General features: G+C 69.0%; 42 protein-coding genes and 13 pseudogenes (2 of these 55 only partly in view). 19 read left to right on the top strand and 36 right to left on the bottom strand.

What is annotated here, in order from left to right; translation table 11 throughout:
- The 6 genes from KIV56_RS17580 to KIV56_RS17555 all read right to left on the bottom strand — a co-directional run.
- Nucleotides 1-19: the start of an SseB family protein gene (locus tag KIV56_RS17580; protein WP_281534423.1), read on the bottom strand. 803 nt of this gene lie to the left of the window's left edge; the window shows 19 of its 822 coding nt (coding positions 1-19); it begins with the start codon at nt 17-19; the stop codon falls past the left edge of the window.
- Entirely contained in the window at nt 3-743 is a 741-nt protein-coding gene (gene priA, locus KIV56_RS17575; RefSeq protein WP_281534422.1) for a bifunctional 1-(5-phosphoribosyl)-5-((5-phosphoribosylamino)methylideneamino)imidazole-4-carboxamide isomerase/phosphoribosylanthranilate isomerase PriA, read from the bottom strand. The genes KIV56_RS17580 and priA overlap by 17 nt, the downstream gene beginning before the upstream one ends.
- Nucleotides 744-804: 61 nt before the next feature.
- A complete protein-coding gene (hisH, locus tag KIV56_RS17570; protein ID WP_281534421.1) occupies nt 805-1,437 on the bottom strand; it encodes an imidazole glycerol phosphate synthase subunit HisH in 633 nt (210 codons plus the stop codon).
- A complete protein-coding gene (gene hisB / locus KIV56_RS17565) occupies nt 1,434-2,072 on the bottom strand; it encodes an imidazoleglycerol-phosphate dehydratase HisB (protein WP_281534420.1) in 639 nt (212 codons plus the stop codon). The genes hisH and hisB overlap by 4 nt, the downstream gene beginning before the upstream one ends.
- Nucleotides 2,073-2,097: 25 nt before the next feature.
- Nucleotides 2,098-3,186 carry a histidinol-phosphate transaminase gene (locus KIV56_RS17560; RefSeq protein WP_432432573.1) on the bottom strand — a complete coding sequence of 363 codons (1,089 nt, stop codon included), beginning with the start codon at nt 3,184-3,186 and terminating at the stop codon, nt 2,098-2,100.
- Nucleotides 3,187-3,278: 92 nt separating this feature from the next.
- Nucleotides 3,279-3,635 carry a LysM peptidoglycan-binding domain-containing protein gene (locus tag KIV56_RS17555; RefSeq protein WP_281534418.1) on the bottom strand — a complete coding sequence of 119 codons (357 nt, stop codon included), beginning with the start codon at nt 3,633-3,635 and terminating at the stop codon, nt 3,279-3,281.
- Nucleotides 3,636-3,951: 316 nt separating this feature from the next.
- Here KIV56_RS17555 and lexA point away from each other — a divergent pair, with 316 nt between their 5' ends.
- Nucleotides 3,952-4,647 (top strand): transcriptional repressor LexA, encoded by a 696-nt coding sequence (gene lexA / locus KIV56_RS17550; protein WP_281536210.1) that lies wholly within the window; start codon nt 3,952-3,954, stop codon nt 4,645-4,647.
- A gap of 302 nt (nt 4,648-4,949) precedes the next feature.
- Here the strand turns inward: lexA and metE are convergent.
- The 4 genes and pseudogenes from metE to hflX form a co-directional block, all read right to left on the bottom strand.
- Nucleotides 4,950-7,291 (bottom strand): annotated as a pseudogene (metE, locus tag KIV56_RS17545) (5-methyltetrahydropteroyltriglutamate--homocysteine S-methyltransferase).
- Nucleotides 7,292-7,458: 167 nt separating this feature from the next.
- Nucleotides 7,459-8,055 (bottom strand): methylenetetrahydrofolate reductase, encoded by a 597-nt coding sequence (locus KIV56_RS17540; RefSeq protein WP_281534417.1) that lies wholly within the window; start codon nt 8,053-8,055, stop codon nt 7,459-7,461.
- Nucleotides 7,971-8,447, bottom strand: coding sequence for a methylenetetrahydrofolate reductase (locus KIV56_RS17535; RefSeq protein WP_281534416.1), 477 nt, complete (start codon nt 8,445-8,447; stop codon nt 7,971-7,973). Before KIV56_RS17535 ends, KIV56_RS17540 begins: the two co-directional genes overlap by 85 nt.
- Nucleotides 8,448-8,654: 207 nt before the next feature.
- Nucleotides 8,655-10,205: a GTPase HflX gene (hflX, locus tag KIV56_RS17530; protein WP_134534926.1), complete on the bottom strand. Its 1,551-nt coding sequence runs from the start codon at nt 10,203-10,205 to the stop codon at nt 8,655-8,657.
- A 41-nt stretch (nt 10,206-10,246) separates the two neighbouring features.
- On the opposite strand from hflX, the pseudogene KIV56_RS17525 reads away from it, so the two are divergent.
- Nucleotides 10,247-10,869 (top strand): annotated as a pseudogene (locus KIV56_RS17525) (class I SAM-dependent methyltransferase).
- A 162-nt stretch (nt 10,870-11,031) separates the two neighbouring features.
- On the opposite strand, the gene dapF reads toward KIV56_RS17525, so the two are convergent.
- The 14 genes and pseudogenes from dapF to KIV56_RS20010 all read right to left on the bottom strand — a co-directional run.
- Entirely contained in the window at nt 11,032-11,913 is an 882-nt protein-coding gene (dapF, locus tag KIV56_RS17520) for a diaminopimelate epimerase (protein ID WP_281534415.1), read from the bottom strand.
- 191 nt (nt 11,914-12,104) lie between these two features.
- A complete protein-coding gene (gene miaA, locus KIV56_RS17515; RefSeq protein WP_432432572.1) occupies nt 12,105-13,064 on the bottom strand; it encodes a tRNA (adenosine(37)-N6)-dimethylallyltransferase MiaA in 960 nt (319 codons plus the stop codon).
- Nucleotides 13,065-13,276: 212 nt separating this feature from the next.
- Nucleotides 13,277-14,810, bottom strand: a pseudogene (gene miaB / locus KIV56_RS17510) (tRNA (N6-isopentenyl adenosine(37)-C2)-methylthiotransferase MiaB); the annotation flags it as partial.
- A gap of 46 nt (nt 14,811-14,856) precedes the next feature.
- A complete protein-coding gene (locus KIV56_RS17505; RefSeq protein ID WP_281534413.1) occupies nt 14,857-15,540 on the bottom strand; it encodes a regulatory protein RecX in 684 nt (227 codons plus the stop codon).
- A gap of 2 nt (nt 15,541-15,542) precedes the next feature.
- A pseudogene (gene recA / locus KIV56_RS17500) lies at nt 15,543-16,695 on the bottom strand (recombinase RecA).
- A gap of 274 nt (nt 16,696-16,969) precedes the next feature.
- Complete coding sequence (locus tag KIV56_RS17495) at nt 16,970-17,191, bottom strand: DUF3046 domain-containing protein (protein ID WP_134446951.1); 222 nt, start codon at nt 17,189-17,191, stop codon at nt 16,970-16,972.
- A 46-nt stretch (nt 17,192-17,237) separates the two neighbouring features.
- Complete coding sequence (locus tag KIV56_RS17490; RefSeq protein ID WP_134446949.1) at nt 17,238-17,546, bottom strand: helix-turn-helix domain-containing protein; 309 nt, start codon at nt 17,544-17,546, stop codon at nt 17,238-17,240.
- A 155-nt stretch (nt 17,547-17,701) separates the two neighbouring features.
- Nucleotides 17,702-18,208: a CinA family protein gene (locus KIV56_RS17485; protein WP_281536209.1), complete on the bottom strand. Its 507-nt coding sequence runs from the start codon at nt 18,206-18,208 to the stop codon at nt 17,702-17,704.
- 68 nt (nt 18,209-18,276) lie between these two features.
- On the bottom strand, nt 18,277-18,876 hold the full coding sequence (gene pgsA, locus KIV56_RS17480; RefSeq protein WP_281534412.1) for a CDP-diacylglycerol--glycerol-3-phosphate 3-phosphatidyltransferase: 600 nt from the start codon (nt 18,874-18,876) through the stop codon (nt 18,277-18,279).
- 2 nt (nt 18,877-18,878) lie between these two features.
- Nucleotides 18,879-21,878, bottom strand: a pseudogene (locus KIV56_RS17475) (DNA translocase FtsK 4TM domain-containing protein).
- Between the two features lie 227 nt (nt 21,879-22,105).
- A pseudogene (locus tag KIV56_RS17470) lies at nt 22,106-23,783 on the bottom strand (ribonuclease J).
- Between the two features lie 28 nt (nt 23,784-23,811).
- Nucleotides 23,812-24,789 carry a 4-hydroxy-tetrahydrodipicolinate synthase gene (gene dapA, locus KIV56_RS17465; RefSeq protein WP_281534411.1) on the bottom strand — a complete coding sequence of 326 codons (978 nt, stop codon included), beginning with the start codon at nt 24,787-24,789 and terminating at the stop codon, nt 23,812-23,814.
- 48 nt (nt 24,790-24,837) lie between these two features.
- Nucleotides 24,838-25,467, bottom strand: coding sequence for a hypothetical protein (locus tag KIV56_RS17460; protein ID WP_281536265.1), 630 nt, complete (start codon nt 25,465-25,467; stop codon nt 24,838-24,840).
- A gap of 101 nt (nt 25,468-25,568) precedes the next feature.
- Nucleotides 25,569-25,769, bottom strand: a pseudogene (locus KIV56_RS20010) (hypothetical protein); the annotation flags it as partial.
- 360 nt (nt 25,770-26,129) lie between these two features.
- Between KIV56_RS20010 and KIV56_RS17455 the strand changes: the two are divergent.
- From KIV56_RS17455 to KIV56_RS17420, 8 genes and pseudogenes are all read left to right on the top strand, one after another.
- On the top strand, nt 26,130-26,618 hold the full coding sequence (locus tag KIV56_RS17455; protein WP_281534410.1) for a TlpA family protein disulfide reductase: 489 nt from the start codon (nt 26,130-26,132) through the stop codon (nt 26,616-26,618).
- Nucleotides 26,608-27,123: a DUF4395 domain-containing protein gene (locus tag KIV56_RS17450; RefSeq protein ID WP_281534409.1), complete on the top strand. Its 516-nt coding sequence runs from the start codon at nt 26,608-26,610 to the stop codon at nt 27,121-27,123. Before KIV56_RS17455 ends, KIV56_RS17450 begins: the two co-directional genes overlap by 11 nt.
- Before the next feature lie 99 nt (nt 27,124-27,222).
- Complete coding sequence (locus KIV56_RS17445; RefSeq protein ID WP_281534408.1) at nt 27,223-27,648, top strand: OsmC family peroxiredoxin; 426 nt, start codon at nt 27,223-27,225, stop codon at nt 27,646-27,648.
- A 16-nt stretch (nt 27,649-27,664) separates the two neighbouring features.
- A complete protein-coding gene (locus tag KIV56_RS17440) occupies nt 27,665-28,579 on the top strand; it encodes a TIGR01777 family oxidoreductase (protein ID WP_281534407.1) in 915 nt (304 codons plus the stop codon).
- A gap of 352 nt (nt 28,580-28,931) precedes the next feature.
- On the top strand, nt 28,932-31,319 hold the full coding sequence (locus KIV56_RS17435) for an OpgC family protein (protein WP_281534406.1): 2,388 nt from the start codon (nt 28,932-28,934) through the stop codon (nt 31,317-31,319).
- 13 nt (nt 31,320-31,332) lie between these two features.
- Nucleotides 31,333-33,290: pseudogene (locus KIV56_RS17430) on the top strand (glycosyltransferase).
- Complete coding sequence (locus KIV56_RS17425) at nt 33,287-33,619, top strand: STAS domain-containing protein (RefSeq protein ID WP_281534405.1); 333 nt, start codon at nt 33,287-33,289, stop codon at nt 33,617-33,619. Before KIV56_RS17430 ends, KIV56_RS17425 begins: the two are co-directional and overlap by 4 nt.
- Nucleotides 33,612-34,028, top strand: a complete 417-nt coding sequence (locus tag KIV56_RS17420) for an ATP-binding protein (protein ID WP_281534404.1) — start codon at nt 33,612-33,614, stop codon at nt 34,026-34,028. Before KIV56_RS17425 ends, KIV56_RS17420 begins: the two co-directional genes overlap by 8 nt.
- A 28-nt stretch (nt 34,029-34,056) precedes the next feature.
- Here the strand turns inward: KIV56_RS17420 and KIV56_RS17415 are convergent, their stop codons facing one another.
- Nucleotides 34,057-34,500: a tetratricopeptide repeat protein gene (locus KIV56_RS17415; protein WP_281534403.1), complete on the bottom strand. Its 444-nt coding sequence runs from the start codon at nt 34,498-34,500 to the stop codon at nt 34,057-34,059.
- Nucleotides 34,497-35,330 carry a 4-hydroxy-tetrahydrodipicolinate reductase gene (dapB, locus tag KIV56_RS17410; protein WP_281534402.1) on the bottom strand — a complete coding sequence of 278 codons (834 nt, stop codon included), beginning with the start codon at nt 35,328-35,330 and terminating at the stop codon, nt 34,497-34,499. The genes KIV56_RS17415 and dapB overlap by 4 nt, the downstream gene beginning before the upstream one ends.
- Before the next feature lie 101 nt (nt 35,331-35,431).
- On the opposite strand from dapB, the gene KIV56_RS17405 reads away from it, so the two are divergent.
- A complete protein-coding gene (locus KIV56_RS17405; protein ID WP_281534401.1) occupies nt 35,432-35,953 on the top strand; it encodes a GNAT family N-acetyltransferase in 522 nt (173 codons plus the stop codon).
- Between the two features lie 16 nt (nt 35,954-35,969).
- Here the strand turns inward: KIV56_RS17405 and KIV56_RS17400 are convergent, their stop codons facing one another.
- The 3 genes from KIV56_RS17400 to KIV56_RS17390 all read right to left on the bottom strand — a co-directional run bounded on the left by KIV56_RS17400 (nt 35,970) and on the right by KIV56_RS17390 (nt 39,147).
- Nucleotides 35,970-36,572: a histidine phosphatase family protein gene (locus KIV56_RS17400; protein ID WP_134446926.1), complete on the bottom strand. Its 603-nt coding sequence runs from the start codon at nt 36,570-36,572 to the stop codon at nt 35,970-35,972.
- Nucleotides 36,573-36,639: 67 nt separating this feature from the next.
- Nucleotides 36,640-37,995 (bottom strand): M16 family metallopeptidase, encoded by a 1,356-nt coding sequence (locus KIV56_RS17395; RefSeq protein ID WP_281534400.1) that lies wholly within the window; start codon nt 37,993-37,995, stop codon nt 36,640-36,642.
- Nucleotides 37,996-38,076: 81 nt separating this feature from the next.
- Nucleotides 38,077-39,147: an aldo/keto reductase gene (locus KIV56_RS17390; protein ID WP_281534399.1), complete on the bottom strand. Its 1,071-nt coding sequence runs from the start codon at nt 39,145-39,147 to the stop codon at nt 38,077-38,079.
- 234 nt (nt 39,148-39,381) lie between these two features.
- Between KIV56_RS17390 and KIV56_RS17385 the strand changes: the two are divergent.
- A pseudogene (locus KIV56_RS17385) lies at nt 39,382-40,964 on the top strand (peptide chain release factor 3); the annotation flags it as partial.
- 162 nt (nt 40,965-41,126) lie between these two features.
- Here KIV56_RS17385 and KIV56_RS17380 read toward each other — a convergent pair.
- Nucleotides 41,127-43,229 carry a transglycosylase domain-containing protein gene (locus KIV56_RS17380; RefSeq protein ID WP_281534398.1) on the bottom strand — a complete coding sequence of 701 codons (2,103 nt, stop codon included), beginning with the start codon at nt 43,227-43,229 and terminating at the stop codon, nt 41,127-41,129.
- Between the two features lie 96 nt (nt 43,230-43,325).
- Entirely contained in the window at nt 43,326-45,014 is a 1,689-nt protein-coding gene (locus KIV56_RS17375; protein WP_281534397.1) for a ribonuclease J, read from the bottom strand.
- Between the two features lie 320 nt (nt 45,015-45,334).
- On the opposite strand from KIV56_RS17375, the gene KIV56_RS17370 reads away from it, so the two are divergent.
- Complete coding sequence (locus KIV56_RS17370) at nt 45,335-45,868, top strand: glutathione peroxidase (protein WP_281534396.1); 534 nt, start codon at nt 45,335-45,337, stop codon at nt 45,866-45,868.
- 7 nt (nt 45,869-45,875) lie between these two features.
- Here KIV56_RS17370 and KIV56_RS17365 read toward each other — a convergent pair whose 3' ends face one another.
- The 3 genes and pseudogenes from KIV56_RS17365 to KIV56_RS17360 form a co-directional block, all read right to left on the bottom strand.
- Nucleotides 45,876-47,273, bottom strand: coding sequence for an ABC transporter permease (locus KIV56_RS17365; protein ID WP_281534395.1), 1,398 nt, complete (start codon nt 47,271-47,273; stop codon nt 45,876-45,878).
- A 94-nt stretch (nt 47,274-47,367) separates the two neighbouring features.
- A pseudogene (locus KIV56_RS20685) lies at nt 47,368-47,439 on the bottom strand (ATP-binding cassette domain-containing protein); the annotation flags it as partial.
- A gap of 123 nt (nt 47,440-47,562) precedes the next feature.
- Entirely contained in the window at nt 47,563-48,231 is a 669-nt protein-coding gene (locus tag KIV56_RS17360; RefSeq protein ID WP_281534394.1) for a VOC family protein, read from the bottom strand.
- A 185-nt stretch (nt 48,232-48,416) separates the two neighbouring features.
- Between KIV56_RS17360 and KIV56_RS17355 the strand changes: the two genes are divergently transcribed.
- The 6 genes and pseudogenes from KIV56_RS17355 to KIV56_RS17325 all read left to right on the top strand — a co-directional run bounded on the left by KIV56_RS17355 (nt 48,417) and on the right by KIV56_RS17325 (nt 56,484).
- Nucleotides 48,417-48,932: an Lrp/AsnC family transcriptional regulator gene (locus tag KIV56_RS17355; protein WP_281534393.1), complete on the top strand. Its 516-nt coding sequence runs from the start codon at nt 48,417-48,419 to the stop codon at nt 48,930-48,932.
- A gap of 123 nt (nt 48,933-49,055) precedes the next feature.
- Nucleotides 49,056-49,540 (top strand): annotated as a pseudogene (locus tag KIV56_RS17350) (NADH-quinone oxidoreductase subunit B family protein).
- Nucleotides 49,537-51,554, top strand: a pseudogene (locus tag KIV56_RS20680) (proton-conducting transporter membrane subunit). Before KIV56_RS17350 ends, KIV56_RS20680 begins: the two co-directional pseudogenes overlap by 4 nt.
- Nucleotides 51,554-53,266, top strand: a complete 1,713-nt coding sequence (locus tag KIV56_RS17335) for an NADH-quinone oxidoreductase subunit H (protein ID WP_281536208.1) — start codon at nt 51,554-51,556, stop codon at nt 53,264-53,266. The pseudogene KIV56_RS20680 and the gene KIV56_RS17335 overlap by 1 nt, the downstream one beginning before the upstream one ends.
- Before the next feature lie 492 nt (nt 53,267-53,758).
- Nucleotides 53,759-54,979 (top strand): proton-conducting transporter membrane subunit, encoded by a 1,221-nt coding sequence (locus KIV56_RS17330; protein ID WP_281534389.1) that lies wholly within the window; start codon nt 53,759-53,761, stop codon nt 54,977-54,979.
- On the top strand, nt 54,979-56,484 hold the full coding sequence (locus KIV56_RS17325; RefSeq protein ID WP_281534388.1) for an NADH-quinone oxidoreductase subunit C: 1,506 nt from the start codon (nt 54,979-54,981) through the stop codon (nt 56,482-56,484). Before KIV56_RS17330 ends, KIV56_RS17325 begins: the two co-directional genes overlap by 1 nt.
- Nucleotides 56,485-56,627: 143 nt before the next feature.
- On the opposite strand, the gene KIV56_RS17320 is transcribed toward KIV56_RS17325, so the two are convergent.
- Both KIV56_RS17320 and KIV56_RS17315 read right to left on the bottom strand, forming a co-directional pair.
- Complete coding sequence (locus tag KIV56_RS17320) at nt 56,628-56,948, bottom strand: ArsR/SmtB family transcription factor (RefSeq protein ID WP_281534387.1); 321 nt, start codon at nt 56,946-56,948, stop codon at nt 56,628-56,630.
- A 158-nt stretch (nt 56,949-57,106) separates the two neighbouring features.
- Nucleotides 57,107-57,671, bottom strand: a pseudogene (locus KIV56_RS17315) (polyribonucleotide nucleotidyltransferase); it runs 1,719 nt beyond the window's last position.

The raw sequence follows: 57,671 nt of genomic DNA, 5'->3' as shown, positions 1-57,671 counted from the left end.
GGTTAACGGCCGGCGACATCCAGTGCCTCACCGAGGGTGAAGGCGCCGGCGTAGAGCGCCTTGCCCACGATCGCACCCTCGAGCCCGAGCGGGACCAGTTCGCGCAGGGCGACCAGGTCGGCCAGGCTCGAGATGCCGCCGGAGGCGACCACGGGACGATCGGTGTGCTCGAGCACCTGCCGGAGCAGGTCGAGGTTCGGACCCTGGAGGGTACCGTCCTTGGTGACGTCGGTCACGACATAGCGGGAGCAGCCGGCCTCCTCGAGGCGGGCGAGCACCTCCCAGAGGTCGCCGCCCTCCTTCGTCCAGCCGCGGGCGGCGAGGGTCGTGCCGCGCACGTCCAGGCCGACGGCGACGGCGTCACCGTGTTCTGCGATCACGCGGGCGGCCCAGTCCGGGTTCTCCAGGGCTGCCGTTCCGAGGTTGATCCGGCTGACGCCCGCGCCGAGCGCCGCCTGCAGTGAGGCGTCGTCGCGGATACCTCCGGACAGTTCGATCCTGACTCCGACGACCTCGCGGATGACCCGGCTGATCACCTCGGTGTTGGTGCCGCGCCCGAAGGCCGCGTCGAGGTCGACGAGGTGGATCCACTCGGCGCCCTGCCTCGCCCAGTCGAGGGCGGCGTCGACGGGGTCACCGTAGTTGGTCTCGGTGCCTGCCTCACCCTGGGTGAGGCGCACGGCCTTGCCGTCTGCGACGTCGACGGCCGGGAGCAGGACGAGGCGGGGGGTGGTTTCAGTCACGGTAGTCCTCAGATCAGGGATGGGTGCGGCAAGGCCGCCGAACAGAATGCGCGAGGGATGGTCAATCCCGCAGGGTGCCGATCCAGTTCTTCAGCAGGCGGATGCCGGCCTCACCCGACTTCTCCGGGTGGAACTGGGTCGCGGAGAGCGGTCCGTTCTCGACGGCGGCGAGGAACGGTCCACCGTGTTCCGCCCAGGTGAGCCGGGGCCGGGGGAACGGCGGCGTGACCTCGAGCGTCCATTCCTGGGCTGCGAAGGAGTGCACGAAGTAGAACCGCTCGTCCTCGATGCCGGCGAAGAGGCGCGAGTCCGGGTCGGGGGTGACGGTGTTCCAGCCCATGTGCGGGAGGATCTTCGCGGGCAGCTGGGCGACGGTGCCGGGCCATTCGCCGAGTCCCTCGGTCTCCGAGCCGCGTTCGACGCCGTGTTCGAAGAGCACCTGCATGCCGACGCAGATGCCGAGCACCGGTCGTTCCCCGGCGATGCGGCGGTCGATGATCTCGTCGCCGCGCACGGCGGTGAGGGCGCTCATCACGGCGCTGAACGCTCCGACGCCGGGCACGACGAGTCCGGAAGCCTCGAGGGCGGTGCGGCGGTCGCTGGTCAGGGTCACGTCGGCTCCGGCGAGCTCGAGCGCCTTCACGGCCGAGTGCACGTTGCCCGTGCCGTAGTCGAAGACGACGACGCTCGTCACAGCGCGCCCTTGGTCGAGGGGATGCCGGAGACGAGCGGGTCGTAGGCCTTGGCCTGGCGGAATGCCCGGGCGAAGGCCTTGAATTCGGCCTCGGCGATGTGGTGCGGGTCTCGGCCGCCGAGCACGGTGATGTGCACGGTGAGCGCGGAATTGAAGGCGATCGCCTCGAAGACGTGGCGTACCATCGAGCCGGTGAAGTGCCCGCCGATGAGGTGGAACTCGAAGCCGGCCGGCTCCCCGGTGTGTACGAGGTACGGTCGTCCGGAGATGTCGACGACGGCCTGGGCCAGGGCGTCGTCCAGCGGCACGAGCGCGTCGCCGTAGCGGGAGATGCCGGACTTGTCGCCGAGCGCCTGCCGGATGGCGAGTCCGAGCACGATGCCGATGTCTTCGACGGTGTGGTGCACGTCGATCTCGATGTCTCCGGTCGCCCGCACCGTGAGGTCGGTCAGGGAGTGCTTGGCGAACGCGGTGAGCAAGTGGTCGTAGAACGGCACCGAGGTGTGGATGTCGGAGACGCCGGTGCCGTCGAGGTTGATCGTCAGGTCGATGCTCGACTCGCTCGTCTCCCGCTGCAGGTGTGCGGTGCGCGCCTGTGCGGTCGTTGACGGTGCGGCCGGTGACTGTGAGCTCATGCCGCTAGTTTATTGGCCCCGGCGGTTACGCGTGGCCCAGCGCTTCGAGGGCGTCGAGGAAAGCGCTCGTCTCGCTCTCGGTGCCTGCCGTCACCCGCAGGTGGCCGGGGATCCCGACGTCGCGCACGAGGATGCCCTCGGCGAGCAGCGCCTCGAAGGTGCCGCGCGGGTCGGCGACGCCGCCGAAGAGCACGAAATTGCTCCAGCTGCGCAAGGGCCGGTAGCCCAACCGGCCCAGCTCGGTGACGAGGCGGTCACGCTGGCCGCGGATGTCGTCGACCATGCGCAGCATCTCCGGAGTGTGCGCGAACGCGGCGACGGCCGCGGCCTGGGTGAGCGCCGAGAGATGGTACGGCAGGCGAACGAGGCGCAGAGCATCCGTCACGGCCGGGTCGGCCGCGAGGTAGCCCACCCGGGCGCCGGCGAACGCGAAGGCCTTGCTCATCGTGCGGGAGACGAGCAGGCGTTCACGCCCGGGCAGCAGGGTGAGGGCGGATGCCGTCCCCACCGGGGCGAATTCGGCGTAGGCCTCGTCGACGACCACGATGCCGTCGCAGGCGTCGTAGACGGCCGCGATCACGTCGAGCGAGAGCGGGGTCCCGGTCGGGTTGTTCGGGGAGCACAGGAAGACGAGGTCGGGGCTGACCCGGTTGACCCAGTCGACGGCGCGTTCCGGGGTGAGTTCGAAGTCGGCGTCGCGGTCACCGGCGACCCAGCGCGTTCCGGTGCCCGAGGCGAGCAATGGGTACATCGAATAGGTGGGGGCGAACCCGAGGACGGTGCGTCCCGGCCCGCCGAAGGCCTGCAGCACCTGCTGGAGGACCTCGTTGGAGCCGTTGGCCGCCCAGATGTTCTGGCGGGTGAGACCGTGACCGAGGTAGCGGGCCATTGCCTCGCGCAGTTCCGTGAACTCGCGGTCCGGGTACCGGTTGATCCCGCGGATCGCGGCGGCCAGGGCTGCTGCGATGTCGACGGCCACGTCCTCGGGGATCCCGTGGGTGTTCTCATTCACATTGAGCGCGACCGGCACGTGCAGCTGCGGTGCCCCATAGGGAGTGAGCCCGCGAAGATTGTCGCGGAGGGGCAGGTCGTTGAGACTGGTCACTCCCCCCATAATACTGATGGGCTTCAGCACCGGTGGGCGTTATCGCCGGTGGTTCAGGATCCGACTACTTCAGGATCCGGCTGGATCAGTATTCGGCGGGTTCAGTATTCGGCAGGGAGGGCCAGGCGCTGGCCCGGCTGCACACTCTCGGAGGGCAGCTGATTCAGGTTGACGATCTCGGCGATGACTTCGCGCGGGTCGGCGGCGGGCGCGATGCGCTTTGCAAGCTGCCACAACGACTGGCCCGACTGGATCGTGACGTAGTCGAACGTCGTCGCACTTCCGCTGGCGCCGCTCAACGTACTGCCGTCGGCGGCGGCGAGGCCGCCGTTGAGGGCGATGGCCAGCGCGCCCACGACGAGGGGGACGCCGGCGATCGCGGTCAGCACGGCACGACCGCGCCGCGTGATGCGCAGCCGGGTGTGCGCCCCCGGGACCAGCTCGATTGTTGTGCTCATGTCTGCCTCCTGTGTATTCGTATCCGGCTCTCGGCCGGGAGAGCCGGATACGAAGCTATGTTCCGAATATATATTCGATTGTTCGAACAATCAAGACTTTCTCCGGTTATTATTGGGGTGAAGTACACGACACACTCGAATGAATGTCTGCACATCGCCCCGCACTGGTTACAGTTTCGATTGACTGGTGTGAACTCAACCAGCGACCACTGACATTCGGATACGGTCGCCTCACGGCATCCGCCGGGACGACCGCCCACCACCGCCCACCGCCACCGACAGGAGCGACATCGTGACCCAGGACAGCGTGACCCCGTTGACCGCCAGTTCCCCCGAACGCGGTGGGACACGTCGGAGGAAGAGCCTGAGCGACAAGCAGCGCGCGATCATGGACGTCATCCAGCGCTCCGTCGGCCAGCGGGGTTATCCGCCGAGCATGCGGGAGATCGGTGACGCCGTCGGGTTGTCGTCGTTGTCGAGTGTCACCCACCAGCTCAACCAGCTCCAGCTGAGCGGCTACCTGCGCCGGGACCCGAACCGGCCCCGGGCGCTCGAGGTGCTGATCGAGCTGCCGCAGTCTCCGGAGGACACCGCCGCCGGAGCCGCGGAGAACTTCCAGCAGGGAACCCCGGTCGGCGACGCGGCCATGGTGCCGCTCGTCGGTCGGATCGCCGCCGGTGTGCCGATCATGGCCGACCAACAGGTCGACGAGATCTTCCCGCTCCCGCGCCAGCTCGTGGGCAAGGGCGAGCTGTTCATGCTCAAGGTCGTCGGTGAGTCGATGATCGACGCCGCGATCATGGACGGTGACTGGGTCGTCGTCCGCCAGCAGAAGACCGCGGAGAACGGCGAGATCGTCGCCGCGATGCTCGACGGTGAGGCGACGGTGAAGGTCTTCCGGCAGCGTGACGGCCACACCTGGCTGCTGCCGAGGAACACCAACTTCGAGCCGATCCTCGGCGACCACGCCGAGATCCTCGGCAAGATCGTCGCCGTCCTGCGTTCCCTCTAGCTGCCGCGCTCGCTCGAGCGTCCGCGCTCGCTGGATCGTCCGCGCTCGCTGGATCGTCCGCACTCGCTGGATCGTCCGCGCTCGCTTTCAACCCGGCGCACGATCGCACTCCGGCGTGTGCCACGCTTTGGCGCGCGCCAACTGCGCCGTTTCGCGCCAGGCATGCCTGGCGCGAAACGGCGGAATTGGAGCGCGAAGAACGGGAGCTGGCGCGAAGCGGCTGAACTGGCGCGTCTGGCGGGACTGTCGCGTGGCGGGACTGTCGCGTGGCGGGTCTGGCGCGCAGCGGCGCCCGGACCAGGTCAGGCGCGGGCGGGGACTCCTGCGGCGAGGCGGGCGCGCACGATGCGGGTCGCCTCGATCATGTGGGTCAGGGACTCGACCGTCTCGGCGTAGCCGCGGGTCTTGAGCCCGCAGTCCGGATTCACCCACACCTGGCCGGCCGGGATGGCCGCGACGGCCCGGTCGAGCAAGTCCGTGAGCTCGGCAACGCCCGGCACCCGCGGCGAGTGGATGTCGTAGACGCCCGGGCCGATGCCGTGGTCGAAGCCGTTGGTCTGGATGTCCGAGACGACTTCCATGCGGGAGCGTGCGGCCTCGATGCTCGTCACGTCGGCATCCAGGGCGCGGATCGCCTCGAGCACGACGCCGAACTCTGAGTAGCAGAGGTGGGTGTGAATCTGCGTGGCGTCACGCACGCCGGCGGTCGCGAGCCGGAACGAGCCGACGGACCAGTCGAGGTAGTCGGCGTGCCCGGCCTTCTCGAGCGGGAGCAGTTCGCGCAGTGCGGGCTCGTCGACCTGGACGATGCCGATTCCGGCGGCCTCGAGGTCGGCGATCTCGTCGCGGAGGGCGAGGGCGACCTGACGCGCCGTCTCACCGAGGGGCTGGTCGTCGCGCACGAAGGACCAGGCGAGGATGGTCACCGGTCCGGTCAGCATGCCCTTGACCGGCTTCGCGGTGAGCCCCTGCGTGTAGGTCGACCACTCGACGGTGATCGGCTTCGGCCGGGACACATCGCCCCAGAGGATCGACGGACGCGTGCACCGGCTGCCATAGGACTGGACCCAGCCGCTCTCGGTGACCGCGAAGCCGTCGAGGTTCTCGGCGAAGTACTGCACCATGTCGTTGCGCTCGGGTTCACCGTGCACGAGCACATCGAGGCCGAGCTCCTCCTGCAGGGCGACGACCCGGGCGATCTCCGCGCGCATCAGGTCGCGGTACTCGTCGGCCGTGAGCACTCCCTTCAGGAAGCGGGCGCGGGCGCGACGGATCTCCCCCGTCTGCGGAAAGGAGCCGATGGTCGTCGTCGGCAGGAACGGCAGCGCAAGCGCGGTCTCCTGGGCGACAAGCCGGTCAGCGTAGGCGCCACGGCGGTATGCGGCGTCGGTGAGGCTCCGCGGCGCGGGCCCGGACTTCGCCATCACGGACGCCGGGAGCGGAGCCTGCGGGCGGCCAGTGCCGCGGACGCGGCGGCCAGTTCGGCGGCGATCGCCTCCCGGCCCTCCGTCAGCCCACGGGCGAGGGTCGCGACCTGGCCGACCTTCTCGTCGGCGAAGGCGAGCCAGCTCAGGAGCTCGGCACCGAGTGCGGGCTCATCAGCGATCGTGTGCGGGACGTGCTGCAGGCTCGTCGAGGTTGAGACGGCGACCCGCGTCGACAGCGCGCCCAGTCCGGTGACGCTCGTGAAGGCATCCGCCAGGTCGCCGCGCCAGACGTTGTGCCCGTCGACGACACCGGCGACGAGGGTCTTCCCGTCGAGGCCGGGGACGGGCGCCGGCAGTGCGCCGCGGACGAGATCGAGGCCGATGGCCTCGATGGGCGCAGCGCCGAGCACGGGCAGGGCGTCGCCGAGGCTGCCATAGGGTGCGGCGACGAAGATCGCCGGGCGCTGGGCGAGGTGGCCGAGGGTCCCGTATGACCACTGCACGGCGCTGAGGGTATCGGCGCGGGGCACGTCGATGCTCTCGCTGACGAGACCCGGTTCGTCAAGCTGGACCCATTCGGCGCCTGCGTCGGCGAGGCGCTGCAGCAGGGTCGCGTAGACGGGGATGAGGTCGTCGAGCCGGTCGAGCGGCCGGAAACCCGCGGGGGCTTCGTCGCTCGGCTTGCTGAGCAGCAGAAAGGTGACCGGGCCGACGATGACGGGCCGGGTCAGGAAGCCGGCCGAGCGCGCTTCCTCGAACTCGCGCACGATCCGGTCGCTCGAGAGGGAGAACTCGGTGTCCGGGCCGATTTCGGGAACGAGGTAGTGGTAGTTCGAGTCGAACCACTTGGTCATTTCGAGCGGAAGGCTGTCCCCTTCGCCGCGGGCGAGAGTGAAGTATCCGGCGAGGTCGATGTGTCCGTCAGCGTCGACGAGCCCGGCGAAGCGGGCGGGCACGGCGCCGACCGTGCAGAGTGCGTCGAGCATCTGGTCGTAGTAGGAGAAGGACTCGGGGATGGCGGAGTCGGAGCGGCCGAGACCGAGAGCGGTGAGGCGGTCGCGCGTGGCCTGGCGGAGTCCGGCAGCGGTGGCCTCGAGCTCGGCGGCGGTCGACGTGCCGGCCCAGAAGGATTCGACCGCCTTCTTGAGCTCGCGGCGCGGGCCGATGCGCGGGTAGCCGAGGATCGTGCCGGTGGGGAACGGGGCGGTGGGGGTCATGACGTTTCCTTTGCGGTGATGGGGCGGTGAAGCGGATGGTGGTCTGAGCGAAGGCTGGGGTGTCGGCCGGCGCGCTTTCGGGCGCGACGGAACTCCGGGGCACGAGCCCGCGTTCGGCGGAGAGTGAGAATTGTGGCGGCGACCGGGGTGGGGCCGCTGGGCGGCGGTTACACGGCCGCCGGCAGTCCCGTGTGCGCCCGAACCGGCGTCGGTGCGCCGAGCAGGCCGCAGCCGTCGAGCACCTCGAGCACGGTCTCGTGCTGGTTGAAGGCGTACAGGTGCAGCCCGGGGGCGCCTCCTGCGATCACCTGGCTGGCGAGGTCGACGGCGTGCTGGATGCCGATCTCCCGCTGGCCCTCCTTGGTCGGTTCGATCTCGAGCCGGATGGACAGGTCTGCGGGCATCTGTTCGCCGGAGAGCTCGATGATCCGTCGCAGTCTGGCCGGGCTTGTCACGGGCATGATGCCGGGCAGGATCGGGAACAGCACACCGGCCTCCCTGGCGCGCTGGACGAAGCTCAGGAAGTGGTCGGCGTGGAAGAAGAGCTGGGTGATGCCGAGGTTCGCGCCCGCGGCCTGCTTGGCGAGCAGGGTGTCGATGTCCTGCGCCGAGGAGCGTGACCGGGGATGGCCGTTCGGGAACGCCGCGACGGCGATCCGCACCTTCTCGTGGCCGGGCTTCACGGCGCGGGCCGCCGGGATACCGGGGATGATCGTCTCACGGTACGGCGATTTCTCGGCCTGCACCCGGTGGATGAGCTGCACGAGTTCCGCGGCGCTGCCGAAGTCGCCGAGGAACGCCTCGCCTTCCTTCGTGCCGGCAGGGGGTCGCCGCGGAGGGCGAGGAAACTGCGCACTCCCGCGTCGAGGAACTCGCGGATCAGCCGATTCGCTTCGTCGTGGGTCGAGCCGACGCAGGTGAGGTGCGCCATCGCTTCGACGTTCGTCGTGCGGAGGATGCGGCTGAGCACATCGAGCGAGGAGCGACGCGAGGATCCGTTTGCTCCGTAGGTGACCGAGAGGAAGTCGGGCCCTGCCGCCGCGAGATGGTCGATCGTCGTCGCGAGAGCGGATGCCGCGGCATCCGTTTTGGGCGGGTACAGCTCGAAGGAGAACGGGATGCGCCGCGTGCGGGCGGAGTCCGGTGGAGTGGACATTCATTCCTCATTCGACAGAATCCAGTGTGTTCACTGAAATGGCCGGGCGGCCGCGGACCGCCAGGGAGCCCTGGCGGGTGTTCGCGGGCGGGTGCCGGGCTCGGCTGTCGCTCCATGCCGGCGGACAAGAATCCGTCGGCAACGATTGAAAAAGACTCTAGCAATCCCCTCCCGGGATTGCACGAGTGTGACCGTTCGTTACCTCGGTCAGCTCGCGACGGCGGGCGCGGTGCCTGAGGGTGCGAGGAGGAACGGTGCGAACAGGGACTGGATCTCGGTCGTGACGAGGGCACGCACCCGCGTGCCGGTTTCGGCGTAGTCGGTGCTCAGGATCGTGCCCTGCGCGTGCAGGATCGCGATCAGGTCTCCGCGCTCGTATGGAATGAGCAGGTCGAGCTCGATGGAGGGGCGCGGCAGCAGGTCAGCGACCGCGGCGAGCACCTCGTCGATGCCTTCGCCGGTGCGCGCGGAAACGAAGATGCCCTTCGGCCAGAGGCCGCGGAGCACCAGGCGATCGTCGTCGCTGACCAGGTCGCTCTTGTTGAAGACGACGAGTTCGGGGATCTCCCGGGCGCCGACCTCGCTGATGACCTCACGGACCGTCGCGAGCTGGCTCGCCGGGTCGGGGTGGGATGCGTCGACGACGTGAACGATGACGTCGGCGTCGGCGACCTCCTCAAGGGTCGACCGGAAGGCCTCGACGAGTTGGTGCGGGAGGTTGCGGACGAAGCCGACGGTGTCGGTGAGCGTGTACAGCCGGCCGTCGCTCGTCGTGGACTTGCGCACGGTCGCGTCGAGCGTGGCGAACAGGGAGTTCTCGACGAGCACGCCGGCCCGGGTGATCCGGTTGAGCAGGCTCGACTTGCCGGCGTTGGTATAGCCGACGATCGCGACGGAGGGCACGGCGTTGCGCTTGCGGTTGGCGCGCTTGGCCTCGCGGGCAGGTTTCATGGCCAGGATCTGCTTGCGCAGCCGGGACATCCGGGTGTGGATGCGGCGACGGTCGAGTTCGATCTTCGTCTCGCCGGGGCCGCGGGAACCCATTCCGGCACCGGTGCCGCCGACCTGGCCACCGGCCTGGCGGGACATCGAGTCGCCCCAGCCGCGGAGGCGGGGCAGCAGGTATTCGAGCTGGGCGAGCTCGACCTGGGCCTTGCCCTCCCGGCTCTTGGCGTGCTGGCTGAAGATGTCGAGGATCGTGGCGGTGCGGTCGATGACCTTGACCTTGACGACGTCCTCGAGGGCGCGGCGCTGGCTGGGCGCGAGTTCGGTGTCGGCGATGACGGTGTCGGCGCCGAGGGCCTTGACGATACCGGCGAGTTCCTGCGCCTTGCCCTTGCCGAGGTAGGTGCTCGTGTCCGGGGTGGCTCGGCGCTGCATGAGGCCGTCGAGCACGGTCGCACCCGCGGTCTCGGCGAGGGCGGCGAGTTCGCGCATGGAGTTCTCGGCGTCCGCGACGGTGCCCTGGGTGTAGAGGCCGATCAGGATGACGTTCTCAAGGCGCAGCTGCCGGTATTCGACCTCGGTGACGTCCTCGAGCTCTGTCGAGAGGCTCGGGACCCGGCGGAGGGCGTTGCGGTCTTCGCGGTCGAGCTGGGCGCCGTCATGGCCGTCATCGTGTTCGTCGGAGCGGGGCTCGGCGTCGAGGGCCTGGGCGCTCCCGCTGCGGAACAGGGAGTAGCCCGCGGCCTTGGAATCGGCACTGGCAAGGACCCGTGCCACAACGTCGTCGTCCGGGGTTTCAACTGGTTCAATCATTCCTTTAACCTTACTTCCTCGAAGCGCGGTAGGTTCCCTCTATGCCCTCCGACCATTACTTCACCCCTGCCCCCGACAGCAAGCTCAGGCTGCAGCAGGTGACCGTGCACCTGGGAGGCCAGGCGCGGGAGGTCACGACCGCCAATTCCGTGTTCAGCCCTGACCACATCGACACGGGCACCAAGGTGCTCCTGGAGAACTCGCCGGCCCCGCCGCCGGGGGCGATTTCCTCGACCTCGGCTGCGGCTGGGGCCCGATCAGCTTCCACCTCGCGCTCGCCTCGCCGCGCGCCACGATCTGGGCTGTCGACGTGAACGAACGCGCCCTCGACCTCGTGCGCCTCAACGCCGAGAAGCTCGGGCTGACCAACATCACGGCCGTCACGCCCGATCAGGTGCCCGCGCACGTGCAGTTCCGCACGATCTGGTCGAACCCACCGATCCGGGTCGGCAAGAGCGAGTTGCACAATCTGCTGAGCGGCTGGCTGCCCCGCCTCGAACCCGATTCGGATGCCTGGCTCGTCGTGCAGCGCAACCTCGGCTCCGATTCCCTGCAGCGCTGGCTCGACGGCGAACTCCCCTCCGACTTCGCGGTGTCCCGCTTCGCGATCAGCAAGGGCTTCCGGGTCCTGCGCGTCAAGCGCCACGGAGCATCCGCCCTCTAACAGCGAGCGCACTCCCCCGCCCCGCCGCGCCTGCGAGGGTTCCGCGAGAGCGGAGAAATGGCCCTTTCGCGGACCGCGAAGGGGCCATTTTCGTACTCTCGCGGAAGCAACGGCGGGTGCACCGTTCGGTGCTGGTGATGGTCCAGGTGCTGGCGCCGGGGGTCAGTTCAGGCGGAAGACGCCGTCGTACACGAGCTCGGCCGGCCCGGAGAGCGCGACGTGCTCGCCGTCCTCGGCCGGGAACATCCGCACGCCGAGCGTGCCGCCGGTCACCTCGACGCGCCACTGGTTCGGGGCTCCCGCGCCCGCCCAGTGCCGGGTCGCGAGGGCGGCCGCTGCTGCTCCCGTGCCGCAGGAGAGCGTCTCGCCGCTGCCGCGTTCGTGGACGCGCATCCGGATGTGCCCGACCCCGTCGACGATCAGGGGGTCGCCGGGCACGACGAATTCGACGTTGGCGCCGTCGGCGGGTTCGGGGTCGAGCTGCGGTATATAGCCGAGGTCGGCGCTCTCGAGTTCGGCGAGGTCTGCGAGGGCGACCACGACGTGCGGGTTGCCGACGTTGATGCCGAGACCGGGCCGGGCGACGGCGAGGTTGCGGGCGCGCACGAGTGGTTCGCCGCCGTCGAGCCGCCAGCGGCCCAGGTCGACCTGGTAGCCGGCAGCGTTCCGTTGCACGTCACGGACGCCCGCACGGGTGCCGACGACGAGGGTGTCTCCGCCGGGCAGGTCGGCAAGACCCTGTTCGGCGAGGAACCTGGCGTAGACACGGATGCCGTTGCCGCACATCTCGGAGAGCGTTCCGTCGGCATTCCAGTAGTCCATGAACCACTCGGCCTGGTCGTCCTCCGCGAGGGCGGCCGCTCCGGCCGAGAGGCTGCGCGAACGCACCGCGCGGATGATGCCGTCGGCGCCGATGCCGAAGCGGCGGTCGCAGATCGCGCGGATCTGCGCCGGGGTCAGCTCGATCTGCCCGTCTGGATCGGCGAACAACACGAAGTCGTTGCCCGTGCCCTGGCCTTTGGTGAAGTTGAGATCGATGCCCATCAGACCAGTGTAGGGAGCAGACCGGTGCGTCCCGACCCGGGCCGGGCGTCCCGAGCGACGACGACCGTCCTCGGGGACCCGCACCCGGCATCCGCTGCCCGAACCGATTCGACGGAGATTTTGCCCCGAAAGCGCTTCAAAAGCCGCCCCAGGTGCAAAAATCCCAAAATCTCCGTCGAATTCGTTAGGGGTCAGAGGTGCGAGCGGGCGGACGCGAGGCGGTCGGGCGAGTCGTAGTCGATCCAGTGCGTGTCCGGTGAGCGCTTGAACCAGCTCACCTGACGGCGGGCGTAGCGACGGGTGAGCTGCTGGGTCTGCTCGATCGCCTCCGCCTGGCTGAGCCGGCCGCTGAGCTGGCCGAGCGCCTGCGCGTAGCCGATGGCCCGGCTCGCGGTGACGCCGGTTTCGAGGCCGGCCGGGATGAGGCCGCGGACCTCGTCGAGGAGGCCGCCTGCCCACATCCGGTCGACGCGGGCGTCGAGGCGCGCGGTCAGTTCTTCACGCGGGGCCCGCAACCCGAGGGTCACGGCCGGGCGCCAGTACACGGGCTCCCCCGGCAGGGCGGCGAGGTGCGGTGCCCCGGTGAGTTCGACGACCTCGAGCGCGCGTACGAGGCGGCGGCCGTTGCTCGGGCCGATCCGCGAGGCGGCGCCGGGGTCGACGGCCTTCAGGCGCGCATAGAGCCCGCCGGGGCCCTGCTCGACCAGGTCTGCCTCGAGCCTGGCGCGCAGCACCGGGTCCGTAGCCGGGAACTGGAAGTCATAGACCACGGAGGACACGTACAGCCCGGAGCCGCCGACGAGGATAGGAACGGCGCCGCGGGCGGTGATGTCCTCGATCGCGATGCGGGCCTCGGTCTGGTAGCGGGCGACCGCGGCCTCGTCGGTCACGGCGAGCACGTCGAGCAGGTGGTGCGGGATCCCCCGCTGCTCGTCCGCGCCGAGCTTGGCGGTGCCGATGTCCATTCCGCGATAGAGCTGCATGGCATCGGCATTGACGATTTCGGCCGGTGTCCCTTCCGCCCTGAGGCTCTCGGCGATGTCGAGGGACAGCTCGCTCTTGCCGGTGCCGGTCGGTCCGACGATGACGACAAGCACCCGGTTAGCGCTCACCGTCGTCGGCGGCGTAGATCGGCACGGTCGAGCTCGCATTGACCGCCGGGATCCGGCGGGCGGCGGTCGGAACGGCGGGCGCCGGAGCCGGAGCCTGAGCCGCGACGGAGGAGTGCCGCGGCGGTGGGTGCCGCGAGGGTGGGCGCCGCGACATGCGCGGACTCCGGAACTCCCTGCGCGGCCGAGAGGGCTGTGGAGCTCGGGGCAGAGTCCGGCGCGACACCGTGCGACGCGGTGTGCGGTGCGGCGGGACGGAGTCCGAGGGTGGGCATCCCGAGCGAGACGGCGCCGCCCGCTGCGGCACCCGAGTGGCTCGGCACGCCACAGGCATCCGCTTCTGCGCGGTCCCAGGCGTCCCCGGCCGTGGTCCGGCGGATGCGCAGGGGAGCTCCGTCCCGGGAGTCTGCGATCAGGTGGAACGGCGCGGCCTGGGTCACGGTCACCGTGACGAGGTCCCCGGGGCGGGGACGCTCTGAACCCTCGGGAACGTCGAAGTGCACGAGGCGGCTGTCTGGCGCGCGCCCGCTCATCCGGTGGGTGTCCGAGTCCTTGCGGCCCTCACCGTTGGCGACGAGCAGTTCGAGCTCCCGGCCGATCACGGCCTGGTTCTCTTCCCACGAGATGCGCTCCTGCAGCGCAGCGAGGCGCTCGTAACGATCCTGGACGATCTCCTTGGGCACCTGGTCGGCCATCTCGGCCGCCGGTGTGCCCGGGCGGATCGAGTACTGGAAGGTGAAGGCCGTCGCGAATCGTGCCCGCTCGACGACCCGGAGGGTGTCCTGGAAGTCTTCCTCGGTCTCGCCGGGGAAGCCGACGATGATGTCGGTGCTGATCGCGGCGTCGGGCATCCGCGCCCGAACCCGGTCGAGGATGCCGAGGAAACGCTCGGAGCGGTAGGACCGGCGCATGGCCTTGAGTACCCGGTCGGAACCGGACTGCAGCGGCATGTGCAGCTGCGGCATCACGGCGGGAGTGTCGGCCATGGCCTCGATGACGTCGTCCGTGAAGGCGGCGGGGTGCGGGCTCGTGAAGCGGATGCGTTCGAGTCCCTCGATCTTCCCGGCGGCGCGGAGGAGTTTGCCGAAGGCGAGCCGGTCGCCGAATTCGACGCCGTAGGAGTTGACGTTCTGGCCGAGCAGCGTGACCTCGATGGCGCCGTCGTCGACGAGCGCCTGGATCTCGGCGAGGATCTCCCCGGGCCGGCGGTCCTTTTCCTTGCCGCGCAGGGCGGGGACGATGCAGAAGGTGCAGGTGTTGTTGCAGCCGACCGAGATGGAGACCCACCCGCTGTAGCTCAAGTCGCGCTTGGTCGGGAGTGTCGAGGGGAAGGTCTCGAGGGCATCGAGGATCTCGAGCTGGGCCTCGCCGTTGTGCCGGGCGCGTTCGAGCAGGCTCGGCAGGGCGCCCATGTTGTGGGTTCCGAAGACGACGTCGACCCAGGGCGCCTTCCCGAGGATGACGTCCTTGTCTTTCTGCGCGAGGCAGCCGCCGACGGCGATCTGCATGCCGGCATGGCGCCGTTTGATCGACGCGAGCTGGCCGAGGTTGCCGTAAAGCTTGTTGTCCGCGTTCTCCCGCACTGCGCACGTGTTCAGCACGACGATGTCGGCCTCCGCCCCGTCGGCGGGAACGTACCCGGCGGCTTCGAGGGAACCGCTCAACCGTTCGAGAGTCGTGCACGTTCATCTGGCAGCCAAAGGTGCGCACCTCGTAGGTGCGCGCCCGGCCGTCGGCGTCGCGGGCCGCCGGCGACGGGGCGATCAGGGTCTGCGTGCTCAAGGTCATAGTGACTCCAGTTTACGCGACCGCGCCGGATGTACCCGCTGCGGGCCTATTGGAACCGAACACCGGAGGAGGGGCCGCCGTTGCGCGAGTCGAGCGCCGCCTGGACCGCTTCGCGCACGACGGACGAGGGGTAGCCCTTGCGCATCAGGAAGGCGTTGAGCCGGCGATCAATGGTGCGATCGTCGAGACGGCCGAGCTGCTGCACGCGCTTGATCGCAACCTCGATGGCCCGTTCGGTCTCGTCGTCGGGCATGGCGTCAAGCGTGTCCGCGATGAGCTCCTTGTCGAGGCCGCGGCGGCGCATCTCGGCCTGGACGCCGGAGCGCCCGAGGCCCTTGCGCTCGTGCTGGCTGTAGACGATCTGCTCGGCGAGCTTCGCTTCGTCGAGATAGTCGAGGCGGATGAACCGTTCGATGATCTCTTCGATCTCGTTCTCCGGAAGGTCGAGTCCGACGAGCACGCCACGGGCTTCGGAGATGGACAGCGAGCGGCCGCGCAGCCGCTGCAGGAGGACCTGCTCGGCGTGCTCGTTGTCGGAGCCGGCCTCGGGCAGGTCCACGGTGTCGTCCGTGCCGTCCGCGCCGGCATCATCGGCGGAGCCGTCGGGCGCCTGGGCGCCCGGCAGGTAGCTCACCGTCGCGAGTGCGCCCCTGCGCTTGGTCGTGGCCCCGGTGGCCGCCGCGGCGGCCGGCTTGATGTCCGGCTCTGCCTTGGGTTCGAAGTGCACCATGCTTACGCGCCCTTCCGTGCGGCGAGCCTGGCCTGGGTGGTCTTCGGCTGGGTCACGTCTTCCCCGGCCGCCGCACGGGCTGCGGTCGCGGCTTCCTTCGCGGCGAGCTCTGTCGCGGCGTCCGCGGCAGCGGCGGCCTTCTTGGCGGCTGCGCCTTCCGGCGAGATGCCGAGCTTGAAGAGGATCTTGCTCTCGATCTCGTTGGCCATGTCCGGGTTCTTCAGCAGGAAGTTACGGGAGTTCTCCTTGCCCTGCCCGAGCTGGTCGCCGTCGTAGGTGTACCAGGCGCCGGACTTCTTCACGATGCCCTGTTCGACACCGAAGTCGATGAGGCTGCCCTCGCGGGAGATTCCGATGCCGTAGATGATGTCGAACTCCGCCTGCTTGAAGGGCGGCGCCATCTTGTTCTTGACCACCTTGACCCTCGTGCGGTTACCGACGGCCTCAGTGCCGTCTTTCAGGGTCTCGATGCGGCGGATGTCGAGGCGAACCGAGGCGTAGAACTTGAGCGCCTTACCGCCCGCGGTGGTTTCGGGGCTGCCGAAGAAGACACCGATCTTCTCGCGGAGCCTGGTTGATGAAGATCATCGTGGTGTTGGTCTGGCTGAGCCCGCCGGTGAGCTTGCGCAGCGCCTGGGACATCAGCCGGGCCTGGAGGCCGACGTGCGAGTCGCCCATCTCACCCTCGATCTCGGCGCGGGGCACGAGGGCGGCGACGGAGTCGATGACGATGAGGTCGATCGAGCCGCTGCGCACGAGCATGTCGGCGATCTCGAGCGCCTGCTCCCCCGTGTCGGGCTGGGAGACGAGGAGTGCGTCGATGTCGACGCCGAGCTTCTTGGCGTAGTCGGGGTCGAGGGCGTGCTCGGCGTCGATGAACGCGGCGATGCCGCCGCCCTTCTGGGCGTTGGCGATGGCGTGCAAGGTGAGCGTGGTCTTGCCGGAGGACTCCGGTCCGTAGATCTCCACGATGCGCCCGCGCGGGAGCCCGCCGATTCCGAGGGCCACGTCCAGTGCGATGGAGCCGGTGGAGATGGTCTCGACGGGGGCGCGGTCGTCACTGCCGAGGCGCATGATCGAGCCCTTGCCGAACTGGCGGTCGATCTGGGCGAGCGCGGTGTCGAGCGCCTTCTCGCGGTCTGCTGCTGATGCCATGGTGGGTCTCCTTCGGTCGTGCGTTTCGGCGCCTATAGGCTGTCGCGACACACTCACCGGGAGGACCCCGATGCGTGCTCTGGGACAAGGCATTCGCTGTCTGTCACTGACGAAGGCGACTGTACGCCGCACCCCCGACATTGATCGGGAAGCGCGACGACGGTGGACACTTCTGCACTGACTCCTGCTGGTGAGGAGCCTACCAAAGGTCGAACACGTATTCGAGCACCGACGCGCCGGAACGGACGAGTCGTCGAAGTCTGGGCCGGGAGGCCTAGGGGCGCGGTGCGGGCACTCCCGCGCCGAACCAGCGGCTCTTGGGCACGTCGGTCTCGGCGCAGAGGGCAAGCCACACGTCGCGCGCAGGGACACCGCCGGCCAGGGCCTGGTCGGCGGTGTTCCCGAGCGAGGTGAGCACGAGGTCGCGTGTCAGCACGCGCCCGTATGACTCACCGAATTCGTCTTTCAACGCCTGACGGAATTCACTGAGTCTCACGAAGCCACCTGGTCGGAGGGGAAGGAGGGGATGGGGAAGCCCGGGGTCAACGAACCATCATGCCGGTGTCGTACGTCGCGACGAGTTCGTCGGGAACGGTGTCGGGGAAACGATCGATTCCCTCGATGACGGCGAGGCGGTCTCCGACCTCACGCATGATGACCGAGATCGGGGTGTCCAGCGCGTCAGCGACGGACGCCAGAATCTCGGATGACGCTTCCTTCTGGCCGCGCTCCACTTCGCTCAGGTAACCCAGGGCCACGCTGGCCTTGCTGGCAACCTGACGCAGTGTGCGCCCTTTCTGCAGTCGGAAGTCCCTGAGCACATCGCCGATTTCCTGTCGTACAAGAATCATCGGAACCTCCTTCTCGTACTTATCAAGTACAGCTACTTGGGTCATGCCGGTGGCGGATGGACAACAGTACTACATCCATCTGACTCCTGCAGACTACCCAGAACGACTGGGGTTTGCTTGTGAATCTGTACGGTGTAACCCAGCGTTTACGCGAACTATTCCGTCGGTAACGTGGCTATCAGCGCACGCACAGCTTCGACGGCCGCCCGGACCGTTTTCGCCCGGATCGCGGCACGGTCACCGGTGAGCTGGAGGGGTACCGCCGAGGTTTCCGTTCCGATCGACAGGCCGAGGTAGACCGTGCCCGGTTGCCGGCCGCCCTGGGGGTCCGGGCCGGCGACCCCGGTCGTCGCGACGCCGATATCCGCGCCGAGACCGCCGAGGGTGAGCCGTCTGCGGGCGCCCGCGGCCATCTGGCGAGCGACCTCCGGGTCGACGGGGCCCTGGGCGGCGAGCAGGGCCGGATCCACGCCGAGAAGGGTGTGCTTGAGCTCGGTCTGGTAGGCGACGATGCCGCCGGCGACGACGACGGATGCACCGGGAATCCTGATGAGTTCGGCCGCGAGCGCTCCCCCGGTCAGGGACTCGGCCACGGCGATGGTGAGCCCCCGGCGGGTGAGCTCGGAGATCAGGGCCGTCGTGGGGTCATCCGCTTCGGTCACACCCGGCTCGTCGGGCACGGCGGGGACATCGGGTACATCGGTCGGATCGGGCGCAGTCGTCACGGATATCAGTTGTCGTTCCGGGACTGTCGCGACACGCGCCGGGCGGCGACGAGGTAGTCGATGCCGGTCGACACGGTCAGCACGAGGGCGACGGCCATGGCCGCGTAGTTGACCCAGTGGATCCAGTCGCCGAGTACGAGCCAGAGCGGCACGAGGAAGAGCGAGATCGCGACGGACTGCATGATGGTCTTGAGCTTGCCGCCGCGGGAGGCCGGGATGACCCGATCGCGGAGCATGACGAAGCGGAACGCGGTGATGCCGAGCTCACGGACCAGGATCACGATCGTGACCCACCACCACAGTTCGCCGAGAATCGAGAGGGCGACGAGCGCTCCCCCGGTGAGCACCTTGTCGGCGATCGGGTCGAGCAGCTTGCCGAGGTCGGTGACGAGGTTGTACTTGCGGGCGATCGCGCCGTCGATCCCGTCGGTGGCGATCGCGAGGATGAAGAGCACGGCGGCGGCCCAGCGCAGGGCGCCGTTATGGCCGGCGTCGGCGAGGAGCATCCAGATGAACAGCGGGGCGAGCAGGATCCGCACGACCGTGATCAGGTTGGGCAGGTTCCAGTTGCTGGAGTGTGCGACGGGTTCGGATGCTGTGGCCATGATCAGTCCCTGCCGGTGAGGTTCCAGGCGTCCTCGTCCGCTGACGACGCTTCCTCCTCAGGGTAGCCCTCGCTCATCTTCGCGACGGGGTCGCCTGCGTAGCGGGGGTCCGGCGCGGAATCGCGGCGGGCATCCGCTTCGTGGGCGGCGTTGGCCTGGCGGGCGGCCGTTGCGGCGTGGTGCTCGTCGTCGGAGCCGCGGAGCAGGGCGAGCACGCTCGGCAGCTGTTCGACCGAGACGAGCACGTCGCGGGCCTTCGACCCCTCGGAGGGGCCGACGATCTCGCGGGATTCGAGCAGGTCCATCAGGCGGCCGGCCTTGGCGAAACCGACGCGCAGCTTCCGCTGCAGCATCGAAGTCGAACCGAACTGGGTGGAGACGACGAGCTCGGCCGCGGCGAGGAGCACCTCGAGGTCGTCGCCGATGTCGGAGTCGATCTCCTTGCGCGGCGCCTCCATCGAGACGTCGGGCCGGTAGTCGGGGCGGGCCTGCCGGGTGACGTGCTTGACGACCCGTTCGATCTCCGCCACGCTGACCCAGGCGCCCTGCACACGGATGGCCTTGGACGCGCCCATCGGCAGGAAGAGAGCGTCGCCCTGGCCGATGAGCTTGTCTGCGCCCGGCTGGTCGAGGATGACCCGGGAGTCGGTGACGCTCGTCACCGCGAACGCGAGCCGGGACGGCACGTTGGCCTTGATCAGGCCCGTCACGACGTCGACGCTCGGACGCTGGGTGGCAAGCACGAGGTGGATGCCGGAGGCGCGGGCCAGCCTGAGTGATCCGCACAATCGAATCTTCGACGTCGCGCGGGGCGACCATCATCAGGTCGGCGAGCTCGTCGACGACGACGAGCAGGTACGGGTACGGCTTGAGGGTGCGGGCGCTCCCCGCCGGGAGCACGATCTCGTTGCCGACGACGGCCTTGTTGAAGTCGTCGATGTGGCGGAAGCCGAAGCTCGCTAGGTCGTCGTAGCGCATGTCCATCTCTTTGACGACCCACTGCAGCGCTTCGGCGGCCTTCTTCGGGCTCGTGATGATGGGGGTGATCAGGTGCGGAACGCCGGCGTACGCGGCGAGCTCGACCCGCTTCGGGTCGATCAGCACCATGCGCACGTCACTCGGCTGGGCGCGCATCAGCAGGCTCGTGATCATCGAGTTGACGAAGCTCGACTTGCCGGAGCCGGTCGAACCGGCGACGAGGAGGTGGGGCATCTTGGCGAGGTTGGCCACGACGAAGCCGCCGCCGACGTCCTTGCCGACGCCGATGGTCATCGGGTGGGTGCTGTTCGTGGCCGCCGCGGAGCGGAGCACGTCACCGAGGGTGACGATCTCGCGGTCGGTGTTCGGGATCTCGATGCCGATCGCGCTCTTGCCGGGGATCGGCGAGAGGATGCGCACCTCGTTGGACGCGACCGCATACGACAGGTTCTTGCTGAGGGCGGTGACCCGCTCGACCTTGACGCCGGGGCCGAGTTCGATCTCGTACTGGGTCACCGTCGGGCCGCGGGAGAACCCGGTCACCCGGGCGTCGACCTGGAACTGGGTGAGCACCTCGGTGATCGAGGTGACGATGACGTCGTTGGCCGCAGAGCGCGCCTTCGCGGGAGGCCCGGCGGTCAGGGTCGTGTTCGACGGCAGTTCGTACGGCACGGCAGGGTGGTCGCCGGTGTCCGGGTGCAGCGGATGCCCGTCCTCGCCGGGTACGGCACCGGTCGCCCCCGCCGAGCCGAGGCCCTCGAGTCCCGGAAGCACCTCGGTCAGACCCGCGGCCGACGCTGAGCCCGGGTCGCCGGTGGCTTCGTCGTCGTGCAGGCCGAAGTCGGAGCCGCGCGGCACGTCGATCTCACCGGTGGAAGCGTTTGATGGCGTCCTCAGCACGGAGGAGGTCCTCGAGCACCTCGGTGCCGTAGTGGTCGCCACCGGCGCCGCCGCCGGACAGCCCGACCGAGAACGGCGCGGCCGGTGTCGGTACCGGGGACCCGTCCGCGGGGGCGATGGCGCTGTCGAAGCCGCCGCGGCCGTCGCCGCCGAGCAGGGTGCTGAGCGGATCGTCGCCGGCCCCTGATCCACCGTCGCCCGCCTTCGAACCGTGAGCACCGGCATCCGACACGAGGGCGCCGCCGAAGTCGGGGTCTTCCTCGCGCTTACTGTTGTTGCGTCGCCACCAGGGCAGGGCGCTGTTGCCGTCCGGCTCGCCGTCGATACCGTCGAGTTCGACCTGCGCGGTCTTCTCGGCGCGCTCGAGTTTCGCGGTCTTCGCCGCCGCGCGCTCGTCCTCCGTGGAGAGCTCTGCACCGAACAGCCACGCGTAGAGCTCGCGCGAACGCTGGCCGATCCGGTTCGGCGGGGTCTTGGTGATGATCAGCAGGCTCAGGGTGAGCAGCAGGATGATGACGACGGTGGCGCCGATCGCGGTCGTAAGGGCGATGAGCGGGGCTGCGATCATCCAGCCGATCACGCCGCCGGACAGGGCGAGCACGTTCATGCCCTGGGTGGGCGTCGGCTGGCCGCCGTAGACGTGGCAGAGCCCGGAGACGGAGACGAGCAGCAGGCTCAGGCCGATGCCGATGCGCCCGTTGTCGTGCACGGAGCCTGGGCTTGCGGAACAACCAGATCGCGAAGACGAACAGGATCACCGGCAGGGCGAACGCGACCCGGCCGAACAGCCCGCCGAAGGTCCAGGCGTCGAAGTTGCGTGCGATCGCGTTGTCGATCAGGAACCATTCGACGACAGCGCCGGCCACGGCGAGCAGAACGAGGAAGAACGGCAGGCCGTCGCGGCGTTCCTCTTTGGAGAGCTTTTCCGGGCCGAGAGCGCGCGCTGTTGCGCCGGCGACGTGGGCGAGGGCGAGCCAGGAGCGCACGAAGAGGCCGGGTTCGGTCTCGACCGCGGCGAACTTGACCGTCTTCTGGGCTGTGGTGCGGGCAGCCGGCTTGCGCGCGGGCGTACCGCGTGCCGGCGTGTTGCGGGCGCGCCCGGTCGACTTAGTGCTCGTGGCCATGGACTCCACGGTACCGCCGAGCCGCCGATTCCGCGTGAGCCCACGCGGTCGTGATCGAGGCGCGGCTTCCCCGGGTTCTCGCGCCCGGCATCCGTTTCGCCGGCACGCGCGAACGTAAAGTCGGAGATTTTCGCGACACGCCGGCATCCGTGGCCGGGCTCACGGCGTGTCAGAGATTTCTCCGACTCTGCGGCGCACGGCGGCCGCTGCCGGTACGGGTTCGGGGGCTAGGCCTCGATGACGAGCGGCACGATCATCGGGCGGCGGCGGAACGTGACGTTGACCCAGCGACCGACCGTGCGGCGCACGATCTGCTGCAGTGCGTGCGGGTCGCGCACCCCGTTCTCGGCGGCCTCGGCGAGCGCCGCCCGGATCTTGGGCAGTACCGCATCGAAGACCGCGTCGTCCTCCGCGAAGCCCTTCGCGTGGATCTCCGGTCCGACGATGACGTTGCCGGTCTTGGCGTCGACGACGATGATGATCGAGATGAATCCCTCCTCTGCGAGGGTGCGCCGGTCCTTGAGGTCGGCTTCGGTGATCTCGCCGACCGTCGAGCCGTCCACGTAGACGTAGCCGAGGTCGAGCTGTCCGACCTTACGCACGACACCGTCCCTGAGGTCGAGCACGGTGCCGTCTTCGGCGAGGATCACGTTCTCCGGCGGCACCCCGGTCTCGGCGGCGAGCTTGGCGTTGGCGACGAGGTGACGGTATTCGCCGTGCACCGGGAGCACGTTCTTCGGCTTGAGGATGTTGTAGCAGTAGGTGAGCTCCCCCGCGGCCGCGTGGCCGGAGACGTGCACCTTCGCGTTGCCCTTGTGCACGACGGTGGCGCCGAGCTTGGTCAGGCCGTCGATGATGCGGTACACCGCATTCTCGTTGCCGGGAATGAGTGAGCTCGCGAGGATGACGGTGTCGCCTGGACCGACCTCGACCTGATGGTCCTGGTTGACCATCCGCGCGAGCACGGCCATCGGTTCGCCCTGGGAACCGGTCGACATGTAGACGATCTTGTCGTCGGGGATGCTTCCGGCCTTCTTGAAGTCGACGAGCACCCCTCTCCGGCACGGTCAGGTAGCCGAGGTCCGCCGCGATGGTCATGTTGCGCACCATGGAGCGGCCGAGCAGGGCGACGCGGCGCCCGTTGGCGTGCGCGGCGTCGAGCACCTGCTGCACCCGGTGCACGTGGCTCGAGAAGCTCGCGACGATAACCCGGCGCGGAGCCCGGGCGATGACGTCGTCGAGGACGGGACCGATCAACCGCTCCGAGGCGGTGAAGCCAGGGACATCCGCGTTGGTGGAGTCGACGAGGAACAGGTCGACGCCCTCGGTGCCGAGCCTGGCGAACTCGCGCAGGTCGGTCAGGCGGTGGTCGAGCGGGAGCTGGTCCATCTTGAAATCGCCGGTGTGCAGCACGGTGCCGCCCGCGGTCTTGATCGCGACGGCGAGGGCATCCGGGATGGAGTGGTTGACCGCGACGAACTCGAGATTGAACGGGCCGAGCCGCTCGGTCTGCCCCTCGGCGACCTGGAGCGTGTACGGCACGATCCGGTGTTCCTTGAGCTTGGCCTCGATGAACGCGAGGGTGAGCCCCGAACCGATCAGAGGGATGTCCGCCCGCAGCTTGAGCAGGTACGGCACGGCGCCGATGTGGTCCTCGTGCCCGTGCGTCAGCACCACGCCGAGGATGTCGTCGAGCCGGTCCCTGATCGGGCTGAAGTCCGGCAGGATCAGGTCGACGCCGGGCTGGTGCTCCTCGGGGAAGAGCACACCGCAGTCGACGATCAGGATCTTGCCGTCGATCTCGAACGACGTCATGTTCCGGCCGATCTCGCCGAGGCCGCCGATCGGAATGATCCGGAGCGTTCCCGGTTCGAGTGTGGCCGGTTCGTAGACGTCGATGGGCATGAGCCCTCCTCGTGGATCGGTGTGCTGGCTAGCGGGTGGTTCCGGCGATCTTGGGCAGGGCCCCGCCGGCGGCGGCATTGCGGTCCGGGCGGAAGTTGGAGAAGTCCACACCGGGGATGTTCTTGACGAGGTCGATTTCGTCCTCGATCTCGGCGGCTTCCCATTCTTCGGGGCCGACGAGGGGCAGCCGCACGCGGGGGCTCTTGATGCGCCCGAGACCGTGCAGGATGTACTTGGCGGCGACGGTTCCGGGCACGTGGGTCATCACGGCGCGCACGAGCGGCTCGAGCTGCTGGTGTGCGGCGGTCGCGGTCTTCAGGTCGCCCGCGTTGACGGCGTCGACCATCTGCCGGTATGGCGTTGCCGCGATGTTCGCTGTCACGCCGATCAGTCCGGTCGCGCCGATGGAGAGGTGCGGAAGCACGTTGGGGTCGTCGCCGGAGAAGTACAGCAGGTCGGTCTGGTTGAGCACGCGGCTCACCTGGGCGAGATCGCCCTTGGCGTCCTTGACGGCGAGGATGTTGGGGTGCTTCGCAGCACGCAGGAGGGTCTCGTACGCGATCGCGACGCCGGTGCGGCCGGGGATGTCGTAGAGGATCACGGGCAGGTCGGTCGCGTCGGCGATCATCCGGAAGTGAGTGAGGATGCCCGCCTGGGTGGGCTTGTTGTAGTACGGGGTGACGATCATGTTGCCGTCGGCGCCGGCCTTCTCGCTCTGCCGGGCGAGCTGCATGGCGTGCGCGGTCTCGTTCGAGCCGCCGCCCATGATGATCTTCGCGCGGCCGCCGGCGACGTCCTTGCCGACCTCGACGAGGCGCAGTTTCTCCGCGTCGGTGAGGGTCGAGGTCTCCCCCGTGGTGCCCGTGACGACGATGCCGTCGGCGCCCGCCGTGATCACGTCGTCGATGTGCTTCGCCACACCCGCCCAGTCGACCTCGCCGTCGGCGGTGAAGGGAGTTACCAGGGCGACGAGGACCTGGCCGAACGGATTCTCAGACATAGACACGTGGACAGGCTATCGCCTTGCCGACGTCCGGCGGCAGCCCCGGCGGCGTTAACCGGCCTTCTGGGCACAGGACTCGTCCGGATGCCCGAAGATCAGCCAGCTCGGAAGATCGCTGAGAAAGGCGGAACGTACCGCGGCACTGCGGGCGAGGGTCCAGTCGACACGCGCCCCGATCTCGGTCTCGTATTTCTCCCACTCGAACCAGTTGATCATGTGCAGTCTGGGGAATCTCGTCGCCGTGTCGGCCGAGAACACCTGGCGCCACCAGGCCTGCTTGATCGCCAGTTCCTGGGCCGGATCTCCCCCGGACACCACGAGTGCCGCGGTTTCCGGGATCGCGACGGGTTTGCCGTGCCCGTCGCCGTAGACGCCGTAGAAGTCGGGCGTTGCGGTTTCGTCCCCGGCGAGTCCGGCGTAGGTTCCGGTGAGCTGGGCGGCGAACTTGCCTGGCTCCGGCACTTCGTCCTCGCCCCAGGGGTAGGCGGATCCCCAGTGGTAGAGGGACATGCCGACCCAGTCCACCACATCGTCTCCGGGGTAGTACGGCAGGTAGGGGTCGTCCCTCGTGGTGAGCGTGCCGTCGCCATCGGTGTCCAGAGCGGTGAAATCGGGCGTGCCCGGCTTCGCCGCGTACGCTCCCCGGCGAAGGGATAGCCGCCGCCGTAGTTCGGCGCCCACATCATCGACGAACCCGGGGCATCCCGTTTCACGGCGTCCGCGACCCTGCGGAACGCCGCGATGTATTCCGTCGGCTGCTGGCCCCACTCGTACCAGGAGCCGTTCATCTCGTGGGCGAACCGCACGACGACGGGCACGCCGCGGGTGTTGAGCCCGCCGAGCAGGGCGCCGAGATCGTCGGCCACGGCAGGGGTGACGGCCGCAAGACCCGCACGGGGTTCGAGGGTGAGCAGGAGTTCGCCGCCGTTGGCGAGCACCTGGTTCGCGGCCGCCCCGACGTTGGCGCGGTCGTCCGCGCTCATCGGCAGGCCGGCGAAGGAGACGGCGACCGCGGGACGGAGGCCGCTGCCGCTGAATTCGGCGAGGGTCTCGGCGCCCCAGTCCAGGTTGACCCCGAACAGGACACCCGTGCGCGGAACCCGGTCGGTCGTCCCTGTGACCGCGCACGAAACCGTCGGAGACACCGGACCGGGCGCCGCTGTGCAGCCGGCGAGGAGCGCTGCGACGCTGATGACCGCGCCGAGAGCGGCGGGATGGCGGAGGGCGCGGGAGGGACGCGCCCGGGGATTGTGAGGCGCGAGTACCACCCTAACGGGGGGTACCGTCCGTAATCTCTCGTCACACGAAGATTCGTCGCTGACGCGCCGCGTAACGTCGACCCCATGAACCCCTTCGGCGCCGCACTCGTCCTGGTCGCCCTCGTTGCGGTCGCGACCGTGCTCGGCCTCGTGTACCGCTCGCGCCAGGGGTTGTTCCGCGACGTGGCCGACGACGAAGCGACCGTGCTGACCCCCGCGGATGTCGGCAGCCAGGTCCCCTTCGGCGCCGCGGCCACCCTCGTGCAGTTCTCCACGGAGTTCTGCAGCCGCTGCCCCGGCACCCACCGGCTCCTCACCCAGATCGCCGACGGCCGTCCCGGCGTGGCCCACGTCGACGTAGACCTCACCCACCGGGCCGACCTCGCGAGCCGCTTCGGCGTTCTGCAGACCCCGACGACCCTCATCCTCGACGGGGCGGGTCGCGTGCACGCCCGCGTCGGCGGTCCGCCGCACCGGGCAGATGTCCTGCGTCACCTCGACCACCTCGCCGGACCCGAACCGGCGAATTTTCCCACCGCGTCACACCTGCCAGGGAGCCCTCATGCCCAGTGATTCCGTCTCGAACCACGCACCCACGCCAAACCAGGCCGCTCAGCCGCGACGCGCGCCTGTCGACCCGCGCGGCCCGCGGTTCAGCGCTGCGATCACGGCCGTGCTCCTGCTCGTCGTGATCTTCCTCTCCCTGACCGGGGCATCCGTTGCCGCGCTCTCGCTGCTCGCCGTGCTCGCGGTGCTCTTCGCCTGGGGCGCATTCGCGGGAGTCGGCCGGCACCCGTACGGCCTGCTGTTCAAACGATTCGTCCGCCCCCGCCTTGCACCTCCCGCCGAACTCGAAGACGCCACTCCGCCGACCTTCGCCCAGGGCGTCGGCCTGTTCGTGTCCGTCATCGGAGTAGCGCTCGGACTGTTCGGCCTTGCCCCCTTCGTCGGGATCGCCGCAGGTCTCGCGTTCATCGCCGCGTTCCTGAACGCGGTCTTCGACTACTGCCTCGGCTGCCAGCTCTACCTGCTGCTCGTGCGCGCCCGCGTGCTCGGCCGCTCCCCAGCCGCGGCCTGAGGCACCTGGACCCGGCTCCCTGCCAACTCCCAGACTGAGCCTGCCCCTCTGAGTGGATGCCCGGTTAGGCTGGGGCTTTCACACCCAGGAGGTAACACCGTGGCACTGACCAGCGAAGCGTCAACCGTCTGGACCGGAGACCTCAAGTCCGGCCATGGCACCGTCTCACTCGACTCCTCCCACGCCGCCGAATTCCCGGTGACCTGGAAGGCACGCAGTGTCGGCAGCCCCAACACCACCAACCCGGAGGAACTCCTCGGCGCCGCGCACGCCGCGTGCTTCTCGATGGCCCTCGCGAACGGGCTCGGCGCGGCCGGGCACACCCCGGAGAACATCCAGACGACCGCTGCCGTGACCTTCGAGGCCGGCGTCGGCATCGTCGGCAGCCACCTGCTCGTGAGCGCGAGCGTACCCGGCCTCACCGAGGAACAGTTCGCGGCGTTCGCCGAAGACGCGAAGGCGAACTGCCCGGTATCGAAGGCCCTCGCCGGAATCCCGATCACGATCGAAGCGGAACTGGCCTAGGCGCGGGGCGCGCCCGATGCGCGTACTGATCGCCGGAGCCTCCGGGCTGATCGGCACGGAACTCGTCCGCCAGCTCGGCGAGGCCGGCCACACCGTCGCCCGACTCGTGCGCCACCCGGCGACCGGGCCCGACGAGGTGACCTGGAACCCCGCCGTGTTCGACATCGACCCTGCCGCCCTCGATGGGGTCGACGCGGTCATCAACCTCTCCGGGGCCTCGCTGGCCCGGCTGCCGTGGACCAACGCGTACCGCACCGAGATCCTGGCCTCGCGCACCCACGCGACACGCACCCTCGTCGAGGCGATCCGGAGGACTCCCACCCCACCGGCGGTGTTCCTGAGCGGTTCGGCCGTCGGCGTGTACGGCGACCGGCCCGGTGAGATCCTCACCGAACGGTCCGCTCCCGCCGACGACTTCCTCGCGGCCGTCGTCGAGGCCTGGGAGGCCGAGGCACTGCGCACACCGGCGCCGACCCGGGTCGTCCTGCTGCGCACCGGGCTCGTCATCGCGAGCGGCGGGGCACTGAAACCACTGCTCCCCCTCGTCAGGCTCGGGCTCGGCGGCCCGCTCGGCCACGGCACCCAGCACTGGCCGTGGATCAGCCTGCACGACGAGGCCGCCGCGATCGTGCACCTGCTCGGCTCGAGCATCAGCGGCCCGGTCAACCTCGCCGGACCTGCTCCGGCGTCGGCGAACGATGTGATCCGGGCGGTGACGGTCGCACTGCACCGTCCGTTCTTCCTGCCGGTGCCGGAGTTCGCACTCACGCTCGCTCTCCGCGACGCCGCCCGTCAGCTGCTCCTCGCGGACCAGCGGGTGAGCAGCGCCCTGCTGCAGGGCGACGGCTTCGTGTTCCGGCACGGCTCGGTCGCCGAGGCGGTCGACGCGATGCTCGCAGAGGCGACCCGGCCGCCCGGCTCCACCGACTGATGTAGCCGCCACGCCCCACCCTCATTCGGGGGTGATTTTCCCTCGTTTTCCGCTACGCTGATGCTCAGGTCGCACCATCGTCGAGGGAGGCCGTCAGGCCGGACGTCGGGGGTAGCAGGTGCAGGTTTCCAGAGCACGCGCCTCCCGATCCCGAGTTCGACGGATGGCCGCGGCACTTGCCATTGTGCTGGCGCTTGCGCTTCCCCTTGCCTCGCCGGCCACGGCCGCACGCGCCACGCCCACAACCTCGGCACCGGCACCGGCCACAGCCACAGCAACAGCAACAGCAACAGCAACAGCAACAGCAACAGCAACAGCAACAGCAACACCGGAACCTGCGCAGACGCCCGCCGTGACGGCGACGCCGACTCCCGCGACGGACGGCGCTCACGTCAGCCTCGAGCCGACCGCCGGAGCGTACTTCGGGTCGATCATCGACTGGAGCAGTGACAGCGCCACCGAGCAGGCGTCCCGCCTCGGCTCCCCGAGCGCCTTCTACGAGCACTCCGTCTCGATGCCGATGTCGGACGCCGACACGAGCTACAGCGCCCAGTTCCTGCAGAAGACGAACGGGGCAGGCTCCCTCGCGCTGCTCACCATCCGCCCGACCGTGCCGCTGCTGTCCATCGACGCGGATGCCGCTGCCCGGCTGGTCGACGGCATCGCGGCCGCGCGGGGTACCAGCACGGCCCCGCTGTACCTGCGCTTCGCCCCCGACATGAACAGCACCTGGGTGTCCTGGGGGCAGCAGCCCTCCGCATACCGTCAGGCCTTCGCCGCCGTCGCCGACGTCGTGCACCGCCGCCTGCCCGGGGCCGTGATGGTGTGGTCGCCGAACTGGGGAGGCGGGTATCCGTTCACCGGTACCCGGGCCGCGGACACCGACACGCTCCGCGAGCTCGACACCAACCGGGACGGCTCCGTCGACGGCGGCGACGACGCGTACTCCCCGTACTACCCCGGCCCGGTCGCGGACTGGGTGGGGCTCTCGGTCTACCACGACGACACCGCGGGCGCCGATGCGCGCAACACCGTTCCTCGCGACGGCGAGCTGCTCGCCCGCCTCGGCTCACCCGCCGCAGACGCCCCAGCCGACGACGACTTCTTCGGCCGGTATTCGACGGCGACCGGCAAACCGTTCCTCCTGGAGACCGCGGCGTTCTACAGCCCGTCCGCGGGCGGCCCCGGCGAACTCGAGGTGAAGCAGAACTGGTGGCGCCAGGTCTTCGCCGCCGTCGCCGACCCGCGGTATGCCACCCTCAAGGCCGTGCTCTGGCAGGACACCACGGCGACCCGTGCGGTCGTCGGCGGGACCTTCGTGGACTGGAGCGTGACGCTCGGCGACAGCACCCGAGCCGCCTTCGCGGCGGACCGTGCCGCAAGTGACCTCACGCTCGGACCGCTGTTCGCGCCGACGACGACGAACGAGGCCGGGGCATCCGCCACCGGGCAGGGGCTGACCATCGGCGGCTGGTGGGCCTGGCTCGTGGCCGCACTCGTCATCGGCGTGGTCGCGGTGCTGTTCGCGCTCGCGGTCGCCCGGCGCGGCCGGTCTACGCTGAGCTATGACGGCCCGGCCGACCGGGACCTGCGCATCGACCTGATGCGCGGCCTCGCGATCGTGTTCGTCGTGGTCAACCACATCGGCCTGGTCTCCCTGTTCCAGGAGATCACCCAGGAGGCCATCGGTGTAGTCTCCGGCGCCGAGCTGTTCGTCTTGTTCGCCGGCGTCGTGCTGGGCATGGTCTACCGGCCCAAGATCGCCAGGAGCGGCATCGGCGAAGTGGTCATCCGCACCAGCCGGCGCGCCTGGAAGCTGTACTACACCGCCCTCGGAGTGGTGATCCTGATCTTCGCGGTGAGCAGGCTGCCCTTCGTCAACGCTGACTACCTCACGACGTTCACCGACCAGGGCACCGGGGCGCGTGGCAGTTCGGCGTCAGGCCACGTCTACGATCTCTACGCCAACGCCGGGCAACTGCTGACCTACCCGGTGAACCCGCACATCCTCCTCGACCTGGCACTCCTCCGGCTCGGGCCCTGGCAGTTCAACGTGATGGGACTGTACGTCGTACTGCTCCTGGTCTGCCCGCTCGTGCTCTGGGCGCTGTCGAAGCGGTGGTGGGTGCCGGTGCTCGCGCTCAGCTGGGGCTTGTACGTGTTCAACGCCGTCGCTGAGGTGCGTCTGTTCCCCTCCGAGTTCGAGGACTCGTTCCCGCTCCTGACCTGGCAGGTGCTCTTCGTCACCGGAATCGTGGCCGGGTACCACCGTTCGGCCCTGCTCCGCTGGTTCACCTCGAGGTGGGGCCTCGTGGCCGCTGCGGCGATCGTGCTGCTGCTGTTCTCGTGGAGCAACCCGTACCTCCCCAGCGCATACTCGGTCCGGCTCGGACTCGTTCCGGAAACCCTCTTCCGCTCGATCTACGGCGCGTTCTTCGGGCGCACGAACCTCGAGCCCGGTCGTCTCCTCAACGTGATGCTCGTGGTCGTCAGCCTCTACGCCCTGGTCAGCGCATACTGGCGGCCGATCACGCGCACCCTGGGCTGGTTCCTGATCCCGCTCGGGCAGGCCACCCTGTACGTCTTCATCATGCACGTGTTCTTCGCCCTGATCGCCGCTAACATCCCGGCACTCCAGGACGGGAACGTCTGGCTGAACACCGGCGCATACGTCGTCATCCTGGGCCTGCTCTGGGTGATGGTCAGGACCAGGTTCCTGTTCCGGATCGTGCCGCGATGAGAGGGGTGCTCCCATGAGCCGGATGCTGGCACTGCGAATCGTGGTCGTGCTCACGCTCGCGCTCGGAATCAACTACGTGGCCTGGCGCTGGCTGTTCTCGCTCAACTGGGACGCGTGGTGGATCGCCGTGGCCCTCGTCGCCGCCGAAACGTACAGCCTGATCGACGTCAGCCTGTTCGGCATGATGATGTGGCGCGCGTACACCCGGCCCGCGCCGCCGGCGCCTGCCGCGGACGCGACCGTCGACGTACTCATCGCCACCTACAACGAACCGATCGACCTCGTGATGACGACCGCACTCGCCGCACGGGAGATCACCTTCCCCCATCGCACCTGGGTGCTCGACGACGGCGCCCGGCCGGAGCTCGCGGCGGCCGCGGCAGCCGCCGGCATCGACTACCTCTCGCGAGGAGCCGAATGGATCGACCGGCCACGCCACGCCAAGGCGGGAAACGTCAACAACGCGCTGATGGAGACCCAGGGCGAATTCCTGCTCATCCTCGACGCCGACCAGATCCCCCGGCCGGAGATCCTCGACCACACCCTCGGCTACTTCACCGACGACAAGGTCGCGCTCGTGCAGACCCCCCAGGTCTTCAGCAACGTCACGATCGAGGACCCGCTCGGCAGCCAGGCGCCCCTGTTCTACGGCCCGATCCAGCAGGGCAAAGACGGCTGGAACGCCGCCTTCTTCTGCGGGTCGAACGCCGTGCTGCGGCGGGAGGCCCTGATGCACCTCGGCATTCTCGGGTACGTGCGCGAGGTGGAGAGTTCCGTCCGCACCGCGCTCCGGGACGCGAACCGTGTGGTGCGGGGTGCCCGCCGGCATCCGGCCGCCCGCACCCCCGCGGTCGCGCACGCCCTCACGGAAGTCACCGACGCGATCAGACAGGCGCGCGCCGCGATCCGGCGCGACGAGCCGCTCGCCGAGGTCACGTTCCTGCTGCACGAGCGGGTGGATGCCGCAGCCGCCGGCATCGTGGTCAATGATGTGTCGTCGCTAGCGGACGACCTGCGCGAGATCGGCGAGTTGGGCGGCGGACCGGAATCTCCGTACCTGCTCGACGTCGAGGAGACGATCGCGAGGCTGGCCACCCGCGAGCTCTCACCGTTCAAGGCCCTCGAGGCCGTGCGCTCCGCCCTCGACACGATCGCGATCGACCGCGGCCACGAGGCCCAGCCGGTGATGCCGCTCGCGACCATCTCGGTCACCGAGGACATGGCCACGTCGATGCGGCTGCACGGCCTCGGCTGGAAGAGCGTCTACCACAACGAGCTGCTCGCCGACGGGCTCGCCCCCGAGGACATCGGCACGATGCTCACGCAGCGGCTGCGCTGGGGCCAGGGCACCATGCAGGTCTTCCTGCGGGAAAACCCGCTCCTGCAGTGGAAAATGAGCGTGCCACAGCGCCTGATGTACTTCGCCACGATGTGGAGCTACCTCTCCGGGTACGCGGCGGTCATCTATTTCGCGGCACCGATCGTCTTCCTCATTTTCGGGATCCTGCCGGTGTCCACCAACGCCTGGGACTTCTTCCTGCGGTTCATCCCGTTCATGATCGCCAACCAGGCTCCCTGTTCTTCGTCGCCGCGCGGGGCATCCCCACCTGGCGAGGCCAGCAGTACAGCCTCGCCCTGTTCCCGGTGTGGATCGACGCCTGCACCACCGCCTTCAACAACGTCGTGCTCGGCATCCCGCTCAACTTCGCCGTGACGCCGAAAACCAGGCAGGCTCATACCGGACCGCAGTGGCACCTGATCAAACCGCAGATCACGGTGATGGTGCTGCTCGTCGTCGCGATCATCGTCGGCTGTGTGCGCCTGTTCGTCAACGGCGCCGAACCGATCGGCACCGGAGTCAACATCTTCTGGGCCGTCTACGACCTCGTCGTCCTGAGCGTGTTGTTCAAGGCGGCCACGTATCAAGGCTTCACCCCGGAAGCCGCAGAAGAGGAGCACCCAGAGCAATGAATTTCCGGACTGAAACGATAGCCGGCAACGTGGCGGCCATTCGCGCGGACGGCCGACTCAACATGGTCTCCGCGCCGCTCTTGCGCGAGGTGGTGTCCGCAGCGATCACCGCGGGGACGGTGCGGATCGTCGTCGACCTGAGCGGGGTCGACTTCATGGATTCGTCCGGGCTCGGAGCACTCATCGGCGGCCTGAAGGTCGCCCGGCAGGCCGGTGGGGATCTCCGCATCGCCGGCGCGACGCCGCAGGTCGCGCTCGTGTTCGAGCTGACCCATCTCGACCGTATCCTGCAGAACCATGCGACCGCCGAGACCGCGTACCGTGACTGATTCCGACACGACCCTGGCACTCAGCACGCCACCCGACGACATCGACACCGTGCAGGACTTCGTGCAGCGCGTGCTCGAGCACCACACCGACATCGTCGACATCGACCGGTTCGCGTTCGAGACGGCCCTCGTCGAACTCGCGTCGAACGTCATCCAGCACGCGGCAGCGGGCACCGGCATCACCTGCGTCCTGTCGATCCACGCGGACGACCACGAGCTCAGCGCCCGGATCAGCGACACCGGAACGGCCGGAGCGGTGACGCTGAGCGGACCCGCACTTCCCGAGGACCTCGCGGAGTCGGGCAGGGGGCTCGCGCTCATCCAGATGCTTGTCGATTCCGTGCACTTCGAACGGACCGGTGACCGCAACGTCTGGACCATCTCCCGCGCCCGGCATCCGCTGCCCTGACGAATTCGACGGAGTTTTTGGGGCAGGGTCAGGCGGCGGCGCGCTCGAGGGCGATCGCGGTGCGGATGGCGCCGCGGGCGCGCTTACGGTCCCCGGAGGCGTCGTACGCGAGGCCCAGCCGGAACCAGGCCTTCCAGTCCTCCGGCGCCGCGTCGACGGCGTCACGGTACTGCGGGAAGTCCGCGTCGGCCGCGTCCCTCACCGGGCGCCCGCTCGCGCGGATCGGCAGCGTCTCGACCGGGAGCTCTCCGCTCGCCTCGAGCAGGTGAACGAGCCGGGCCGAGCGGGAGCCGAAGGTGACCTCGAGCACGAGCGCCCAGATCCCGATCAGGGGCAGCACCAGCAGCGCCACGCCGATCGCGATGCCGACCGCTTCGCCACTCTGCAGGAAAAGCACTGCACGCCAGCCGACGAGCACCAGGTAGAAGGCGAGCAGGATCGCCATCATGCCGGCGCCGATGCGACCCTTCATTCGAAGACCTCGGAGTCGGCGTCGATCTCGGGCACGTTGTCGAGGTCGGGTTCCGCGGCGATGGCAACGATCGGCATCGGCGGGGTGGGGGGCGCGCCGAGGCCGAGGTCGACGACCTGGTCGAGGCCGACGGTCACGCCGACGGCCGTGCGGGCGGCGTCGAGGGCGAGCAGGATGCCGCGCCGGTACGCGTTGGCGGACAGCGTGTTGTGCGAGATCGTGACGGTCTCGCCCGCCCCGCCGAAGATGACGTCCTGCCTGGCGAGCACGCCGTCGAGGCGGAGGCTGTGCACGGGAACGCTCGACACCTGCTGGCCGCGGGCGCGCTGGTCGTTGTGCGGTGCGGACACCGGGCCGAGCTCGGTGCGTGCGAGACCGATGAGTTCGGCGGTGCGGACCGCCGTGCCCGAGGGAGAGTCGACCTTCGCGGCCTGGTGCGTTTCGACGATCTCGATCGAGTCGAAGAGCCGGGCGAGCATGGCAGAGACGGCGGTCGCGACGACCGAACCGATCGAGAAGTTCGGCACGATCACGACGCCGGTGTCGTCCCGGCCGCGGATCCGTCGCTCGAGGGTCGTGATGCGGGCCTGGGACCAGCCGGAGGTGCCGACGAGCACCCGGATGCCGTTGTCGACGGCGAAGTCGACGACGCTCTGGCTCACGCCCGGCAGGGTGACGTCGACGACGACATCCGCCCCGAGCATGTCGGAGAGCGGGCTGCGCGAGTCGAGGCCGGCGTGCAGCCGGTACCCCTCTGTCTGGTCGACGAGCTCGCTGATCAGGCGGCCCATCGTGCCCGTAACGCCGACGATGGCCACCCGTGTTGTCATACGACTAATCTACCAACCGGCCATCCGGCAATCCGGCATCCGGACGCCGAACGACCGGGCGCGAACTGGGCAGGCCGGGTTCTCCGACGTAGCCTTGTGGCATGCCAGCGACCCCGACAGCACCAGGCCCCGTCTTCCGCGAGGTATCCGTGACGGATGCCGGTTCCCTCGCCCTCCTCACGGCCTACTTCAGTGATCGGCAGTCGAGCTTTCCCGCCGACCAGGGCGCCTACCGTACGACTTTCCCGGTGGCAGGGGACTTCCTGCCACCGCAGGGTGTCTTCCTGCTCGTCGGCGAGCCGAGCGGGAACCCGGAGCAAGCCTGGGTCGGGTGCGGCGGCATCCGTCGGATCGGGGATACACCCGCCGAAGGCGCCCGCTACGAGGTCAAGCACCTCTGGCTGCAGCCCGGCACCCGCGGGAGGGGCTGGGGGCGGGCGCTGCTCGCCGAACTCGAGCGGCGGGCACGCCTGTTCGGAGCTGCCGAGCTCGTTCTCGACACGAACGCGAGCCTGCAGGCCGCCGGCGCGCTCTACCGGAGCGCCGGCTTCGAGGACTGCCCGCCGTACAACGACAACCCGAACGCCACCAACTGGTACCGGAAGGGCCTCGCTCGCAGCTAGGACGGGGTCTCGCCGGCTAGTACAGCAGCGGGTCGGGCAGTCCGGTGCGCATCTCGACGGGCAGGTGCCCGGTGTCGTTGTGGGTGACGAGAGTCCACGGGCGGCCCGGCTTCTGCAGCAGGACGGTGAGGCCGCAGTTGGCCTGATTGATACTGATCCAGCGCCAGTCCGGAGCCCCGAGAACCGCGCGCACGAACCAGCCGATGACGAAGTTGTGCGTGATCAGCAGTTCGTGGCGTTCGCCCCGGCGGGGCTGCAGGAACTCGGCGACCGCGTCGTCCATCTGGGCACGGCCGGCCTCGATTTCCTCCTCGGTGACTGCCCCAAAGAACGGGGCGTATGCGGCGGGCGTCTCCGGCGCCATCCCGGTCGGGATGCAGTCGAAGAGCAGCGGGGAGGGCACCGGGGTGAGCGAGGGCAGCCGGCCGGCGACGATCTCTGCGGTCTCGGCCGCGCGCTGCAAGGGCGAGTGCCAGGCGTCGGTGAACGGCACGCCGCCGAGGCGTTCCGCGATCAGCTGCGCCTGCCGTTTGCCGCGCGCCGAGAGCGGCCCGTCGGGCAAGCCGTGTTCGGCATCCTGTTGCTCGCCGTGGCGAACCAGGTAGATGTAGTGGGGCAACGGGATCTCTTTCGGTTCGGGGCGTTCGGCCGCACGGCCGGGTATACAGGGCCAGGTGCCCGTTGGATCAGGGCTGGGCGGAGGCAGGCACGATTCCTGCGAAGACGTCGTCGTCGAGCGCACCGACGGCGGCGATGGAGAGCGGGCCGGCGGCGAGTTCGACGGCGAGGGCCTGCACGTCGTCCGCGGTGACCCGGGCGAGCCGGCCCAGCGCCACATCGAGGTCGACGAACTCGCCGAGGGTGATCTCGGCCCGGCCGAGCCGGGACATCCGAGTGTCGGAGTCCTCAAGGGCCAGTGCGGATGCCCCGGAGAGCTGCCCGGACGCACGCCTCATTTCGTCGGCGGTCACGCCGTACTCGGCCAGCCGGTTCAGTTCGCTCAGCAGCAACTCGGCCACCTGGCCCGCTTTCGCCGGCGTGCAGCCCGCGTACATCCCGAACAGGCCGGCGTCGGAGTAGCCGGGGGCGAATGAGTACACGGAATACGCGAGCCCGCGCTTCTCGCGCACCTCCTGGAACAGGCGGGAGGACATGCCGCCGCCGAAGATGGAGGTGAGTACGCTCATCGTCACACGGCGATCGTCGGTGGCGAGCAGCCCGGGGAACCCGAGAAGCAGGTTCGCCTGCTCGAGGGGACGCCGCACGACCGTGACCGCGCTGCCCTGGCGGATCTCTGCTGGCTGCCCGTTGCGACGCCCGACCGGTGAGGCGTTCTCGTTGAGGTCCCAGCCCGCACGGTACAGCGCCCGCGTCACGTCGGCCACGAGCACGTCGTGGTCGACGGCGCCGGCGACGGTGACGACGAGGTCTTGCGGACGATAGTTGGCCCGGTAGTGCGCGAGCACGGCCTCCGGGGTAGCCGCCCTGATCGTGTCGGGGTTGCCGCCGATCGGGCGTCCGAGCGGATGCTTGCCCATCACGGCTTCGAAGAAGCGCTCGTTCGCGACATCCGCCGGATCATCGTCGGCCATGGCGAGTTCCTCGAGGATCACCCCGCGTTCGGTCTCGAATTCGACCGGGTCGATCGTGGACGAGGTGAGCATGTCGGTGAGCACCTCGACCGCCATCGGCAGGTCGCGGTCGCGCACCTTCGCGTAGTAGCAGGTGTATTCCTTCGCGGTCATCGCGTTGTGCTCTCCGCCGACCGAGTCGAAGGCGATCGCGATGTCGAGGGCGCTGCGCGTGGCCGTGCCCTTGAAGAGAAGGTGTTCGAGGAAGTGGGTGGAGCCGTAATGTTCCGGCTCTTCGTCGCGGGAGCCGACGGCGACCCAGTAGCCGATCGTCAGGCTCCGGCTGCCGGGGACGTGCTCGCTGAGGATGCGGACACCGCTCGGGAGCACGGTCCGGCGCACGACGGATTCACCGGCTGCTTTAAAGGACAACTCGGCGAGGGTGAGGGGAAATTCAACGGCGCTGTTCATGACATCACCACCCTACGTCACGGTACCGACGGCGTCAGAGTGCCTTGCGGAACCGGATTCGAGCGCTGGGCGGCGTCGGCGTCAGCGCGAGGCAGCGAGCCCGGACACTCGTTCGAGATCGACCATGTCGCTGCGGGTGAGCCGGATTCCGGCGGCCGCGATGAGGGCATCCACCTGGTCCGGCTGGCTGGCACCCGCGACGGGTGCGGTCACCCCGGCCTGGGCGAGCAGCCACGCGAGCGCGATCGATGCAGCCCCGGTATCGTGGTCGGCCGCGATGCGGTCTACGACGCTGAGGACCCGCAGCCCGGGCCTGCTCAGGTGCTTCGCGGCGCGGGCATCCCTCGTCGTGCTGTGCAGGTCGGCCTTGGAGCGGTACCGACCGGCCAGGAAACCGTGCGCGAGGGAGAAGTACGGCAGCACCGCGAGACCCTGGGCCCGGGTCACGAGGGACAGCGAAGACTCGTAGCCGGCGCGCCGGAGCAGGCTGTACTCGGTCTGCAGGGCGACAAAGCGCGGCAGGCCGTTCGCGGCCAGGATGCGCGCCTCCATGAGGCGCTCCCCGGAGAAGTTCGAGGCAGCGAGGTACCGCACCTGGCCGCTGCGCATCAGCACGTCGACGGCGCCGAGGCTCTCCTCGAGCGGAACGGTCGGGTCGTCGAAGTGGAAGTGCAGCAGATCGATGTAATCGGTGCCGAGCCGGTCGAGCGACGCCTGCACGGCGCCGATGATGCTCCGGGAGGACAGCCCGGGGTTGTCCCGGTTCTTGCCGATCTTGGTGGCGATCACGGTGCTGTCGCGCGCCTTGCGGGTGCGCAGCCAGGACCCGATGATCACTTCGCTCCGCCCGGAGGTGTAGCTGTCCGCGGTGTCGAGGAAGTTGCCGCCGAGCGCGCGGTGCCGGTCGAGGATGCGGTGGCTCGTCTCGCCGTCGGCCGTCCAGCCGAAGACGCTCGAGCCGAGGGCGACCGGGTGCACGGAGAGGTCGGTGTCTGCGATGGTGCGCCGAGCGCCGACACGCGGAAGGCGCCCGTCGGGCTGGACCGGGATCGAGACGGAGATCGGCGGCGGACCCTGGAGCCGGTGCGCGACGACGTCGGACGAGGCCGCGTCGCGAGTGCGCTCGGAATCCTGAATGCCTGGCTGGGTCATCCGTCACTCCTTACCGCTACTGCGTACCGCTACTGCTGGGTTTGGCCCCAAAGCTGAGAGTAACCCGCGATTCGGCAGACGGAAAGGACACGCCGGAACCGTTATCAAAACGGATGCTGGGCATCTGCCGCGAGGTCGCCGCGCCACGCCGGATAGAGTTGTACGGGAACGATTCCGGTTACGGCCTTCTGAGCAGGCGTGAGCCCGAACGAATCAGCCGCGAAAGAAGGATCCATGACGCAGCCCACCACCGGCGTGCCGACGACCGGCGCACCCGCGACCGAGATCACCGCAGAGGCGCGCAGGCGCCGCACCTTCGCCGTGATCAGCCACCCCGACGCGGGAAAGTCGACCCTCACCGAAGCACTCCTCCTGCACGCGCACGCCATCACGACCGCGGGCGCGACCCACGGCAAGGCGGGCCGACGCGGAACCGTGAGCGACTGGATGGCCATGGAGCAGGCCCGTGGCATCTCGGTGACGAGCGCGGCGATCCAGTTCGAGTACCGCGACAGCGTGATCAACCTCGTCGACACCCCCGGCCACGCCGACTTCTCCGAGGACACCTATCGGGTCCTGTCCGCCGTCGACGCCGCCGTGATGCTCGTCGACGCGAGCAAGGGTCTCGAGGTGCAGACCATGAAGCTCTTCGACGTCTGCCGCCAGCGCAACCTCCCCGTGATCACGGTGATCAACAAGTGGGACCGGCCCGGGCTCGACGCCCTCGCCCTGATGGACGAGATCCGCACCCGCACCGGGCTCCTTCCGACGCCGCTGACGTGGCCGGTCGGAATCGCCGGGGACTTCCGGGGGTCATCGACCGTTCGACCGAGGAATTCATCCGCTTCACCCGCACGGCGGGCGGCGCGACCGCCGCCGACAGCGACCGGGTACCGTTCGATGTGGCAGCGGCTCAGGAGGGGGAGGCCTGGGTCACCGCGACCGAGGAATCCGAACTGCTCGGCGAAGAAGACCAGGATCACGACGAGGCCAGGTTCCTTGCCAACGAGACAACGCCGGTGCTGTTCGCCGCCGCGGTGCTCAACTTCGGCGTGCAGCACATCCTCGACACCCTCGTGGACTTCGCCCCGGCGGCGGAGGCCCGTGTCGACGCGGCCGGCGGGCACCGCGCCGTCGCTTCGCCGTTCTCCGGCTTCGTGTTCAAGGTGCAGTCGGGCATGAACGCCTCACACCGGGACTACGTCGCGTTCGTGCGGGTGTGCTCCGGCCAGTTCCGCCGCGGAATGATCGTCACCCACGCGGCGACCGGCCGGCCTTTCGCGACAAAGTACGCCCAGCACCTCTTCGGACGCGAACGCGAAGTGGCCGACGAGGCCTGGCCCGGCGACATCGTCGGGCTCGTCAACGCGTCGGCGCTCCGCGTCGGCGACTCGATCTTCGAGAGCGAACCCGTTGAGTTCCCCCCGCTGCCGATGTTCGCTCCCGAGCACTTCCGTGCCGTGCGCTCCGCCGACAGCAGCAAGCACAAGCAGTTCCGGCGCGGCATCGACCAGCTCGACCACGAGGGAGTCATCCAGGTGCTCCGCAGCGACCTGCGCGGGGACCAGGCCCCGGTGCTCGGCGCCGTCGGCCCGATGCAGTTCGAGGTCGTCGAGGAACGCATGACACACGACTTCGGCGCCGCGATCCGTTCGGAATCGCTCCCGTACCAGATCGCCCGCCGCACCAACCGGGAGAGCGCCGAGATCCTCGGCCACGACAGGCAGGTCGAGGTGCTGATGCGATCCGACGGCACCCTCCTCGCCCTGTTCAGCACCCCGTGGCGGCTGCGCAACACGGTCCGCGACCACCCGGAGCCTGATGCTCGAGGACCTCGCCGCCGGCGCCCTGGAGCCGGCACCCGCCGCGTAGTCCGGGCCCGGGGCATCCGCTCCCCCTCGTTGAGTTGCGGGGAAAACACCCTCGCCGAGCCCGGGAGGGTGTCTTTCCCGCAACTCACCCGCGCCGCAGGGTCCTCGTCAGCGGGTCATGCTCCTCGGCGGCACCGGGAAGCTGTCCCCGCCGTACTTCTCGTTGGCAACGCTCATGACATCCGGCCACATCCGGTGCCGGGCGGTCGCGGCCTGGCCGCTGTCGAAGTACGTCGTCCGCTGGTCACGGCCGTCGCCCGACACGTTCACGACCCCGACGACGGTGGCGACCTTCGTGCTCGCCCCGCTCATCCAGGTGTCCTTGTTGTCATCTGTGGTGCCGGTCTTGCCGATCATCGGCACCCGTGGCGTGGTGGCGCGGTAGGACGACGCCGCCGTTCCGCTGGTCATGACCCGTTGCATGGCGTAGTCCATCGCCGCGGCGACGTCCGTGCTCACGGACTGGGCGCAGTTCGACGTCGGCGCGGGAATATCCGCGCCGTCCGGCCCGGTGATCTTGTCGATCACGATGGGCGTGCACGTCACGCCGTTGTTGGCGATCCCCGCATACGCTGCCGCCATCGTGAGGGGCGCGATCTCGTTCGTGCCGAGAACGGATGCCGCACCCTGTTCGAGCGCATTCCCGTCGGCACGGTGCACACCGAATGCTTCGGCCGTCTTGCGGATGGCGCACAGGTCGAGTTCCTTCGCCATGCCGATGAAGCCCGTGTTGATGGATTGGATGGTCGATTGCAGCGCCGAGCTGTACGAGCCGTTCTCGGACGAGGAGTCGTTCTTCGGGTTGAAGTCCGGGTAGGACTGCGGGCCGTTGCAACTGTCCTCGAAGGTGCCCCAGTTCGACCGGGGCCGGGAACTGACGGAGTCGGCCAGGGAGTGACCCGTGTTGAGCCATTCGGCGAGGGTGAAGACCTTGTACGTGGACCCGGTCTGGAAACCGTTGGAGCCGCCCTGGTCGAGGTCGGTGTTGTAGTTGATGCCGCTGTAGTTGTCACCGGTCGCCTGCACGGCCGGGTCCTGGCTGTAGTCCTTGTTCTGGGTCATGTCGAGCACCCGCCCGGTGCCGACCTCCACACTCGTGATGACCCCGCCGACGTCCCACCCGGGGAAGGTGTCCGGCACGTTCTCCTTCATCGTGGTCTCTGCTGCGATCTGCAGGTCCAGGTCGAGCGTCGTGGTGACCTGGTAGCCGCCGAGCCGGAAATTGGCCAGGCGGGTCTCCGCGTCCTTCCCGAAGGCGGGATCGGTGCGGAGTGTGTGCACGACGAGGTCGCAGAAGTAGGCGCTGCCGCCCGCGGTCTGGCAGCCCGTGCTCGGTTCGGTGATGGTCGGCTCGATCGGAGCATTGATCGCGGCGTCGTGATCTGCCTGGCTGATCTTGCCGTGCTCGAGCATCGCATCGAGGATGTAATCGCGCCTGCCCTTGTTGTCGGCGTAGCCGTTGGCCGCCCCGTTCGTCGCGCTGTCCGGCTTGTCGAGCTGGAATTTGACCGGGTTGTTCACGATCGCGACGAGGCTCGCGGCCTGCGGCAACGTGAGGTTGGCCGCCGTGGTGTTGAAGTAGTAGCTCGCCGCGGATTCGATTCCGTAGACGGAGCCGCCGAAGCCCGTGATGTTCAGGTACTGGCGCAGGATCTCGTCCTTGGAGTACTTCTTCTCGAGCCCGATCGCGAGGCTCATCTCCTTGAGCTTGCGGTCGGGGCTCGCCTCGGTGGCCGTGTTGTAGCAGTCCGCGCGCTCCGTGTCGTCGGTGAGGGCTTCGCACTTCTGCACGAGCACGTTCTTGACGTACTGCTGGGTGATCGAGGAGCCGCCCCGGGTGGTGCCGGTGAAGACGGTCGCGACGATGCCCGTGACGGTGCCCCAGATGTCGACGCCGCCATGTTCGTAGAACCCGGGGTCTTCTCCGGAGGTCGCAGCGTCCTTCACGAACGGGCTGATCGCGTCGAACGCCACCTCGACCCTGTTCTGGTCGTAGAACGACGCAAGCAGGCGGGACGAGCCATCGCTCGTGGTCGCGTAGAGGTTGCTCTTCTGGGACAACCGGCCGATCTCGAGGTCGTCGGGCAGGTTCACGACTACGACGGTCACAACGGTCGCGATGACGGCGACGATGACTCCCATCGCGATCAGGACGATGGAACGACGGCGGAGTCGACGGCCCTTCTTCCTGCTGGACGATGAAATTGTCATGGTACGACTATGGCTTCCGTTTCTGGACGAGTGGTACGAAGAAGGCGGATGCCGCCGGACCCGCGGGTCCACCGGCATCCGCCTTCGGGTTGTCGGCTAGGCGTCGACGACGACCGAGGTGATCACCGGGATGCGGCGGTACTTGCGCTGCATCCACCGGGTGACGCTCTGGGTGAAGAGCTCTTCGAGCTCGGGCCCGTCGACAATCTTGACCTTGTTGGCGGCGCGGAGGGCGTCGTCGATGGACTTCGTCGCGCCCTGGATCCAGGCGTTGTCCTGCACGAAGCCGCGGGCGATGAACTCGACCGGCTCGACGAGTGCGCCGGTGCGGGTGTCGAGAATGCCGAGGATCGTGACGGCGCCGTCGTTGGAGAGCTGCACGCGGTCGGCGAGGGCTTCCTCGGAGGCGACGCCGCCGACGGTCATGCCGTCGACGAGGACGATCTCGGCCTGAACGCGGCCGACGATCTTGGCGACGCCGTCGACGAGGTCGACGACCACGCCGTCTTCGACGACGAGCACCTGCGCCTCAGGGACACCGGTGCGGATCGCGAGCTCGGCGTTGGCCTTGAGGTGGCGCCATTCGCCGTGGATCGGCATGACGTTCTTGGGCTTGACGAGGTTGTAGCAGTAGACGAGCTCGCCGGCGCTCGCGTGGCCGGAGACGTGCACCTTGGCGTTGCCCTTGTGCACGACGTTGGCTCCCCAGCGGGTGAGGCCGTTGATGACCCGGTAGATCGAGTTCTCGTTGCCGGGGATGAGGGAGCTCGCCAGGAGGACGGTGTCGCCTTCGCCGATCTTGATGGTGTGTTCGCGGTTCGCCATCCGGGAGAGGGCGGCCATCGGCTCGCCCTGGGACCCGGTGCAGATCATCGTGACCTGGCTGTCCTTCATCCGCTCGAGCGCCTTGACGTCGACGATGAGGCCCTTCGGCACGTGCAGGAAGCCGAGCTTCTCGGCGATGGCCATGTTGCGCACCATCGAGCGGCCGACGAAGGCAACCTTGCGGTTGTGCCTCGCCGAGGCATCGATGACCTGCTGGATGCGGTGCACGTGGCTCGCGAAGCTCGACACGATGATGCGGCGCGGTGCGGTGCGGAAGACCGAGTCGATGGCCGGGCGGATGTCTTCCTCGGTCATCGTGAAGCCGGGAACCTCGGCGTTGGTCGAGTCCGTCATGAAGAGGTCGACGCCCTCTTCGCCGAGACGGGCGAAGCCGGGGAGGTCGGTGAGGCGGTTGTCGAGGGGGAACTGGTCCATCTTGAAGTCACCGGTCGCGAGCACGAGGCCGGCCTCGGTGCGGATCGCGACGGCGAGTCCGTCGGGGATGGAGTGGTTGACCGCGAGGAATTCGAGGTCGAACGGGCCGAAGCTGCGACGCTGGCCTTCCTTGACCTGCTGGAGCTTCGGGGTGATCCGGTGTTCTTCGAGCTTGGCACTTACGAAGGCGAGGGTGAGCTCGCTGCCGACGACGGGGATGTCCGCACGCTCGCGGAGGAGGTAGGGCACACCGCCGATGTGGTCCTCGTGGCCGTGGGTCAGGACGACGGCGACGACGTCCTGCATCCGGCCGCGGATGTAGGAGAAGTCGGGCAGGATCACGTTGACGCCGGGCTGGGTCTCCTCGGGGAACAGCACCCCGCAGTCGACGATGAGCAGCTTGCCCTTGTGTTCGAAGACGGTCATGTTGCGACCGATCTCGCCGAGGCCGCCGAGGGGGATGACGCGCAGTCCTCGCTTGACGAGGGACGGCGGGCTGTTCAGGTCGAGTTCGTGCTTAGTCAATTAAATAAACTCATTTCTTGGCGAAACCGCGCACAGGGCAGCCGGTCTCATAGCCGGCGCCGGGTCTATCCGGCAGCCGTGGTGACGGGGTTATGCAAATCAAAAGGTGATGCGCGCGTCAGGTCGCGAGGCCGTGAGCCTCATTCGACTTAGGCGAAGCCGTGGAAAGCCATCCGGGTGTGTGGAACCGCAGAGCGTGAAGTGAAAGCGCAGCTGTGGATGGCCGTTGAATCGCGCTGTCAACGCACAATTCTACCGCATGCGGGCCGCCCGCCGCCTCCTGCAGTCGCCAGGCCGTCCCCGAGCCATCCCCAGCCGTCTTGGAGACTTCGCTAATAGCCTGCGATTATGCCTTCTTCTTCCCCCTGTACGACGCCCCGCTCACCCTCATCGACGGCACGGAGACGACCTTCGCCGACTTCCGCGGCAAGACCGTTCTCGTGGTCAATGTCGCATCCAAGTGCGGTTTCACGCCCCAGTATGCGGGCCTCGAGGCTCTCTACGACCGGTTCAAGGACGACGGCCTCGTCGTCCTCGGCCTGCCGTGCAACCAGTTCATGGGCCAGGAGCCCGGGGAGGCCGCCGACATCGAGGCGTTCTGCCAGCTCAACTACGGTGTCACCTTCCCGATGACCGACAAGGTGGATGTGCGGGGCAAGCACCAGCATCCGCTCTATGCCCAGCTCACCAAGTTCAAGTCCGGCCTGCTGCCCGGCCTCGTCAAGTGGAATTTCGAGAAGTTCCTCGTGAACTCGGAGGGCGAGATCGTGGACCGCTTCGCCTCGACCGTCGAACCCGAATCTCCCGAACTCGTCGGCGCGATCGAGAAGACGCTCGCCTCCGCCGCCGCCTGACCCCGAGTCAGCGGACGCGTGCCCGATGCCACCACTCTCCGGTCGCGATCACGCCGAGGGCTGCGACCGGGACGGCGAGGAACAGCTGGAGCACGGTGACGTCCGACGCGGCGTCCGCACCGCCGAGGCCGAGCCAGAGCCCGGGCGCCGCCCAGGGGAACCAGGCGCCCACACCGAGCGCGGTGATGACCTGCGTGGCGACGATGAGCAGGATCAGTGCCCCGACGCCGGCGAGGGGTCCGCGGCCGGCACTCGCGACGAACGCGAGGGGTAGGGCGAGCAGAGCCGCGAGCAGCCCGCCCACGAGCGCCCTGCCGCCGATCGCCCCGGCGCTGACGGGATCCGGGATGCCCAGCCCGATGCACAACCCCGCAGCGAGCGCGCCCAGCAGGACGCCAAGGCACGCGATCGCCGACCAGCCAAGCACCACCGCGAATTTCGCGTACGCGATCTGCCTGCGACCGACCGGGAGTGCGAACAGACCCCCGAACGACGCGTCGGCGAATTCACGGCCGAAGCACCAACTCACCACGAAGCCGACGCCGAGCGGGTTCGCGACCGAGAGCATCATCGCGACGGCGCCCAGGTAGCCCGACCAGCCTGTCCCGACGAGTAGGACGCTGGCCTTTGCCGCGAGCGGCGTATCCGCGCCGTTGGTCGCAGCCACCGTGAGGACCGCGGCGAGCGCCGGCAGCGCGAGGCAGAGCAGGGCAGAGACCGCGCGCACGGTGAGGGCGCGGCGGAACTTGAGCGCCTCGAAGTCCCGTGCTCCCGCGAAGAGTCCTTGGCGCGTCGTCATGGCCGGGCCCGGAGCACGAGTTCCCTTATCCGAAGCATCCGGTGTCGGAGTGCCATGAGTCGGAGCGACGGCTACAGGCGCGACGGCGACAGGAGCGCTGCCAGCGGGAGCGCCGCGGGACGCACCATCGGCGTCCTCGTCGGCAGCAAGGACGAGCGCGAAGAATTGCCGTTCGAGGTCCGCCGTTCCCGGAGACAGGGTGCCGACGATTCGCCCGCCGTGCAACACGGTGACGGTGTCGGCCATCCGGGAGACCTCGTCGAGATGGTGGCTCGAGACCAGGACCGCAGCATTCCGATCGCGAGCGGCCGAGCGCAGCAGCTCCCGCAGGACGAGCACCCCGCGGGGGTCGAGCGCACCGGTCGGCTCATCGAGCATGATCACCGTCGGCGCGTGTACGAGCGCCGCCGCAAGACCGACCCGCTGGCGGTTGCCCGTGGAGAGCCGGCCGGCCCTGCGCACGGCATACCCGGTCAGGCCGAGTGCGGTGAGGGCATCCGTCGTCGCGGCTTGCGCCGCACGCCGGTCGAGGCCGTGCAGCCGGGCCGAGTAATAGACGTTCTCGCGCGCGGTCAGCTCGGGATAGGCGAACGGCCCTTCGACCATCTGGCCCACCCGGCCCCATAATGCAGCGGGCAGGCTCCGAAACCTCGATGCCGGACAGGGCCGCCGTCCCGCTGACAGGGGCCAGCATGCCGAGGAGCGTGCGCAGCAGGGTGGTCTTGCCTGCACCGTTGAGCCCGACGAGCGCGTGGATCTCCCCGGGGCACACGGACAGGCTCAGCGTGTCCAGGATCTCGATGCCGCCGATCGTCGTACTGATCCGATCGGCACGGATGCCCGCCGGAGGCCGTCCCCTCACCTCACCGTCCTCACCCACCGTGCAGCCCGGGCGTCAGTAGCTCGAGGTGCAGACGCAGAGTTCGTTGCCCTCGACATCGGCGAGCACCCACCACTCGGGGGCGTGCTCGTCGGTGAGCAGCGTGCCCCCGGCCTCGACGATCGCGCGCACCCGGTCCTCGGCGTCGTCGCCGGGCACGTAGACGTCGAGATGGATACGATTCCGGTCGCTCCGGGTGATCTCCATGTGCTGGAACCAGACCCGCGGCCCGTGTCCCGCCGGGTCGACAAGGTCGACGTCGCCGTCCCCGTCCGCCGCCAGTTCGACGTACCCGAGGCCCACGCGCCAGAACGGGCGGATCGAGTCGGCATTCGTGCAGTCGATCGCGACGTCGTAGCGGGCAGGCGTCACGACCAGACCTTCCGCACCGAGCTCGTTCGCGAGCGCCTGGATCTGCAGGGCGAGCCGGAGGTCGCGTTCGGTCACGCCTCCGAGGTCGTGCGAGCGGAGCCGGAAGGCGACCCTGCCGTAGCCGAGTTCGACGTCTGGGTGGTGCCCCGCGGCATCCGCCGCCTCGGCGACGCGGTCGAGGAGGCGCACCACCGAGGCGAAATCACTCGTGCGGTAGCTCGCATGCAGCGCGCCGTCGAGGTGCACGAACGGGCCGCCCCCGAGCACGGCGGCGGTCTGCGCGGGACTCTGGATCGAACCGGTTGCGCTCATGCACCTCACTCTGCTCCGGCGGCTGCCGCCGGTCAAGAGAACGGGCCCCGCTAAAACCGCCGGGGAACGACCGGGTGCCCGACCGCGTCCGCGCCACGCACCCCGAGCGGATGCGCCCTTGCGGGGCGTCCCATTAGTCACTTTGCCCTATTCTGTGGGCCTTCTGCGTGCTAATCTCATGCGTTATGCACAGTCTGGACAGGGTCGACCTCCAACTCCTCCGCGCCCTCTGCGTCGAGCCGCGCAGTACCTTCGTCGCTCTCGCCCAGCGGCTGGGATTGTCCAGGAACACCGTGCAGGCGCGGATGGCGCGCCTCGAGGAATCCAACGCCTTCCTGGCCTTCGATCGCCGGATCAATCCCATCGCCCTCGGCCACCCGCTGACGGCGTTCATCCAGGTGCACCTGCAGCAGAAGCGGCTCAGCCAGATCGTCGCAGAGCTCACCCAGATCCCTGAGATCGTCCAGGCGCACGGCATGAGCGGATCGACAGACCTGCTCGTTCTTGTCGTGTGCACGGATGCCGACGACCTGTTCCGCATCGACGGCACCATCCTCGCGTGCGAGGGTGTCGACCGCACGGAGACCTCACTCGCCATGGGCGAGCTGATCCCCTATCGGATCACCCCGCTGCTCGACCGGGTCACCCGGGAGCGCGGCCCGGCGAACCGTGTCGACGTCGATATCGACGACGAGGCCTGAGCCCGGCGGGACGACCGCCCCGCACCGAGCCTTGTCCACGCCGCGCCTTGTCCACAATCTATTTGATAAATTCATCATATAGGTATATAAAGAAGTAATGATGTTTCGCGGCGTGGTCCCCCGATGAGCGTCACCAGACTGACCTCGCTCATCCGTCGCAGCGGACGGATCGCTGAGCAGGCTCCGCCGGTCCCCGCCCTCTTCCCCGGCGCCGGGATCTTCGGCGGGAGCATCCAGGTGCGCTTCATCAACGCCGGCGGCTGCAACGACTGCGCCCAGGAAGTGGCGAGCGCCTTCGGCCCGGTCTACGACGTGGAGCGCTACGGCGTGCGGCTCGTCGCTTCGCCCCGGCATGCTGACGTGCTGCTGATCTGCGGGTCGGTGACCCGGAACATGATCGAACCGCTCCGGCGCACAGTCGTCGCGACCCCCACCCCCGCTTCATCATCGCCGTCGGCGACTGCGCGATCACAGGCGGCGTCTTCGCCGACGGCTACGGTGTCGCCGGCTCCGTGTCCGACTTCGTGCACGTCGACCTCGCCGTCCCCGGCACTCCGCCCGAGCCGGCCGCCATCGTCGACGCCCTCCGCCGGATGACCGGCCGATGAACGTCGTCCAGTCCGGCCTCGTCCTCCAGGCCCTGCTCGCCCTCGCCGCTGTGGCGACCGGCCTGCTCTGCCCCGTGTCCTGGCGTTCCCGCGCGACCGGCGCGCTCTGCGCCCTTCTTGGTGTCGCGGGCATCGTCACGGGGGCTGCCGCACTCGGTGGGGCGAACGGCGCCCTGACCATCCCGCTCGCGCTCCCGATCGACCCCCTCGTGCTCTCCCCCGACCGGCTCGGCGGCCTGTTCATGCTCGTCGTCTCCGCGGTCGGCGCCCTCGTCTCCCTCTTCGGGATCGGCTCTGCTCGCGGCGCGGAGGCCTCCCGCACCTCGTGGGCGGCCATGGCCGTCTTCCTCGGCGGCATGCAGCTGGTACCGGCCGCGACGGACGTCGTGTCCTTCCTGCTGCTCTGGGAGATCATGACCCTCGGCTCCACCGTGCTCCTCCTCGCCGACCACGCGAGCCGGAGCACCGTCTACTCCGCCGCGATCTGGTATTCGGCGATGTCCCAGCTGAGCTTCTTCTTCGTTCTCGCCGGCTTCGGCGTGCTCGTCGCGGCCACCGGCGGCACGGGCTTCCAGACACTCGCGACCGTGCAGGAAGGCTCCTGGCCGGCGAACCTCGCGTTCGTGCTCCTCCTCCTCGGCTTCGGCGGCAAGGCGGAACTCGTGCCGCTGCACGTCTGGGTCCCCGGGTGCTTCCGGAGGCGCCGAGCCATGTCGCCGCGGCGATGAGCGGTGCGATGGTCAAGATCGGCGTCTACGGCGCGCTCCTCGTCTGCGTGCGCCTGCTGCCCTCCGGCCCGCCGTGGTGGGGCGTGCTCATCCTCGTGCTCGGCGGCGTGTCCGCCGTCTACGGAATCCTGCAGGCCTCCGTCGCGAGCGACCTCAAGGTGCTGCTGGCCTACTCGACCACCGAGAACATGGGGCTCGTCTTCCTCGGCCTCGGGGCATCCGTGCTGTTGCGCGGCTACCACGCGACGGCGGCCGCCGACGCCGCGCTCGTCGCGGCACTGCTCCTCATGGTGAGTCACGCCGCGTTCAAGACGACCCTCTTCCTCGGCGCGGGCGCCGTCGCCCACGCGACCGGCGAGCTCAACCTCGACCGGCTCGGCGGCCTCGGCAAGCGGATGCCGTGGACGGCCGGCGCGTTCGGCCTCGCGAGCCTCAGCGCGGCCTCACTTCCGATCACGAGCGGTTTCGTCGCCGAATGGATGCTGCTGCAGTCCCTGATCCACGGCGCCCGCCTCGACGGCGAGGTCGTCTCCGTCGCCGCGTCGATCGCGATGCCGCTCGCCGTCGCCGTGCTCGCCCTCACCGCCGGCCTCGCCCTGCTCACCTTCGTCAAGGCATACGGCATCGCGTTCCTCGCCCGGCCGCGCTCCCGGAAGGCGAGCATCGCCCGGGAGGTGCCCTGGGTGATGCGGGTCCCGCTCGCGCTCGGCGCCCTCGCCGTCGTCGGCCTCGGCCTCGTGCCCGGCCCGCTCTCCGCGGGAATCGCCGCAGCCGTCGGCCCCGTCATCGTTCCCGACGTACGTACCGTCGGCCTCGCCGGCGTTAGTTTCGCCGGCATCGACGTCGTGCTCGACCCGGGCACCCTCGTCATCCTCGCGGCACTCGTGCTCGTGCCGATCCTCGTGATCGTCGCTCTCGGCTCCCGCCGCCACCCCACCCGGGTCGACCCGCTGCCGTGGGCAGGCGGAGGATCGCGGCTCCGGCCGCGGATGCAGTACACCGCGACCTCATACGCCGAACCGCTCGTGCGGGTGTTCGACGACGTCCTCCGGCCGTCGCGCGACGTCGAGGTCACCCACGTCGGCGAATCCCGCTACCTCGTCGAGAAGGTGCACGTCGAACAGACCGTCTCCGATGTCATTGAGACCCGGCTCTACCGGCCGGTCCTGAACGCGGCCCAGCGCTTCGGCGTCCTCGCCCGGCGCGCCCAGGACGGCAGCATCCACCGCTACCTCGGCTACTCGTTCGCCGCCCTGCTCGTCGTGCTGATCGCGGTGTCCCTGTGATGCCCGTCGGCGCGGCCGTGAGCCTCGTCCTCGGCACGATGCCGGGCGCGGGCGCCGGCACGGGCACCGCTGCGCGCGCCGTCGAACTCACCTGGACGGGCATCGGCGCCCCGATCCTGATGGCCGTGCTGCAGCTCGCGCTCTTCATCTTCCTCGCCCCGCTCCTGATCGGCGTGATCCGCCAGGTCCGCGCCCGGCTCGAGGGCAGGGCGGGCGCCGGAATCTGGCAGCCCTGGCGTGACGTGCGGAAACTGCTCGCCAAGGAACCGGTGCACGCGGCGGACTCGAGCTGGATGCTGTCCGTCGGCCCGATCGTGCTGCTCGTCTCGAGCCTGCTGCTCTGCGTGCTGCTCCCCCTCGTCGGCACCCTCGCGCTCCCCCTCATCCCGAGCGACCTGTTCGTCATCGTCTCGGTCATGCTGATCGGCGTCGTGGCGCTCGCCCTCGTCGGCCTCGACGGCGGCACCGCGTTCGGCGGGATGGGTTCGAGCAGGCACATGACGGTCGCGGCCCTTGTCGAGCCGACCCTGCTGCTCTCGATCTACGCCCTCTCGATCCCGGCCGGCAGTTCGACCCTGTCGCTCATCGTGCAAACCCGGCTCCAGACGCCCGCCGTGATCATCTCCCCCGTGAGCCTGCTCGCGATGGTCGCCCTGGCGATCGCGATCATGGCCGAGACGAGCCGGCTGCCCATTGACAACCCCTCGACCCACCTCGAGCTCACGATGCTGCACGAGGCCATGGTGCTCGAGAGCCTCCGGTCGCGACCTGGCCTGGCTCGAGCTCGGTTCCTGGCTCAAGCTCGCCGCCCTGCTCGGCCTGCTCGGCAACCTCATCGTGCCGTGGGGCGTGCTCACCGACTTCACCGTTCCGGGCCTCCTCCTCGGCGCCTTCTTGGTTGCCGCCAAGGTGCTCGCCCTGGGCACCGCGCTGAGCGTCGGCGAGGTCTTCCTCGCCAAGGCGCGCCTGTTCAGCGTGCCCGAGCTGCTCGCGGGGTCCTTCGCCCTTGCCCTGCTCGCCGTGACCGCCTCCTACCTGGTCGCTTAGGAGCATCCGTGTTCGAAACCACCTACCCGCAACTCATCGGACTCTGCACCGGCACGCTGCTGCTCACGAGCGCGCTGATGGTCTGGCGGCACTCGATGCTCGCCTCGATCCGCCTGCTCGCCGTGCAGGGCCTCGCCCTCGCCGCGCTCGTCGCCGTGATCGGCGTGCAGAAGGGCGAGCTCGAGGTCATCCTCGTGGCCGTGCTCGTGCTGCTCGTCAAGGGCCTCGGCCTGCCGTGGGTGCTCGCCCACGAGTCGAAGGCGACGACCCGAACGGATGAGGCCCCGCGCCTCAACCCCACGGCTTCGCTCCTGACCGTGGCCCTGCTCACGATCCTCGCCTACGTCGTCTCGAGCCGGGTGCTCGCCCGGGACACCAGCATCTCCGCGCACGCCGCCCCGATCGGGCTCGCCATGGTGCTGATCGGCTTCCTGCTCCTCGTCACGCGCCGCCAGGCGCGCTCGCAGCTGATCGGCTTCCTCGTGCTCGACAACGGCATCGCGACCGTCGCCTTCCTGACCAGCGGGGGCGTCCCGCTCGTGCTCGAGCTCGGCATCTCCCTCGACGTGCTCCTCGTCGTGATGATCCTCTACGTCTTTGCGGGGCGGATGCACAACAAGTTCGGCAATACGGACATCGACCAGCTGAGAAAGTTGCACGACTGATGGCCCCGTCCCTCGCATCGTCCCTGTCCTTCGCCCTCTGGACCCCGCTCGCCTTCCCGGTGCTGTTCGCGCTCCTGAGCCTCACGGTTCCGTCCGCGCCGCTGCGTCGGCTCGGCCCGATCGCCTCGAGCCTGGCCGTGCTCGGCTCCGGAATCCTCCTCGACGTCGCCGTGCTGCACGACCAGGTGCCGACGCTCGGCGGCGTGCTCCGCGCCGACGCCCTCTCGGCCTACCTCCTCACGGTCGTCGGCGCCATCGGCCTCGTCGCGACCTGGGGCGGACTCGGCGGCGGTGGCCACTCGCAGACTCCCGCACGCTGGGCGGGGTCATACGACGGCCTGATCTCGGTGTTCCTCGCCGCCATGTCGCTCGCCGTCGTCGCAGACAACATCGGCCTGATGTGGGCTTCGATCGAGGCGACGACGATCACGACCGCGTTCCTCGTCGGCGCGCACCGCACCGGCAAGTCGCTCGAGGCCTCCTGGGAAGTACGTGATCCTGGGTTCCGTCGGCGTCGCGATCGCCCTGCTCGGCATCCTCCTCATCTACGCAGCCTCCCGGGCCACCGGAGAGGCTACGCTGTCCTGGCTCGTGCTCAGCCAGCCTGGCCTGCCGCTCGACCCCGCCCTCGTCCGCGCGGGCGGCGCCCTCGCGGTGCTCGGCTTCGCCACCAAGGCCGGTCTCGCACCGATGCACAGCTGGCTGCCGGACGCCCACAGCCAGGCCCCCGCACCGGTGTCCGGCCTGATGAGCGGTGTGCTGCTCGCGGTGGCGCTCTACGCGATCCTGCGGGTGCAGACCATCACAGACGCCGTGATCGGCCCGGACTTCCTCCGGGCGATGCTCAGCGTGGCCGGCCTGCTCTCCCTGTTCGTCGCAGCCGCCCTACTGATCCGCCAGCGCGATTTCAAGCGGATGCTCGCATACTCGAGCATCGAGCACATGGGCCTGATGGCGATCGGCGCCGCAATCGGCGCCGCCGCCCTTCCGGCGGTGCTGCTCTACATGCTCGGCCACGGCCTCGTGAAGGCGACCCTCTTCGTCGTCTCCGGCCGGATCCTCGAGGTCGAGGGCACGCCGAAGATCGCGAACGTCCGGGCGCTGCTCGTGCGCCGCCCCGGCCTTGCGATCCCGTGGCTCGTCGCGATGGCGGCCCTCCTCGGCTTTCCCCCGTTCAGCATCTTCTTCTCGGAGGTCGGCATCATCCTCGCCGGCTGGTCCGCAGGCATGGGCATCGTCGTCGGTATCGCCCTCGTCCTCCTCCTCGTGATCTTCGCGAGCCTCACCCGGCTCACCGTCGCGCTCACGATCGGTTCACCGCACGATTCCCTGGACCACACCCCGCCGACCCTGCCGGACCACGCGCCGGGAGCGACAACGGCACACCCGACCGCGCCGGGCGACGAATCGGAGGCGGACCGTGCGGCCACGATCCTGTCGCGGCGCGAGGTAGAAGCCGATATCGACGGCACCACCGGCGCAGGCGCCCCCGAACCCTTCCCCATGACCTCCAACATCCGCGTGACCTCCCCGTTCCCCGACACCGTCGCCGTGGACGTCGTCGACGTCGTGATCGCACCGGACCGGTCGACCCACGGGCCGCTGCTGCCCCTCGTGCTCGCTCTTGCGACCTGCGCCGTCGTCGCCTTCGTCGCGAACCCGGTCGGCATCCTGCTCGCCAGCGCCGCCGCCGTGCTGGGAGGAGCCCACTGATGACGAACCCCACCCCCGCCACCCCAAGCCGCCCCGAGGTCATCGTGCTCGTCCGCGACCGGCTGCGGCAGGAGGCATCCGCCCTGCTGGACAGCGGCAACCGGCTCGCGATGATCGCCTGCCACGACGACGGCGACGCCCTGCGCGTCGTCTACTCGTTCGCGGGCGTCTTCCCCCGCCGGCAGGTCGATCTCGTCGTTCCGGTTCCGTATGACGACGCCTGGGTGCCGAGCATCGCCGACCTGTCCTATCCGGCAGGCAACTTCGAGCGCGGGATGCGCGACCTGTACGGCGTACGCCCGGCCGACCACCCGCAGCCGTATCGGCTCGTGCGGCACGGGCATTGGCCGCGTGGCTGGTACCCGATGCGCCTCGGCGCCCGGGTGACGCCCCGGTTCGAGCCGGACGTCGAGTCCTTCCCCTTCGTCGAGGTCGAGGGACCGGGTGTCTACGAGATCGCCGTCGGGCCGATTCACGCCGGGATCATCGATCCCGGGCACTTCCGCTTCTCCGTCGTCGGCGAGACGATCGTGCGCATGGAGGCCCGCCAGTGGTACATGCACCGCGGCGTCGAGCGGCTCTTCGAGGGGCGGCGGCCGGCCGATGGCCTCGAGCTCGCCGAGCAGGTCACCGGGGACACCGTGGTCGGGCACTCCCTCGCATACTGCATGGCCGTCGAGGCCGCTGCGGGCATCGAGGTCCGCGAGACCGACCGGCTGCTCCGCGCCCTCCTGCTCGAACTCGAGCGGATCTACAACCACGTCTCCGACCTCGGCTCCCTCGCGAACGACGTCGGCTTCGGGATCGTGCACTCGCACACCCAGCGGCTGCGCGAGACCCTGCTGCGCCTGAACAAGACCGTCACCGGCCAGCGTTTCCTGCGCGGCGGCGTGCGGATCGGCGGCACCCGGGTGCTCGGCCTGCCGGATCCCGAGGTTCTCCGAGGTGTGGCCGCGGACATGCAGGAGATCATCGCGATCACCCTCGGCCACGCGATCGTGCGGGACCGGTTCACGGGTACGGCTCCGCTCGGTGGCGCCCAGGCGCGCGCCATCGGCACCCTCGGGTACGTCGCACGGGCCTCCGGGATCGACGCGGACTCCCGCAGGGATCACCCGTTCGTCGATCTCGGCCCGGCGTTCCACGTCGTCACCGAGACCGGCGGGGATGTGCTCGCCCGCTACCGGGTGCGCGCGGGCGAATTCGCGGTCTCGATCGCCGTGGCCATCGACCTCGTGGCCCGCCTCGGCGACCACCTCGGCAGCGGCACCGCGGTCGACCCGCTCGGACCGGGGACCGGGCTGGCCTTCGTCGAAGGCTGGCGCGGAACCATCTGCCACCGGGTCGAGCTCGGCGCCGGCGGCGTGGTCAGCCGGGTCAAGATCGTCGATCCCTCGTTCTTCAACTGGCCGGCGCTGCCCGTCGCGCTCGCGGAGACGATCGTGCCCGATTTCCCGCTCGTCAACAAGAGCTTCAACCAGTCCTACGCGGGCAACGACCTCTGAGCCCCGCCCGCGACGCGCCCCCGGACCCGCTGAGGTGTCGCATATCGACGTTCGTGAGTGCCAGGAACGTCGATATGCGACACCTCACGGTCAGCAGTCAACGGCCAACGGGAGCGCGCGAGGTGTCGGGCGGGCGGATGCCGCTATTGGCCGTCCTGCTCGATCGTGCGCAGGAGCGCGTGGGAGTCTTCGAGAGTCGCGACCAGCATCCGCTTCGCGACGGTGAGCAGTTCGGCGACGCCGGCGTCACGGACCGCGTAGAAGATGGTGTTGCCCTCACGGCGGGTGACGACCACCCCGGCCCTGCGGAGCACCCCGAGTTGCTGGGAGAGGTTGGAGAGCTCTGAGCCGAGCACCTCGGCGAGGCTACCGACCGAGCGTTCGCCGCCGACGAGCTGTTCGAGCACTTGCACGCGCAGCGGATGCCCCAGCGACTTGAACAAGTCGGCCTTGAGTTGGGCCATGGGCAATCCGGTCATCGGCACCGTTTGATTATATCGCCGATTGATAATGTTCTCAAATAGGTGGAGCCGGGCACGGAAAAGGCCCGCCCTGCCGAAGCAGAACGGGCCTTCCGTCTAACCGACGAACCTGGCGAGAGGTTGTCGGCAGAACTCTAAGACTACGCCTCGGTGGACACCGATGCGACCTCGACGACGGATTCGGCGGATGCCGACTCGTCTTCGAGGACCGGGGCGAGCGACAGCTTGCCACGGTCGTCGATCTTGGTGATCTCGACGAGGACCTTCTGGCCGACTCCGAGCACGTCTTCGACGTTCTCGACGCGCTTGCCACCGGCGAGCTTGCGGACCTCGCTGATGTGCAGCAGGCCGTCCTTGCCGGGGAGGAGCGAGACGAAGGCGCCGAACGCGGCGATCTTCACGACGGTGCCGAGGAACTGCTCGCCGACCTCCGGGTTGGAGGGGTTCGCGATCGCGTTGACCTGGGCACGGGCCGCCTCGGCCGAGGGGCCGTCGACGGCGCCGATGTACACGGTGCCGTCTTCCTCGATCGAGATGTCCGCGCCGGTCTCATCCTGGATCGCGTTGATCGTCTTGCCCTTCGGGCCGATCAGCTCGCCGATCTTGTCGACGGGGATCTGGACGCTGATCACGCGGGGCGCGGTCGGTGCCATCTCGTCGGGCTTGTCGATGGCGGCGTTCAGCACGGCGAGGATGGTCGTACGA

The sequence above is a fragment of the Cryobacterium breve genome, from assembly GCF_027594785.1.
Taxonomy (GTDB): domain Bacteria; phylum Actinomycetota; class Actinomycetes; order Actinomycetales; family Microbacteriaceae; genus Cryobacterium; species Cryobacterium breve_A.
The sequence above is the reverse complement of the archived record's forward strand: the minus strand, read 5'-3'. Positions and strand labels throughout refer to the sequence as shown.

Bases quoted from the DNA above. Each gene is read 5' to 3' on its own strand.
- KIV56_RS17490 (WP_134446949.1), bottom strand. From the start codon at position 17,546: ATGATTCTTGTACGACAGGAAATCGGCGATGTGCTCAGGGACTTCCGA.
- KIV56_RS17450 (WP_281534409.1), top strand. From the start codon at position 26,608: ATGCCCAGTGATTCCGTCTCGAACCACGCACCCACGCCAAACCAGGCC.
- KIV56_RS17440 (WP_281534407.1), top strand. From the start codon at position 27,665: ATGCGCGTACTGATCGCCGGAGCCTCCGGGCTGATCGGCACGGAACTC.
- dapF (WP_281534415.1), bottom strand. From the start codon at position 11,913: ATGGGCATCGATCTCAACTTCACCAAAGGCCAGGGCACGGGCAACGAC.
- miaA (WP_432432572.1), bottom strand. From the start codon at position 13,064: ATGCGAGCTCGACCGTGCCGATCTACGCCGCCGACGACGGTGAGCGCT.
- hflX (WP_134534926.1), bottom strand. From the start codon at position 10,205: ATGATTGAACCAGTTGAAACCCCGGACGACGACGTTGTGGCACGGGTC.
- hisB (WP_281534420.1), bottom strand. From the start codon at position 2,072: ATGAGCTCACAGTCACCGGCCGCACCGTCAACGACCGCACAGGCGCGC.
- KIV56_RS17365 (WP_281534395.1), bottom strand. From the start codon at position 47,273: ATGGTCGAAGGGCCGTTCGCCTATCCCGAGCTGACCGCGCGCGAGAAC.
- KIV56_RS17425 (WP_281534405.1), top strand. From the start codon at position 33,287: ATGAATTTCCGGACTGAAACGATAGCCGGCAACGTGGCGGCCATTCGC.
- KIV56_RS17505 (WP_281534413.1), bottom strand. From the start codon at position 15,540: ATGGTGCACTTCGAACCCAAGGCAGAGCCGGACATCAAGCCGGCCGCC.
- dapB (WP_281534402.1), bottom strand. From the start codon at position 35,330: ATGACAACACGGGTGGCCATCGTCGGCGTTACGGGCACGATGGGCCGC.
- KIV56_RS17555 (WP_281534418.1), bottom strand. From the start codon at position 3,635: ATGAGCACAACAATCGAGCTGGTCCCGGGGGCGCACACCCGGCTGCGC.
- KIV56_RS17325 (WP_281534388.1), top strand. From the start codon at position 54,979: ATGACGAACCCCACCCCCGCCACCCCAAGCCGCCCCGAGGTCATCGTG.
- KIV56_RS17535 (WP_281534416.1), bottom strand. From the start codon at position 8,447: ATGTCCACTCCACCGGACTCCGCCCGCACGCGGCGCATCCCGTTCTCC.
- KIV56_RS17360 (WP_281534394.1), bottom strand. From the start codon at position 48,231: ATGAGCGCAACCGGTTCGATCCAGAGTCCCGCGCAGACCGCCGCCGTG.
- KIV56_RS17455 (WP_281534410.1), top strand. From the start codon at position 26,130: ATGAACCCCTTCGGCGCCGCACTCGTCCTGGTCGCCCTCGTTGCGGTC.
- KIV56_RS17355 (WP_281534393.1), top strand. From the start codon at position 48,417: ATGCACAGTCTGGACAGGGTCGACCTCCAACTCCTCCGCGCCCTCTGC.
- KIV56_RS17335 (WP_281536208.1), top strand. From the start codon at position 51,554: ATGCCCGTCGGCGCGGCCGTGAGCCTCGTCCTCGGCACGATGCCGGGC.
- KIV56_RS17405 (WP_281534401.1), top strand. From the start codon at position 35,432: ATGCCAGCGACCCCGACAGCACCAGGCCCCGTCTTCCGCGAGGTATCC.
- KIV56_RS17390 (WP_281534399.1), bottom strand. From the start codon at position 39,147: ATGACCCAGCCAGGCATTCAGGATTCCGAGCGCACTCGCGACGCGGCC.
- KIV56_RS17320 (WP_281534387.1), bottom strand. From the start codon at position 56,948: ATGGCCCAACTCAAGGCCGACTTGTTCAAGTCGCTGGGGCATCCGCTG.
- KIV56_RS17560 (WP_432432573.1), bottom strand. From the start codon at position 3,186: ATGGGGGGAGTGACCAGTCTCAACGACCTGCCCCTCCGCGACAATCTT.
- KIV56_RS17395 (WP_281534400.1), bottom strand. From the start codon at position 37,995: ATGAACAGCGCCGTTGAATTTCCCCTCACCCTCGCCGAGTTGTCCTTT.
- KIV56_RS17415 (WP_281534403.1), bottom strand. From the start codon at position 34,500: ATGAAGGGTCGCATCGGCGCCGGCATGATGGCGATCCTGCTCGCCTTC.
- KIV56_RS17380 (WP_281534398.1), bottom strand. From the start codon at position 43,229: ATGACAATTTCATCGTCCAGCAGGAAGAAGGGCCGTCGACTCCGCCGT.
- pgsA (WP_281534412.1), bottom strand. From the start codon at position 18,876: ATGGCCACAGCATCCGAACCCGTCGCACACTCCAGCAACTGGAACCTG.